The 57,671-nt window shown below is 41.7% G+C and carries 52 protein-coding genes (2 of these 52 cut by a window edge); 20 read left to right on the top strand and 32 right to left on the bottom strand.

What is annotated here, in order from left to right; translation table 11 throughout:
• Together H6G41_RS16475 and H6G41_RS16470 are read left to right on the top strand one after the other, a co-directional pair.
• Positions 1-1,910 carry the 3' portion of a GAF domain-containing protein gene (locus H6G41_RS16475; RefSeq protein ID WP_190747259.1) on the top strand. 556 nt of this gene lie to the left of the window's left edge, so only the last 1,910 of its 2,466 coding nucleotides appear in the window; the start codon falls outside the window, past its left edge; it ends in the stop codon at positions 1,908-1,910.
• A 58-nt stretch (positions 1,911-1,968) separates the two neighbouring features.
• A complete protein-coding gene (locus H6G41_RS16470) occupies positions 1,969-3,672 on the top strand; it encodes a response regulator (RefSeq protein ID WP_190747258.1) in 1,704 nt (567 codons plus the stop codon).
• 322 nt (positions 3,673-3,994) lie between these two features.
• Here the strand turns inward: H6G41_RS16470 and proB are convergent, their stop codons facing one another.
• The 7 genes from proB to H6G41_RS16435 form a co-directional block, all read right to left on the bottom strand.
• On the bottom strand, positions 3,995-5,104 hold the full coding sequence (gene proB / locus H6G41_RS16465; protein WP_190747274.1) for a glutamate 5-kinase: 1,110 nt from the start codon (positions 5,102-5,104) through the stop codon (positions 3,995-3,997).
• A gap of 282 nt (positions 5,105-5,386) precedes the next feature.
• Positions 5,387-5,929, bottom strand: a complete 543-nt coding sequence (locus H6G41_RS16460) for a YqeG family HAD IIIA-type phosphatase (protein WP_190747257.1) — start codon at positions 5,927-5,929, stop codon at positions 5,387-5,389.
• Between the two features lie 501 nt (positions 5,930-6,430).
• Positions 6,431-7,003 carry a DUF3727 domain-containing protein gene (locus tag H6G41_RS16455; protein ID WP_190747256.1) on the bottom strand — a complete coding sequence of 191 codons (573 nt, stop codon included), beginning with the start codon at positions 7,001-7,003 and terminating at the stop codon, positions 6,431-6,433.
• Positions 7,004-7,150: 147 nt separating this feature from the next.
• Positions 7,151-7,600, bottom strand: a complete 450-nt coding sequence (ruvX, locus tag H6G41_RS16450; RefSeq protein ID WP_190747255.1) for a Holliday junction resolvase RuvX — start codon at positions 7,598-7,600, stop codon at positions 7,151-7,153.
• 28 nt (positions 7,601-7,628) lie between these two features.
• Positions 7,629-8,885: a GNAT family N-acetyltransferase gene (locus H6G41_RS16445; RefSeq protein ID WP_190747254.1), complete on the bottom strand. Its 1,257-nt coding sequence runs from the start codon at positions 8,883-8,885 to the stop codon at positions 7,629-7,631.
• A 208-nt stretch (positions 8,886-9,093) separates the two neighbouring features.
• Positions 9,094-9,294, bottom strand: coding sequence for a hypothetical protein (locus H6G41_RS16440; protein ID WP_190747273.1), 201 nt, complete (start codon positions 9,292-9,294; stop codon positions 9,094-9,096).
• A gap of 346 nt (positions 9,295-9,640) precedes the next feature.
• Positions 9,641-10,843, bottom strand: coding sequence for a phosphoglycerate kinase (locus tag H6G41_RS16435; RefSeq protein ID WP_190747253.1), 1,203 nt, complete (start codon positions 10,841-10,843; stop codon positions 9,641-9,643).
• Between the two features lie 90 nt (positions 10,844-10,933).
• On the opposite strand from H6G41_RS16435, the gene H6G41_RS16430 reads away from it, so the two are divergent.
• The 3 genes from H6G41_RS16430 to H6G41_RS16420 all read left to right on the top strand — a co-directional run bounded on the left by H6G41_RS16430 (position 10,934) and on the right by H6G41_RS16420 (position 19,712).
• Positions 10,934-11,341, top strand: a complete 408-nt coding sequence (locus H6G41_RS16430) for a universal stress protein (RefSeq protein WP_190747252.1) — start codon at positions 10,934-10,936, stop codon at positions 11,339-11,341.
• A gap of 233 nt (positions 11,342-11,574) precedes the next feature.
• A complete protein-coding gene (locus H6G41_RS16425) occupies positions 11,575-15,438 on the top strand; it encodes an NB-ARC domain-containing protein (RefSeq protein ID WP_190747251.1) in 3,864 nt (1,287 codons plus the stop codon).
• 494 nt (positions 15,439-15,932) lie between these two features.
• Positions 15,933-19,712, top strand: a complete 3,780-nt coding sequence (locus tag H6G41_RS16420) for a PAS domain-containing protein (protein WP_190747250.1) — start codon at positions 15,933-15,935, stop codon at positions 19,710-19,712.
• Positions 19,713-19,907: 195 nt separating this feature from the next.
• Here H6G41_RS16420 and H6G41_RS16415 read toward each other — a convergent pair whose 3' ends face one another.
• The gene (locus tag H6G41_RS16415; protein WP_190747249.1) at positions 19,908-21,077 is read right to left on the bottom strand and encodes an acyl-CoA dehydrogenase family protein; all 1,170 of its coding nucleotides are present in this window, start codon (positions 21,075-21,077) and stop codon (positions 19,908-19,910) included.
• 366 nt (positions 21,078-21,443) lie between these two features.
• On the opposite strand from H6G41_RS16415, the gene dhaK reads away from it, so the two are divergent.
• Positions 21,444-22,517, top strand: coding sequence for a dihydroxyacetone kinase subunit DhaK (gene dhaK, locus H6G41_RS16410; RefSeq protein WP_190747248.1), 1,074 nt, complete (start codon positions 21,444-21,446; stop codon positions 22,515-22,517).
• A 147-nt stretch (positions 22,518-22,664) separates the two neighbouring features.
• Here dhaK and H6G41_RS16405 read toward each other — a convergent pair whose 3' ends face one another.
• Positions 22,665-24,656 carry a glycosyl hydrolase family 28-related protein gene (locus tag H6G41_RS16405; protein ID WP_190747247.1) on the bottom strand — a complete coding sequence of 664 codons (1,992 nt, stop codon included), beginning with the start codon at positions 24,654-24,656 and terminating at the stop codon, positions 22,665-22,667.
• A 128-nt stretch (positions 24,657-24,784) separates the two neighbouring features.
• On the opposite strand from H6G41_RS16405, the gene dhaL reads away from it, so the two are divergent.
• A complete protein-coding gene (dhaL, locus tag H6G41_RS16400; protein ID WP_190747246.1) occupies positions 24,785-25,417 on the top strand; it encodes a dihydroxyacetone kinase subunit DhaL in 633 nt (210 codons plus the stop codon).
• Between the two features lie 77 nt (positions 25,418-25,494).
• On the opposite strand, the gene H6G41_RS16395 is transcribed toward dhaL, so the two are convergent.
• Positions 25,495-26,307 (bottom strand): carbon-nitrogen hydrolase family protein, encoded by an 813-nt coding sequence (locus H6G41_RS16395; protein WP_190747245.1) that lies wholly within the window; start codon positions 26,305-26,307, stop codon positions 25,495-25,497.
• Between the two features lie 213 nt (positions 26,308-26,520).
• On the opposite strand from H6G41_RS16395, the gene H6G41_RS16390 reads away from it, so the two are divergent.
• The 7 genes from H6G41_RS16390 to H6G41_RS16360 all read left to right on the top strand — a co-directional run bounded on the left by H6G41_RS16390 (position 26,521) and on the right by H6G41_RS16360 (position 31,425).
• Positions 26,521-27,114, top strand: coding sequence for a MarC family protein (locus H6G41_RS16390; RefSeq protein WP_190747272.1), 594 nt, complete (start codon positions 26,521-26,523; stop codon positions 27,112-27,114).
• Between the two features lie 224 nt (positions 27,115-27,338).
• The gene (locus H6G41_RS16385; RefSeq protein WP_190747244.1) at positions 27,339-28,631 is read left to right on the top strand and encodes an AmpG family muropeptide MFS transporter; all 1,293 of its coding nucleotides are present in this window, start codon (positions 27,339-27,341) and stop codon (positions 28,629-28,631) included.
• Positions 28,616-29,023 (top strand): ABC transporter permease, encoded by a 408-nt coding sequence (locus H6G41_RS16380; protein ID WP_190747243.1) that lies wholly within the window; start codon positions 28,616-28,618, stop codon positions 29,021-29,023. The genes H6G41_RS16385 and H6G41_RS16380 overlap by 16 nt, the downstream gene beginning before the upstream one ends.
• 206 nt (positions 29,024-29,229) lie before the next feature.
• On the top strand, positions 29,230-29,394 hold the full coding sequence (locus tag H6G41_RS16375) for a hypothetical protein (RefSeq protein ID WP_190747242.1): 165 nt from the start codon (positions 29,230-29,232) through the stop codon (positions 29,392-29,394).
• Between the two features lie 52 nt (positions 29,395-29,446).
• Entirely contained in the window at positions 29,447-29,977 is a 531-nt protein-coding gene (locus H6G41_RS16370; protein ID WP_190747241.1) for an N-acetyltransferase, read from the top strand.
• A 186-nt stretch (positions 29,978-30,163) separates the two neighbouring features.
• A complete protein-coding gene (locus H6G41_RS16365) occupies positions 30,164-30,922 on the top strand; it encodes a HEAT repeat domain-containing protein (RefSeq protein ID WP_190747271.1) in 759 nt (252 codons plus the stop codon).
• A 287-nt stretch (positions 30,923-31,209) separates the two neighbouring features.
• Positions 31,210-31,425 carry a hypothetical protein gene (locus H6G41_RS16360; protein WP_190747240.1) on the top strand — a complete coding sequence of 72 codons (216 nt, stop codon included), beginning with the start codon at positions 31,210-31,212 and terminating at the stop codon, positions 31,423-31,425.
• Between the two features lie 116 nt (positions 31,426-31,541).
• Here H6G41_RS16360 and H6G41_RS16355 read toward each other — a convergent pair whose 3' ends face one another.
• Positions 31,542-31,931 (bottom strand): pentapeptide repeat-containing protein, encoded by a 390-nt coding sequence (locus tag H6G41_RS16355; RefSeq protein ID WP_190747239.1) that lies wholly within the window; start codon positions 31,929-31,931, stop codon positions 31,542-31,544.
• 88 nt (positions 31,932-32,019) lie between these two features.
• On the opposite strand from H6G41_RS16355, the gene H6G41_RS16350 reads away from it, so the two are divergent.
• Together H6G41_RS16350 and H6G41_RS16345 are read left to right on the top strand one after the other, a co-directional pair.
• A complete protein-coding gene (locus H6G41_RS16350) occupies positions 32,020-32,181 on the top strand; it encodes a hypothetical protein (RefSeq protein ID WP_190747238.1) in 162 nt (53 codons plus the stop codon).
• A gap of 66 nt (positions 32,182-32,247) precedes the next feature.
• A complete protein-coding gene (locus H6G41_RS16345; RefSeq protein WP_190747237.1) occupies positions 32,248-32,589 on the top strand; it encodes a hypothetical protein in 342 nt (113 codons plus the stop codon).
• A 346-nt stretch (positions 32,590-32,935) separates the two neighbouring features.
• On the opposite strand, the gene H6G41_RS16340 is transcribed toward H6G41_RS16345, so the two are convergent.
• The 21 genes from H6G41_RS16340 to H6G41_RS16240 form a co-directional block, all read right to left on the bottom strand.
• The gene (locus H6G41_RS16340; protein ID WP_190747236.1) at positions 32,936-33,349 is read right to left on the bottom strand and encodes a DUF4112 domain-containing protein; all 414 of its coding nucleotides are present in this window, start codon (positions 33,347-33,349) and stop codon (positions 32,936-32,938) included.
• Positions 33,350-33,497: 148 nt separating this feature from the next.
• Positions 33,498-34,193 carry a uracil-DNA glycosylase family protein gene (locus tag H6G41_RS16335; RefSeq protein ID WP_190747270.1) on the bottom strand — a complete coding sequence of 232 codons (696 nt, stop codon included), beginning with the start codon at positions 34,191-34,193 and terminating at the stop codon, positions 33,498-33,500.
• 135 nt (positions 34,194-34,328) lie between these two features.
• Complete coding sequence (locus tag H6G41_RS16330) at positions 34,329-35,423, bottom strand: tetratricopeptide repeat protein (protein WP_190747235.1); 1,095 nt, start codon at positions 35,421-35,423, stop codon at positions 34,329-34,331.
• A gap of 85 nt (positions 35,424-35,508) precedes the next feature.
• Entirely contained in the window at positions 35,509-35,940 is a 432-nt protein-coding gene (locus tag H6G41_RS16325; RefSeq protein WP_190747234.1) for an NADAR family protein, read from the bottom strand.
• Between the two features lie 193 nt (positions 35,941-36,133).
• On the bottom strand, positions 36,134-38,014 hold the full coding sequence (locus H6G41_RS16320) for an ABC transporter ATP-binding protein (RefSeq protein WP_190747233.1): 1,881 nt from the start codon (positions 38,012-38,014) through the stop codon (positions 36,134-36,136).
• A 142-nt stretch (positions 38,015-38,156) separates the two neighbouring features.
• Complete coding sequence (locus H6G41_RS16315) at positions 38,157-38,876, bottom strand: class I SAM-dependent methyltransferase (RefSeq protein WP_190747232.1); 720 nt, start codon at positions 38,874-38,876, stop codon at positions 38,157-38,159.
• Between the two features lie 127 nt (positions 38,877-39,003).
• On the bottom strand, positions 39,004-40,155 hold the full coding sequence (cas6, locus tag H6G41_RS16310; protein WP_190747231.1) for a CRISPR-associated endoribonuclease Cas6: 1,152 nt from the start codon (positions 40,153-40,155) through the stop codon (positions 39,004-39,006).
• Between the two features lie 898 nt (positions 40,156-41,053).
• The gene (locus H6G41_RS16305; RefSeq protein WP_190747230.1) at positions 41,054-41,362 is read right to left on the bottom strand and encodes a type II toxin-antitoxin system Phd/YefM family antitoxin; all 309 of its coding nucleotides are present in this window, start codon (positions 41,360-41,362) and stop codon (positions 41,054-41,056) included.
• A gap of 183 nt (positions 41,363-41,545) precedes the next feature.
• Complete coding sequence (locus H6G41_RS16300; protein ID WP_190747229.1) at positions 41,546-41,968, bottom strand: Txe/YoeB family addiction module toxin; 423 nt, start codon at positions 41,966-41,968, stop codon at positions 41,546-41,548.
• Between the two features lie 99 nt (positions 41,969-42,067).
• The gene (locus tag H6G41_RS16295) at positions 42,068-42,712 is read right to left on the bottom strand and encodes a hypothetical protein (RefSeq protein WP_190747228.1); all 645 of its coding nucleotides are present in this window, start codon (positions 42,710-42,712) and stop codon (positions 42,068-42,070) included.
• A gap of 3 nt (positions 42,713-42,715) precedes the next feature.
• Positions 42,716-43,768, bottom strand: coding sequence for an RAMP superfamily CRISPR-associated protein (locus H6G41_RS16290; protein ID WP_190747227.1), 1,053 nt, complete (start codon positions 43,766-43,768; stop codon positions 42,716-42,718).
• Between the two features lie 2 nt (positions 43,769-43,770).
• Positions 43,771-44,214 (bottom strand): hypothetical protein, encoded by a 444-nt coding sequence (locus H6G41_RS16285; protein ID WP_190747226.1) that lies wholly within the window; start codon positions 44,212-44,214, stop codon positions 43,771-43,773.
• Complete coding sequence (locus H6G41_RS16280) at positions 44,211-45,155, bottom strand: RAMP superfamily CRISPR-associated protein (RefSeq protein ID WP_190747225.1); 945 nt, start codon at positions 45,153-45,155, stop codon at positions 44,211-44,213. Before H6G41_RS16280 ends, H6G41_RS16285 begins: the two co-directional genes overlap by 4 nt.
• Positions 45,156-45,181: 26 nt before the next feature.
• Positions 45,182-45,802, bottom strand: a complete 621-nt coding sequence (locus H6G41_RS16275; RefSeq protein ID WP_190747224.1) for a hypothetical protein — start codon at positions 45,800-45,802, stop codon at positions 45,182-45,184.
• 10 nt (positions 45,803-45,812) lie between these two features.
• Positions 45,813-46,694 (bottom strand): CRISPR-associated RAMP protein Csx7, encoded by an 882-nt coding sequence (gene csx7 / locus H6G41_RS16270; RefSeq protein WP_190747223.1) that lies wholly within the window; start codon positions 46,692-46,694, stop codon positions 45,813-45,815.
• Positions 46,695-46,706: 12 nt separating this feature from the next.
• Positions 46,707-47,831 carry a CRISPR-associated protein gene (locus H6G41_RS16265; protein WP_190747222.1) on the bottom strand — a complete coding sequence of 375 codons (1,125 nt, stop codon included), beginning with the start codon at positions 47,829-47,831 and terminating at the stop codon, positions 46,707-46,709.
• 23 nt (positions 47,832-47,854) lie between these two features.
• Positions 47,855-48,277, bottom strand: a complete 423-nt coding sequence (locus tag H6G41_RS16260; protein ID WP_190747221.1) for a hypothetical protein — start codon at positions 48,275-48,277, stop codon at positions 47,855-47,857.
• Positions 48,274-49,494, bottom strand: coding sequence for a CRISPR-associated RAMP protein Csx10 (gene csx10 / locus H6G41_RS16255; protein WP_190747220.1), 1,221 nt, complete (start codon positions 49,492-49,494; stop codon positions 48,274-48,276). Before csx10 ends, H6G41_RS16260 begins: the two co-directional genes overlap by 4 nt.
• Positions 49,491-50,201 (bottom strand): RAMP superfamily CRISPR-associated protein, encoded by a 711-nt coding sequence (locus H6G41_RS16250; RefSeq protein WP_190747219.1) that lies wholly within the window; start codon positions 50,199-50,201, stop codon positions 49,491-49,493. Before H6G41_RS16250 ends, csx10 begins: the two co-directional genes overlap by 4 nt.
• On the bottom strand, positions 50,198-52,597 hold the full coding sequence (cas10, locus tag H6G41_RS16245; RefSeq protein WP_242037949.1) for a type III-B CRISPR-associated protein Cas10/Cmr2: 2,400 nt from the start codon (positions 52,595-52,597) through the stop codon (positions 50,198-50,200). The genes H6G41_RS16250 and cas10 overlap by 4 nt, the downstream gene beginning before the upstream one ends.
• Before the next feature lie 150 nt (positions 52,598-52,747).
• Positions 52,748-53,053 (bottom strand): CRISPR-associated protein Csx3, encoded by a 306-nt coding sequence (locus H6G41_RS16240; RefSeq protein WP_190747218.1) that lies wholly within the window; start codon positions 53,051-53,053, stop codon positions 52,748-52,750.
• 833 nt (positions 53,054-53,886) lie between these two features.
• Between H6G41_RS16240 and H6G41_RS16235 the strand changes: the two genes are divergently transcribed.
• The 4 genes from H6G41_RS16235 to ctaD form a co-directional block, all read left to right on the top strand.
• Complete coding sequence (locus H6G41_RS16235; RefSeq protein ID WP_096642010.1) at positions 53,887-54,387, top strand: DUF2231 domain-containing protein; 501 nt, start codon at positions 53,887-53,889, stop codon at positions 54,385-54,387.
• Positions 54,384-54,989 carry a DUF2231 domain-containing protein gene (locus tag H6G41_RS16230; protein ID WP_190747217.1) on the top strand — a complete coding sequence of 202 codons (606 nt, stop codon included), beginning with the start codon at positions 54,384-54,386 and terminating at the stop codon, positions 54,987-54,989. Before H6G41_RS16235 ends, H6G41_RS16230 begins: the two co-directional genes overlap by 4 nt.
• Before the next feature lie 93 nt (positions 54,990-55,082).
• Complete coding sequence (locus tag H6G41_RS16225; RefSeq protein ID WP_190747216.1) at positions 55,083-56,024, top strand: cytochrome c oxidase subunit II; 942 nt, start codon at positions 55,083-55,085, stop codon at positions 56,022-56,024.
• Positions 56,025-56,038: 14 nt separating this feature from the next.
• Positions 56,039-57,671: the 5' portion of a cytochrome c oxidase subunit I gene (ctaD, locus tag H6G41_RS16220; protein WP_190747215.1), read on the top strand. Its footprint extends 41 nt past the window's final position; only the first 1,633 of its 1,674 coding nucleotides appear in the window; the start codon lies at positions 56,039-56,041; its stop codon lies off the right edge, out of view.

The following is a 57,671-nucleotide window of genomic DNA, read 5'->3' as shown; positions in this document are numbered from 1 at the left end:
CAGATTTGCTGTGGAAACAAGAAGCCGAAGCTGAACAAGTACAAATTTTGATGAATATTACCCATCGCATTCAGGAATCCCTGACGGAAGAAGATGTTCTCAAAACCACCGTTGAAGAAGTCCGCACAGCTTTGAGATGCGATCGCGTCACTATTTTTCACTTAAATGCCGATGGTGAAGGTACTTTTATTGCTGAATCAGTAACATTTGGTTTACCAAAAGCATTGTGGGCGACTGTTAAAGATCCTTGTTTTGCAAGAGAACATTGTGAAAAATACCGGGATGGTTACATTCTCGCTATTGATGATATCTATCAAGCTGAACTCACTGAATGCCATATTAGCTTGCTAGAACGATTCGCCGTTAAAGCAAATTTAGTGGCTCCAATTCTCAAAAAAGGGCAACTATTTGGCTTATTAATTGCCCATGAATGTTCTAAACCCCGCTTTTGGCAACAATACGAGATTGATTTATTCGCCCAGATTTCTAGCCAAGTGGGATTTGCTCTTAACTACACTCAGCTATTAGAACAGGTAGATACAAAAGCCAATCAAACTCAGGTATTTGTAGATATTACTCGCCGCATCCGGAAATCACTCAATGAAGAGGATGTACTGAAAACCACTGTTGAAGAAGTCCGCAAAGCCATCGGTGCTGACCGAGTTGTCATTTATGGCTTCGATCCCGAATGGTATGGGACTGTGATTGCAGAATCAGTACTACCCGGTTTTCCCAAAGCCTTGTGGGCGAAAATCAAAGACCCCTGTTTTGCTGAAGGTTATGTAGAAAAGTACCAAGCTGGTAGAGTGCAAGCTATTAGTAATATCTATGCAGATGGATTGACTGATTGTCATATTAGCCAACTTGCACCTTTTGCTGTCAAAGCCAATTTAGTCGCACCAATTCTTAAAGACGACCAGCTACTTGGCTTATTAATTGCCCATCAATGTTCTAGTTCTCGTGATTGGCAACAACATGAGATTGATTTGTTTACCCAAGTCGCCATGCAAGTCGGATTTGCTCTCGACCACGCTAGACTTCTCAACCAGGTAGATCGAGCATACCAAACTGCGGAAGGGAACTCTATGCAGCAGCGTCAAAAACAAGAACAAATTCAACTGCAAATCTCCCAACTGCTGAAACTTAGCAATGCAGTGGTGGAAACTCTGTCCACAGAACTGGTTCCCCAGCAGATGCAATCTGTTAGTTCCATCTGCAATCAACTAGAAATATTAGGTGATTCAGCGACAGAATTGATTGTTTCTGCTCAACAAATGGAGCTGCAACAGCAGCAGCTCAGCCAATGGGTAGAGGATGAAAATCAATCAATTGGGCAAATTTTAGAAAGTATCTGTACTATCCAAAAAACAGTGGTAGCTGCCGCCGAAAAAGTCAACCGGATAGAACAACCTGCTCAAAAGCTAGCGGAAATTGTCACTTTGATGAGTAATGTGGTTTCCCAGATGAAACTGCAAACTATGCAGACAGCATTGGAAGCATCCCGTGCGGGAGAAGCCGGTCAACAATTTGCAGCGATCGCGCAAAAAGTGCTGTCTTTAATTCAACAGTTAGACTCGGATATTGCCTCAGTGCAACCACTGGTAGCCGAAATTCAAACAGAAAGCCACGAAATGATTGTGGCTATTGAGTCCCACGCCGAACAGGCTAAAAACGATACTACCTTAGTCGAAACAACTCAGCAGCAATTGAATCGAGCGATCGCGATCGCTCAGCAAATCAAAACACTGGTGGCAGAAATCACCAGAGTGGCTGCTCTGCAATCGCAGACTTCTACCAGTGCCAAAAATTCTATTTTAGAAGTCTCGAATATTACTAATCAAACTTCCGAACAAACCCTAGCAATGGCAGATTCACTAAGCAATCTAGCAATATTTACTCAAGAAATTTAGAGTATTTTTTTACTCTTTCCTTCTATGTACCATATTCATTCATTACAGAAACAGAGCTATGGTTCTTGACTTTGGTATAAAAAATAATATCGCTCGAGACTTTATTCCCGAAGCTTTAGGGCTTCTCCAGCAAATTCACAATGGGCTGCTAGATCTGCCACATAACTATTCTGCTGCCAAAATGCGAACTTTGGTAAGAGTTGCCCAGCTGATTAAAGATGCAGCCATCCAGGTTGGTTTGACTGATATCCACAATCTAACTTATCGCTTAGAGAAGATTTTTCGGTTATTGTCGCTGGAAAATCAGATGATAGATGCAAACATTATAGGTTTGCTGAGAGATGCTAATGAATATCTGGGTTTAATCTTAATTGCCCAAGTTCAAGATAAAACTGACGACGCAGTTAACCTATTAGCAAAAGCAGAATCTGTGTTTGCTAATTTAGAGTCGAGAAATCATCACCAACAATTAGCTAATTCACCTCAAAGCGCCAATTTAGATCGAGATTTATCTTATTTGGTTCACACCACAGAGGTGACTCAAGCAATACACAACCTGGAAATAATTCTTGCGCAAACAGAAACAGAGAATTTAGTAGAAAAGCTCAAATTAGCAGCAAATGTATTTTTAGGCTTTGGCGATCGCTTAAAAATTGCCGAATTTGTAGCGATCGCTCAAGTTACCCTAACTACCCTACAAGCAAGCCCAAAGGCGGCTCACACTATTGGATGCATCGCCTTAGAAGGTTGGCGTACAGTTTATGAGGGGATATTCAAACAAGATATTACTTCCGAACAACAACCAATTTATCAGTCAATTACTAATATCAACCCAGACATTTATGATCCGACACAACCGCGCCGACTAAAAACTTCTCAATTATTTGTTTGGATGACTTGCGGTAAGATTTTTACAATTAATTCCCACAGTGTTGAAGAAATTTTAGTTGCCAAAGCCGACCAAATTGTCTATTCTCAACAACAGTGGTTTTTGCATTGGCGGGGCAAAATGCTCCCTACCTATCAACTTTCAAAACTATTAACTCATGGCAAGTTACTCCCAGCAAATCCTCACACCCAAGCTGTAAACGCAGATGAATATGGAGAGCATCAGCCTGAGCCAATATTAATAGTTAGATTGGGGCAACAAATTTTTGCTTTACAACCAGAAATTGAGTCATTAATTGCAGAACCAGAATTAGCTATCCAACCTTTGGCGTCGTCAGTTAAATTTCCCAGTTATGTTTATGGTTTGACTACTTGGCAAGATAGTTTGTTGGAAGTTATCGATGTAGCTGCTCTGTTGAACCAAACCATTGAAAATAGTTTAAATATTCACCCATCTGCTAAATTATTGGATGTAGCAGATGCAGGAATAGTTAGCAAAAAACCGACTATTTTGGTTGTAGATGATTCCAATAGCGTGCGACATATAGTATCTTTCGCTTTGCAAAAAGTAGGCTACAAAGTTTTACAAGCAAAAGATGGGCAAGAAGCGATCACGCAATTGCAGCAAAATTCTCATATTCAACTAGTGATTTGTGATATCGAAATGCCGAATATGAACGGCTTTGAGTTTCTGAGTTATCGTCTCAAAGATCCATTCCTAGCGACAATCCCAGTGGTAATGCTCAGTACTTGCACTACTAGCAAGCATCGCTTATTAGCCATGCAATTAGGCGCTACTACTTACTTTACAAAACCTTATGTAGAGCAAGAATTTTTAGCAGCGCTGAAGTTGATTGTGGAACAGAAAGGTTAGTAATGGGTATGGGGCATTGGGCATTGAAACAATTTTGGATTTTGGATTTTAAATTTTAGATTAGAATCCAAAATTGCAAATCGTTCGACTGAGCGCTCACGACGAAGTCTCAAATCTAAAATTCCTTGCCCCTCTGCTATCCCATACCCTATGCCCTAATCTAAGCGCCCTATTTCAAAACAACTAATCATGGGAAAATTCACAAGCAAACATAAATATCTCTCTTTCCCATGCCCAATGCCCAATGACGCCAGTTCGCTCAAGTCGGGAAACCCGCCCACGCGACTGGCTCCCCAATGCCCCATGCCCAATGCCCCATATCTTAAGTCAAAACCAAATTATCCCGATGAATTACGGTTTCTGCGCCGCCATAGCCTAAAATTTGGGGAATTTCGCGGGAGTGACAGCCACGAATTTTTTGCAATTCTTCGCTGTTGTAATTCACTAGTCCTCTAGCAATTTCGTTACCTTGACTATCACACAGTTGCACGGCTTCTTGAGTATCGAATTCTCCTTCTACGGCTTTAATACCCGCTGCTAATAATGATTTTCCGCTTTGGGAAATCGCCGCGATCGCTCCTGCATCTAAATATAATTTTCCCATCGGTACAAGACCGTAAGCAATCCAGCGTTTACGGGCTGAGGTTGGTTCTGGTTGAGGTTCAAAATGGGTACCGATGGGTTCGCCAGCGATGATTTTTTCAATATTGCGGGGAAATCGCCCTTGGGTAATCACAGTACGCACACCAGCTGCGATCGCAATTCTGGCGGCGGAAATTTTCGTCACCATTCCCCCAGTACCCCATTGGGAACCTTGCGCACCTGTTTGTACCTGTAATTCGGCTAATTCTTTAATACTGCTTACCAAGGCGATGGGTTGGGCATCGGGTACGGAACGGGGATCGGCCGAGTACAATCTATCCACGTCAGTCAGCAAAAATAGCCAATCTGCTTCCACCAAACTGGCAACTAATGCCGAAAGAGTGTCATTATCGCCAAATTTTAGCTCATCCACCGCCACCGTATCGTTCTCATTAACTACCGGAATCACTCCCAATCCCAGCAATTCCCGAAAGGTATTGTAGATGTTGAGATAGCGACTACGCTGTACTAAATCGCTACGGGTTAATAACACCTGGGCAATGGGCTGTTGCAGGGTGGTAAATAGATCGTCATACACCCGCATTAACCGCCCTTGTCCAACGGCTGCTACTGCTTGTTTAAGTGCGATCGCTTTTGGGCGTTCTGTTAAACCCAAGCGCGCGCAACCCACCCCCACCGCACCAGAAGACACCAAAATCACCTGATGTCCTTGGCGTCTTAAATCAGATAGGGTTTCCGCCAAGGTAGCGATTGTAGACAGTGCTAATTGTCCTGTTTCCGGTTGAGTCAGGCTAGAAGTACCAATTTTAACGACGATGGTTTTGGGCATTGGGCATGGGGCATGGGGCATTGGGCATGGGGCATTGGGCATGGGGCATTGGACAACTGACAACTGACAACTAACCACTGACCACTGACCACTGACTATAAAAATTGTAAAGCGCCAGGTCTTCTATAAGTGAAGTCTGACGCTTTACGGTTTTAAATTTATTTATTATCGGCTTGGGTCTTTTTTGGCTGACCCGATGTTATTAATACTTATAATCTCAGATTTTTTTCATTGCGAAAGATTCCTTAATTATTTTTTTAGATTTACTTTTCTGACTTATTATCAATGTTTACGAATTTTTGTGTACTTGGGGCTGATGGAGGCTCCCAAGGCTTCGGATACCCAGACTTCAAAGTTTCTGATGGGGTGTGAACGCAACAATTCTGCATCTGGGTGAATCATCGGTTCTACTAGGATGGTGAACATACCTAAGCGATTACCTGCTAAGACATCGGTAAATAAGCGATCGCCTACCATACCTACTTGATGGACTGGTAAATTCATGGCTCTGAGTGCGGCTCTAATTTTGCGTCGTGAAGGTTTAGCCGCACCGAGGTAATAAGGGAGGTTTAAAGAACGCGCGATTCCCCCAATTCTCATTTCGCTTAGGTTATTACTCACCAACCACAAGATGGTATGAGCGCGGATTTGTTCTACCCATTCACGTAATTCTGGCGAAACTGCTCCAACTTTCATCGGTACTAAAGTTTCATCCACATCTAGCACCAATCCTTTCAATCCATACTGTTGGATAATGTCTGGTGTCAGGTTTAAAATTGAACCTGCCAAAATCAAGTCAGGCTGCAAAAGGTTATTCCAAGCCATATTTCAGAGTTAAGGATGTGGTAATTTACTAAGGAATGAGTATTGTTTGACTTTGTAAATTTCGACAACAAATACTTTGTATTTTGTTATAAATAACAAAGCACACTTGTGCTATGATAGCGTTTCACAAAATACAATTACTTAGTTTTTTTAGAATATAGCTTGCCTGGTAGCCTTGCCAAGCAGTAGTTAATTATCAAAGTTTAGATGAGTTTGGTTAATTCAGAGTCAGCACTTGAGTCCTGACTACGAATAAAACTCATTTGAATGGGAATAAAAAATAAATTATCGCAAACTGTAGGGCTGGGATAATCCCAAACCTAGCAGTAATGCGATTAGCAAATTTATGAAGTGGATAGCTTTGATTTGGTAGTTCCTATACAAAAAGAATTTAGCTGAATATCAAATATTGCTAACCAGCTACAATACATTGCTGAATTTTTGCCAAAAAATTGCTCTTTTTCGCAATTTATAGTTCGGGAATTGGATTATTTTTGGCAATTATTCAACTTCGTTAAAAAGATGTTCTTCTAACAATGGTTGTACTTTGCGGAATTCCTCTGGAGAAAGAAGGTGTGGCTCTCCGTTTTTAGCTATCCGCGCAAAAAATAGCAGGGGATCGAGAGGGGTGTAAATTGCGTATTCCTGCTCTTCATCGTAGAACCTAGCTAGGAGTTGTAATTGCTCTGGTTCTAAATCTGCTTCATCATCTTCAATTTCTAAGGTGAAGAGTTCAGATTCTTCTACAGGAGGTAAATCACCAGAAACAGTGAGAGCGTAGGCAGTATTTTTTAATATTAAATTCTGCTCGGATAAGACAGCTTGGGCTGTAGGGAAAATCTTGTCAATAGTCAGATCATCTTCTACCAGAACAGCTTCTTCTTCCTCATCTTCACCTTGCCAAGCAAAAATTTCTACAGGTGAATCGACAGGTAGTAGTAAAACATATTCTTGCCCATCTACTTCCAGGGAATGCTCAATATAACAATCGAGAATGCGCCCTTTTTCGTCCGTGAGACTGATGGAGCCAGTGCGATCGTTATCGTTATCGTCGGAAAATGGAGAAGAAAACATAGCCGAGGTGTGGAACTTTTTTATAAAAACCAGCAAATGTGAAATTTGAATTTGCTCAACTATTTAATGAAATAAATCTCAATAAATAGGTTGAGTTTTATATACAACTGCCGGGTAACAGTTTTCAGAATATCATGTTAAAAGGTATCAATACTCAACAGATACCGCTGAACTGCGAGATTGAGCGCGCCGAGCATCAAGCCATTGTTGCAAAATTAAGGCGGCGGCTTTTCTGTCAATTAAGGCTTTGTGGCGTGATGGGGAGCGATTTTCCGCTTTGAGCAGTTGCTCTGCTTGATATGAGGTTAATCGCTCATCCATGTATTCCATCGGCAAATTGAGAGCTTTCGCCAGCCTTTTTGCTAACTTTTGCACTTGACGGGCTTGAAATCCTAAGGAGCCATCCATTGAATAAGGTAAGCCAATTACTAGCACCTGCACTTGGCGATCCTCAACTATTTGTTTGAGTTGCTCGACATCTTGGGCGAAAGATGTGCGCTCAATGGTAGCGATTCCCGTAGCGATTAAGCCGGTACCATCACAACCTGCTACGCCAATGCGCTTGCGCCCTAAATCTAATCCTAATGCTGAAATCAATGGCTGTGGTTGCTCCTAAGATATCACTCTACTGCTGTTGCTGTGGGTCTGCTGATTCTGGCTGCGAAGATGCTTCGATATTCGCGGGTTTATTGCCAAAAGTTGGAGGTTCGGATTTGGTGGGTAAGGATCGCTCGGGCGATCGCTTTTGGAGTTGTTGCGTCCATGACATACCCCCTGGGATCGGTTTGCGTGCTGGTTGCAAGCCTTGCAACACTTCCGGCCACTGAATTCCCTCTAGAGAGACAAATTTTGACTCCCGGAGTTTATGCCAAACCGAGCGCGACATGATCAAAGTATGTTCTATGCGTTTAGCACCAATGCGTTCTAAATACTCTTCTCGCTCTGGCTGATAATCAGAGGAGGCTAGTTGCAAACCTTGCTGAGGAAAATCTTGGACAATCCGCGCTAGTTGGGACAGCAACTCTGGATATAACCAAGTGTAGGCGGGGTGAACTGTCAGGGTGGCGATATGCGGGGTAATTCCCTTGCGATCTAGTTGCACCTGAAAATGTCCAATTGCTGCTTTGCGTTGGGGTTCAAATACGTAGCCACTAACTACTTCAGTTTTCATCACCCATTGCTTAACAGCATCGCTTAAGGCTCCAAACAAACTCGTTTTGAAGTCGCGGGTATTGCGATCAAACACCTGACGCACCAATGGCGGCATAGATGCTGTATCTAGTTGATAGAGCAATTGAGCATCAGCATTACTAATTGGTAATAAATTGGGTAAATCTGGCTCGCCTTGCGCCAATTCAGTCAACAATTGGGGTTCGATTTCCCAATAAGTCATCTCCGCCAGTCGCTGAAATCCATTTTGCCGATATAGTGCTAGCGCCTCTAAATCGTTGACATTTACTTCTAGTACCCAAGTGCGCGCCTCGACAATCGACTCAAAGCAATGGCGTAAAAGCTGGGAACCAGTTACTTGCTTGTCAGTAGCTCGGTCAAGCATCACCTGATCAACCCGCCAAGTACTGCGCGTGCGGTTAAACGGCGATACTTGAATCATCCCTAAGAGCGATCGCCCCTGCTCCGCCACATAGGAACAAAACAGGTATTGTAAGGGGTTAGGAAACCAACTTAAAAATTTCAAAAAGCCATACCAGCGTCGCAGCCATTGCATTTGGCGCGTGGCAGAGCCTGCTCCTTTAGGGGTTTGGGCTGCGAATGACTCTTGATTTAGGCGTTCGATACCATCCAGATCCCGGTATTGGACTGGTCTGATGATAACGCTGAGATTTCGAGGAAGTAATGAAGTCATTTTAATTCGAGCCGCCATTAAGCCTTAATTAACTGCTCTTGCTGAGTAAGTGCTGTAATAATAATATTAGCGGCTTTCCGCCTTTTGCTAGCGATCCAAAAGAGTGATCTTATTAAATAAATACGTAAATTCAACAAAAAAAGCAGATTTGATGATAACACTCATAGCATTAATCAACAATATCTGCTTTAATTTTAGGTAAATTTTAATTTAAGATTTCGATAATTTACAAGCCTTGGCGAGATGCCAACTTTTCAAAGTAGGCTTGGGTTTGATGGAGTAATTGTTCTCGGCTATCTTCAAGATTTTGCTTCAGAGGTGGAACCAGATTGCGAGCTTGTAAAGTCATGTGTAGCTGGAGGTGGGCTACATACTCGCTAAAATCTTCATTGACTACAGTTGTGTCTGTTAAGAGATTTGATTCCATTGCCACTGGTATTCTCCTTGAATTAGTCTGGTGAAGTTTTTTCACAAGACACAACCTATCACGTTGTCTGGACTAACTTTTCATTTTGCAATGAAGTGTAATGGTTCTTTGGAATAGGGGCTAGGGGCTAGGGGACAAGGAGCAGGGAGCGGGGGGACAAGAAGTAGCGGTTGACTGTTGTACGGGCGGGTTCACAGATATCCTCGTGGATCAACAATGATCTAAATAAACCCGCCCCTACAGACTGTTGACCAATGCCCAATGACGCCAGTTCGCTCAAGTCGGGAAACCCGCCCACGCGACTGGCTCCCCAATGCCCAATGCCCAATGCCCAATGCCCAATTAATTAAGCTTCATCTAAAGCGGCAATTCCAGGTAATACTTTACCTTCGAGTAACTCCAAGCTAGCGCCGCCGCCGGTGGAGATGTGACTCATTTGATCGGCTAAACCAACTTTTTCTACAGCTGCTACAGAGTCGCCGCCGCCGATGATGGTGGTTGCGCCTGTTTTGCCAATTTCTGCTAAGGTATGAGCGATCGCTTCTGTACCTACAGCAAATTTATCAAACTCAAATACACCCATTGGCCCGTTCCAAATTACTGATTTGCAATCTGCAAGAGCTGCTTGGAATACTTTAACTGAGTCTGGGCCAATATCTAAACCCATGCCATCATCGGGGATGTTGTCGATGCTGACGGTTGTAGCATTGGCATCAGGAGCAAACTTATCTGCTACTACCACATCTGTGGGGAACAGTAAGGTAACACCGCGTTCTTTAGCTTTGGCTTCTAAAGATTTCGCTAGTTCTAGCTTGTCTTCTTCAACCAGAGACTTACCAACATTCAAACCACGGGCTTTGTAGAATGTGAAAATCATCCCACCGCCGATGATTAGCTTGTCACACTTCTCTAGTAGTGTTTCAATGACGCCAATCTTACTAGAAACCTTGGAACCGCCAATAATCGCTGCCAAAGGACGTTGGGGATTTTCAATCGCATTTTGCAGATATTCCAATTCCTTCTCAACCAAATATCCAGCCACAGAAGGGCTGAGGAATTTAGTTACACCTTCAGTAGAAGCATGGGCGCGGTGTGCAGTCCCAAACGCATCATTGACATAAAAATCAGCATTAGCTGCCAGTTTTTTGGCAAATTCTGGGTCATTCTTTTCCTCTTCTTTGTAGAAGCGGACGTTTTCTAGAAGCAGCACTTGGCCGTTTTGTAAAGCCCCAACTTTGGCAGCAACTTCATCACCGATAGAGTCGTCAGTTTTAATGACTTCTTGTCCCAGTAATTCCGACAGACGCTTAGCAACTGGAGTCAAACGCAATTTGTCATCCACACCCTTAGGACGACCAAAATGGCTTGCTAGAATTACCTTAGCTCCCTTCTGCGTTAAGTCTTGGATAGTTGGCAAAGCTGCCCGAATCCGAGTATCGTCTGTGATGTTACCGCTATCATCAACAGGCACGTTAAAGTCCACCCGTACTAAGGCACGTTTACCAGATACATCTGCCGCAGATAAATTTGCTAAAGTTTTTTTGGACACAGCCAGACCCTCCCGATCGCCTTTTTGTTATTGTTTTGAAAGTATAACCATCAAGATTTTACCGGAGACTGGGGTACGGAGGTGAGAGATATGTTCAAGACAGTTTTATTTCCTATCGATCAAAGTCGCGAAGCCAGGGAAGCAGCTGATGTGGTTACCAACGTTGTTCAAAAGTATGGTAGTCGTCTGGTAATACTATCTGTGGTCGAAGAACCGCCCGCAGATGCACCTGTTGCCGATCCGATGGTGTCACCAGAAGTAGTTGCGAAATTACTCGAAAGTGCCCAAACCTTATTTGAGCAACAAGGAATTAAAGCCGAAGTTATCGAAAAGCAAGGTAAGCCAGCTTTTACCATTTGTGATGTGGCTGACGAAATCGGGGCAGATTTAATAATTATGGGTTGTCGTGGTCTAGGCTTAACTGAAGAAGGTGCAACAGATAGTGTCACTACCCGCGTGATTAATCTTTCACCTTGTCCAGTTTTGATTGTGCCGTAATTGGGCATTGGGCATTGGGGAGCCAGTCGCGTGGGCGGGTTTCCCGACTTGAGCGAACTGGCGTCATTGGGCATTGGTCAACAGTCTGTAGGGGCGGGTTTATTTAGATCATTGTTGATCCACGAGGATATCTGTGAACCCGCCCGTACAACAGTCAACCGCTACTTCTTGTCCCCCTGCTCCCTGCTCCCTGCTCCCTAGCCCCTAGCCTCTAATCCCTCATCCCCTAGCCTATGGAATCGCACAAGCAAAGACGCAGGCGTGGTGTTGTACTTAGTCTCCTGGGATTTCAAAAGCTTCAGGAGGCTAGGTATCAAGTAGAAGTTATGGAAAATGATGGAGCGAGATTTACGCTCGAAGAGTTGAGTTATCGTACTCAATTGGCTCCGTTTACGGTTTCTAAGGTGTTGGCACGGGCTGAGGGTGTTGATAAGCAAACTCTAGAATATTTCTTTCGGGCTTTTGGTTTGGAGTTAACCCCAAGCGATTATCGCAAAGCTGGGGGAAGTGGAGGAGATAAGGGAGATGAGGGAGATGGGGGAGAAAAAGAATTACCAGATTTTTCCTTGTCAATCCAAAATCACGCCACTTGCTACAACGCGGGAGACCCGACGCCAGTCGCTACAACGGGGGGAACCCCCGCAACGCGCTGGCTCCGCAACGCAGTGGCTCCAAAATCCAAAATCCAAAATTTTGTCGATTGGGGTGAGGCGGTTGATGTTTCGATTTTTTTTGGTCGTACGGAGGAAGTTAGCAAGTTAGAGTATTGGATTTTAAGTGATCTCACTCGCTTGGTGGCACTATTGGGAATGGGTGGGATTGGTAAGACTTCCCTGGGGGTAAAACTAGCACAGCAAATTCAAGCAGAGTTTGAGTTTGTGGTATGGCGGAGTTTACGCAATAGTCCGCCGTTGGCAGAATTACTGGTAAATTTGCTGCAATTTTTTGCTTGTGGACAGCCAGTGAATTTATCGGAGAATGTGGGAGATTTAGTTTCGCAATTTATGGCGCATTTGCGATCGCATCGTTGTCTAGTTATCCTCGATAATGCAGAATCGATTTTTGCTAGTGGCGATCGCTCTGGATGCTATCAACTAGGATATGAAAATTATGGGCAACTCTTCCAACAACTGGGAGAAACAGCCCATCAAAGTTGTGTGTTGCTTACCAGCCGTGAGAAACCCCAGGAAGTTGCGGCTTTGGAAGGGGAAAATTTACCCGTGCGCTCGTGGCAACTCAAAGGCTTAAGTGCGATCGCGGCTTTAGAATTAATTAGAACCAAAAGTTTCTTTTGCGGTACAGATACCGATTGGCAAAATTTAATTCAACATTATACAGGTAATCCCTTAGCTCTGAAAATTGTTGCCACTACTATTCAAGAGTTATTTGATGGCAATATCGGGGAATTTTTCGCTCAAGGTTCTACAGTTTTTGGTAGTATTTATGACTTAATTAATCAGCAGTTTCATCGTCTCTCTGTCTTAGAAAAAGAATTGATGTTTTGGTTAGCAATTAATCGCGAACCAGTAAATTTGGTAGAGTTACGGGCTGATTTAGTTTTACCTGTAGCTTCTATGAAATTATTAGAGGCTTTAGATTCACTCAGTCGCCGCAGTTTGATTGAAAAAGGCAGAAAGCACACTACCCTGCGGGAACGACTTCGTCGAACGACTCCGCTCAGTGTCCAGGAGGCAGAAAACAGAAGGGATCATCAAGAATTAGGGCATAAAGACCGAAATTCTGAATTTGCGGAAAATCCTGTTAATTTTACGCTTCAACCTGTGGTGATGGAATATGTGACAGCCCAGTTAATTCAAGAAGCATGTGCAGAAATTTCCGGAGAAAAATCAGGAAACTATTCTTTATTTCACAGTCATGCTTTAATTAAAGCCACATCAAAAGATTACATCCGGGTTGCACAAACTAAATTAATTCTCCAACCAATTATTGAGCGTTTATTACAACAACTGCGCACTAAACAAGCAATTGAAAATCGACTGAAAGAGATTTTGCAAACATTACAACAGCAATCTCTCAATAAATGGGAACAAGATGTAGGCAGATTTTCACCTGAATTAGAACCAACATATATAGGTGGTAATATCCTGAATCTATTATGTCATCTAGAAATTGACTTAACTGGATATGATTTTTCTTGCCTAACAATTTGGCAAGCTTATCTTCAAGATACGTCTTTAAAACAAGTGAACTTTGCCTATGCAGATTTATCAAATTCTGTATTTGCCAAAACCCTATCTACAGTTATATCAAATACATTTAGTCCAGATGGGAAAATTTTAGCTACGGCACATTTTGATGGGCATTTTTGTCTTTGGGATGTGAAGAGCGGTCAACAATTAATTACCTATCAAGGTCATATTGGTTTTATTTGGAGTGTCGCTTTCAATCCTGATGGGAAAACTTTCGTAACTGCGGGAGAAGATGCGAATATCAAAATTTGGGATGTGGAAACTGGACAATGTATTCAAACTATTCAAGGTCACGATGGTGGGGTACTTTGCGTTAGATTTAGCCGTGACGGTAAGACATTAATTAGTAGTAGTGCTGATTTTAGTATTAAAATTTGGGATTTATCTCTGGGGGAATGTACTAAAACATTAACAGGACATAGTAACCGAGTTTGGTCTGTGGCATTAAGTCCACAACATCCAATACTTGTGAGTGGAAGTGAAGACCATAGTATTAAACTTTGGGATTTAACTACAGGTGAATGTATTCAAACCTTACATGGTCATGGTGATTGGCTGAAATCTTTAGCTTTTAGTTCCCAAGGATTGTTGGTGAGTGGTAGCTTAGACAAAACCATTCGCCTTTGGGATATTGAACGCGGTGTTTGTCTAGGTGCGTTAACAGGACATTTAAATGGGATACTAGCGATCGCCTTTGTGGATGACAGCAATATTCTGGCAAGCTGTAGTATAGATGGGACGATTCGCCTGTGGGATATTACTACTCAACAATGCCTCAAAACTTTGCAAGGGCATAATAACTCAGTTAATGCGATCGCCGCTAACCCCCAAGGAACTCAACTAGCTAGCGGTGCTGATGATTTTTGTTTGCGGTTTTGGGATGTGGCGAGTGGTGAATGCTTCCGCGTCATTAAGGGGAGAAGTAACTGGATTAAAGCGATCGCTTATCATCCTATTTTCCCTGATACAATTGCCACTGGCAGTGAAGACCGCACTGTACGTATCTGGACAACTGATGGTCAATGTCGGATTTTATCTGGACACACCGATTTAATCTTCGCTGTGGATTTTACCCCAGATGGTAGCACCATCGCTAGTGCCAGCGCTGACCGCACCATTAGGTTATGGAATGTCAGCACCGGTCAGTGTACCAAAATCTTGCATGGGCATACAGGGATGGTGACAGGTGTCGCCTTTAGTCCCGATGGTCGGCTGTTAGCTAGTAGCTGCTACGATAATCACATTAGATTGTGGGATACCAGCACCGGACAACTCCTGGATACCTTACCAGTACACTTGGGGATGTCCATTGCTTTTAGTCCTGATGGTAAAAAGCTGGCGGCTGGAAGTTTTGACCAAACAGTGAGAATTTGGGATTTAGAAACTCGGCAATGCTATCAAACTCTTACAGGTAATCATAATTGGGTTTGGAGTGTCGCTTTTAGTCCCGATAATCGAACATTCGCCACAGGTAGCAGTTTTGAAGGAATCACGCGACTGTGGGATATTGAGACAGGCGAATGTCTTCACGTCCTTTGTGGACATCAAGACTTACTTTGGGCGATCGCTTTTAGTCCTGATGGTAAGATGTTGGCTAGTTGCAGCAGTGACGAGACAATCAAGCTTTGGGATGTAGCGAGTGGTGATTGTCTAGCAACTTTAACAGGTCATAATACCTGGGTTATGTGTCTGGCTTTTAGTCCTGATGGTACAACCCTAATTGCTGGCGATGCGTATGCCGAGATTAAGTTCTGGAATACACAAACTTGGCGCAGCGTCAATAGTCTCAATGCAGAACAAATTTATCATGAGATGAATATTTACGGAATTACAGGTTTGACACCAGCCCAGAAGTCGAATCTCTTGAGTTTAGGGGCTAGGGGTTAGGGGCAGGGGGCAGGGGGCAGGGAGCAGGGGGACAAGAAGTAACTGTTGACTATTGTAGGGGCGGGTTCACAGATATCCTCGTGGATCAACAATGATCTAAATAAACCCGCCCCTTGAGCTGTTGACCAATGCCCCATGCCCAATGCCCTGCATTACAGATGTGTTGCAGCGGATTAAAAAGGATGGTAGCCTAAAAGCTATACCAGTTGTGGTTTTTATTACTGGACAGAGATTGACAGATATCAAAAACAGCTAGATTATCAAGCCCAAAGATTTTTCTTCACTAAGATGTGCAAACGCTGCTAAACTACAGCTTTGAAGTGACCTCAGAAGATAAGGATACAGAACAACTCAATTTGTTATGGATTGTAATTTTGAATTTTGAATACTTCTCCTAGCGGAGAGGCTACGCCAACGACAAGTTCAGTACTAGTTTTGAATTTTGAATTTTGAATTCCCTGAAGGGGTTTTCCTGCTTATCTGGATGATTAATCATGTCTCAAACCAGGCGCACCCTGTTAATTGTTGATGACTCCCCAGAAGACCGGGAACTTTATCAGCGCTGTTTACAGCGCGATGGCGAATATTCCTACAATATTTTAGAAGCGACACAGGGGCAACAAGGGTTAGAGTTATGGCAGCAGCATCAACCGGATGTGGTGTTACTCGACTATCGTTTACCCGATTTAGATGGGCTGGAATTTCTGATTCGCTTACGCTCCGCAACACAACAGCCTTGCTTAGCAGTAATTATGGTAACGGGGGAGGGCAATGAAGCGATCGCTGTCCAGGCGATGAAAGCGGGAGCACAAGATTATTTGGTTAAGGAACATATTACCCCAGAACGCTTGCAATTGGCAGTTAATGGGGCAATTGCAACAGTACAGTTACGCACTCAACTACAACAGCGCATTGAGCGAGAACGCTTAGTCTGGCAAATTACCCAAAAGCTTCATCAATCCCTAAATTTATCAGAAATTTTACAAACAACTGTAACTCAGGTGCGGCAGTTTCTCCAAACTGACCGCGTGTTGATTTTCCGCTTGCAGTCAGATGGTTGGGGTAAAGTGGTGACAGAATCCGTCGGTACGGGCTGGAATTCTTTACTGTCTACTTCACTTTATGACCCTTGTCTAAGTGAAAACTATATTGAATATTTCCGTCAGGGACAAGTCACCCTAAAAGCAGATATTTACGAAGGTACTATTGATGCTTGTCACGTCGAACAGTTGGTGAAGTTGCAGGTGCGGGCAAATCTGGTTGTGCCAATTTTGCAACACAGTCAACTGTGGGGCATGTTAATTGTTCATCATTGCACAGCACCCCGGCAGTGGCAACCTTTAGAAGTGGACTTGCTCAAAGAACTGGCAACTCAATTAGGCATTGCCATTCAGCAAGCAGAACTCTATCAGCAGGCACAGAACGAACTGGTGGAACGCAGGCGAACAGAAGTAGCCCTGCGGGATAGTGAGGAACGCTTCCGCCAACTAGCCGAAAATATTGAAGCTGTATTTTGGGTGACTGAATTTCCAGAACGCCGCGTTAGCTATGTTAGCCCAGCTTATAACCGCCTTTGGGGTTTGAACCCTGACGAGTTACTTAACGATCAACAAAACTGGAGCAATTACTTGCATCCAGAAGACCGAGAAGCCACGGAGAGAGCTTTTCTAGAGAAAGCAGCGGTGGGCGGCTTTGACGAAGAGTATCGGATTGTGCTTCCCGATGGGAGATTACGCTGGGTGCGCGATCGCTGTTTTCCTATTCGCGATGAATTAGGTAGAGTATATCGTTTAACTGGAATTGCTGAGGATATTACGGAACGTAAGCGCCATGAACTCAACGAGCGATTCCTCAACGAACTAGAACAACGGCTGCGACAACTTGCAGACGCTCAAGCAATGTTACGGGAAACCATCACTAGTCTGGGTGACTACCTGGGGGGGAACCGCTGCACCTTGGGCGAGATTGATTGGCAAAACAGTCTAATTACTATAGAGCAAGATTGGTGTCAAAATGTACCCAGTATGAGCGGTACTTATTCACTGTCAAATTATATTACCCCAGAATTTCAAGCTACTTTTGCGGCTGGTCAGTTTGCGGCGATTGATGACATAACTAAAGACCCCCGTACCGCGGCTTTTGCTAGCAATTATCAGCCATATCACGTCAGAGCCTTTGTCAGCGTTCCCGGTATTTATCAGGGTCAGTGGGTAGCCAGTCTGACAATTTATTCTGGAACACCACGACTGTGGCATGAGGATGAAGTGACACTGTTGCAAGCAACCTTGGCTCGCGTCTGGGCGCTGATTGAGCAAACCCGTGCAGTGCAAGCATTACGTGAAAGTGAAGCCCGCTTCCGCTTGGTAACTCAGGCTGTTAATGGATTGGTATTTGACTGGAATTTACAAACTAACGAAGTCTATCGTTCGGAAAAACTTTTCGATCTCGTGGGTTTTTACCCAGAAGATGTCCCAGCCAGCGCTGATTGGTGGCAAGAATTAGTTGATCCCGTAGATTTGGCGCGTCTGCAATCAACAGTACCCAAATTATTTGGCGATACCGAAAATCTTTATGAAGGCGAGTATCGCGTGCGTCATAAAAATGGGCATTGGGTGAATGTATGGGAACGGGGTAGTTTAATTCGCAACGAGCAAGGCCAGGTAATTCGGATAGTCGGCTCGACAGTGGATATTAGCGATCGCAAACAAGCAGAAGCAGCATTACGCCAAAGCGAAGAACGCTATCGTTGTTTAGCAGAATTAATTCCCCAATTGGTTTGGACAGCCAACGCCACAGGTACTTTACTTGATGCCAATCAACGGTGGCTGGAGTTCACAGGATTAACCCTAGAACAAGCCTGCGCAGCTAGCTGGGAACAAGTTGTGCATCCAGAAGATGTACCCATTTTGGCGCAAAAGTGGGCTGAATCTGTAAAAAATAATACTTCTTATCAAGCTCAAGGGCGGATGCGGCGGGCAGATAGGGTGTATCGCTGGTATTTACACCAAGCAGTTGGGCAAAAGAATGAGCAAGGCGAAACTATCAAATGGTTTGGGACAGCAACAGACATTGAAGCCCAAAAACAACTGGAAATTGAACGCGATCGCTTATTACAATTAGAGCAAACAGCTAGGGCAGAAGCCGAACGCGCCAACCGGATTAAAGATGAGTTTTTAGCGATTTTATCTCACGAATTGCGATCGCCCCTAAACCCGATTTTAGGCTGGGCAAAGCTTTTACAAACTCGCAAATTAGACGAAACCAAAACCCAAGAAGCCCTAGTCAGTATTGAACGCAACGCCAAACTCCAAACCCAATTAATTGATGACCTGCTGGATGTTGCCAAAATTCTCCGTGGTAAACTCAGCATGAATACAGATCCTGTCAATCTAGGATTTGTGATTGAAGCCGCCCTCGACACCATGCGCAACGCCGCCTTGGCTAAATCAATCAAACTCCATCCAGTGTTAACCCCAATCGGGCTGGTATCTGGCGATGCAGCGCGACTCCAGCAAGTTGTGTGGAATTTGCTATCTAACGCCATTAAATTTACCCCTAACAATGGAAAGGTAGAGATTCGCCTAGAACAAGTTGGTAAGCAAGCACAAATTACAGTCAGCGATACAGGTAAAGGTATCAACCCCAAATTTCTGCCCCATATTTTTGAGTCCTTCCGCCAAGAAGATGCTTCCACCACACGCAAATATGGTGGGCTAGGTTTAGGATTAGCGATCGTCCGTTCCCTGGTAGAATCACATGGAGGCACTATCAGCGCTGAAAGTAAAGGTGAAGGACAGGGCGCAACATTTACACTCCGATTACCCTTACTTGATACTCAGCCACAAAAAAGCCTGCCCCATCGATTAATCAAAGAACCACCAGATATTACAGGAGTTCGCATCTTGGCAGTGGATGATGAACCGGATACCCGTGAATTACTCACAGTCTTGCTCGCTCAATACGGCGCAGAAGTTCTCACTGTCACCTCTGCTGCTGAAGTTTTAGCCAATCTAGAATCTTTTCAACCCCATGTGTTAATTAGTGATATTGGGATGCCCAATGTCGATGGTTACACCCTAATCCAAAAGATTCGTACTCGCCCACCCGAACAAGGGGGACAAATTCCCGCGATCGCCCTCACAGCCTACGCGAGAATTGAAGATCGACAACGTTCCCTACTTGCAGGCTTCCAACACCACCTTTCTAAACCCATTGATATTCAGGAATTGATAAAAACCATCTTTGATATTATGGGCAATCGGGTTGACTGTTGACTGTTGACTGTTGACTGTTGACTGTTGATGGTTGACTGTTGTACGGGCGGGTTCACAGATATCCTCGTGGATCAACAATGATCTAAATAAACCCGCCCCTACAGACTGTTGCCCAATGCCCAATGACGCCAGTTCGCTCAAGTCGGGAAACCCGCCCACGTGACTGGCTCCCCAATGCCCAATGCCCAATGCCCATTAACCCAAAACTTGCTTTCCTAAAGCTAAACAAATCGCATCATTTTGTGGGGTATGAATGCGGCTGCAAAGTACATCACGGTAATGTCTTTCTAAGGGATTATGGCGTGATAAGCCTGGGTTACCAATTAGGGCTAATCCTGTTTCTACAGCACGAATGGCATGAGAGGTGGTGATATATTTAACGGTTTGTGCCTGTAAAGTTACGTTACTGTCATAATTAGCGCCATCGATATCATGAGCTAAACCATAAATTAGGCGATCGCTCGCATACAATAAAGCTTCAATTTCCCCCATTGCTGTTTGAAACCGGGGTAAAGTGGCTAAACTCGCGCCTAAATTACTAGGCGATCGCTCATTTAAATAACCTACTAACCAATCTCGCGCCGCTTTGGCTACCCCCTGATACAATGCACTCAACCATAAGCTATTAGCAGCTAATTGTAGTGCATCGGCAGGTGACCAAGCTGACAATGGGCGCACATCCAAAGCATACTCTACAGGAATTAAGACATTTTCTAAAATCAAGTCGTGGCTACCAGTCGCCCGCATTCCCAAGTGATCCCAAGTTTCTTCAATGCAGACACCAGCAACATTACGGGGTACGAGAAAATTACCTACTCGCGGTTGGGCTTCTGTAGTCCTTGCCCAAACTACAAAGTAACGCAAAATTGGGCTACCTGTAGTGTATTTCTTATGACCATTTAATACCCAACCATCAGCAGTATATTCCGCAGTCGTTGCTGGTAATCCTCCCCTCGCTGGTGTACCTAATTCCGGTTCCACACGCGCCGCATTTAATAAAGCAATCCCTGCTACCGATTCCTGACACAACCGTTGATAGATTGCTTCCGGCCAGCGGCGGTTACGTCCAGCATTAGCATGTTGTAAATAATGCATCGTCAAGACTAACGCCGTAGCCGCATCCCCAGCTGCAATAGTTTCAATCACTCGACAGACAGTAGCAAATCCCACACCTTGCCCGCCAAACTCTTGGGGAACAGTCAAATTCAGGAGTTGTGCTTGCTGGAGGGCTGTGAAATTTTCAAAAGGGAAAGAAGCATCGCGATCGTGAATTGCGGCGCGAGTCGCAAAATCAGCAGCTAAGGCGGCGACACGGGGAAATAAATCGGCGGTAGAGATTACTGGAGATGTATTAAGTTTGACCATATTTAATTCTTTTGTGTCGGCAAAGGATGGGTGATACCAATTCAAATAGCTAAAACACACCTAATTTAGCTGTGTCAATCCAGTAGACACTAAAAAATTAAGCTAATGTGCGTCTAAATTGCATAACTACTAATCAGCGCTGTCAACAGTCAACAGTCAGTAGGGGCGGGTTTATTGAGAATTATCGTTGATCAGTGAGGATATTTGTGAACCCGCCCGTACAACAGTCAACGGTCAACAGTTAACATCCCTCACGATAAATTGTGCAACTTAAAAGCAGAATAGCTGAGTATACAGCTTTCCTCTGTTTCTTTAATCATCGATAATGAAAAAGGTTTGACACTGCGCTTTCTGTCAAATGAAATCATGAAAAAGCTGATTAATAATCCAGAAGACTTTGTACGAGAAAGTTTACAAGGTATGGCGGCGGCTCATACTGATTTAATTCAGGTGAGTTACGATCCTACCTTTGTTTATCGAGCCGACGCACCCGTACAAGGAAAAGTAGCAATTATTTCTGGTGGTGGTAGCGGACATGAGCCGATGCACGCGGGTTTTGTGGGGCAGGGAATGTTGGATGCAGCTTGTCCGGGAGAGGTTTTCACTTCCCCTACACCCGACCAAATGCTTGCAGCCGCCCAGCAAGTTAATGGTGGGGCTGGTATCCTTTATATCGTCAAAAATTATAGCGGCGATGTGATGAACTTTGAAATGGCGACGGAATTAGCCCGCAGTGAGGGTATCCGGGTGCTGAATATTTTGATTGATGATGATGTCGCCGTCAAAGATAGCCTTTATACTCAGGGCAGGCGGGGTGTAGGCACAACAGTATTAGCAGAAAAAATTTGCGGTGCGGCAGCGGAACAGGGTTATGATTTGCCGCAAATTGCCGATTTATGCCGTCGGGTAAACTTGCACGGACGGAGTATGGGAATTGCGTTGAGTTCTTGTACAGTACCCGCTAAAGGTTCACCAACATTTACATTAAGCGATCGCGAATTAGAAATCGGCATCGGGATTCATGGTGAACCTGGTAGAGAACGCATCCCTGTACAATCCGCAGATGAGATTACCACAACTTTAACGCGATCGCTCATTGAAGATACAGGCTATCACCGCATAGTCAGGGAATGGGATGAAAACCAAGGCGAATGGGTAGATGTAGAATTAACAGATCCACCATTGCAAACAGGCGATCGCATCTTAGCTTTTGTTAATGGTATGGGTGGTACTCCCCTTTCAGAACTATATCTGGTCTATCGCCAACTAACACAAATCTGCGCACAGCACGGATTACAAATTGTCCGCAATCTCATCGGCTCCTACATGACATCTTTAGAAATGCAAGGATGCTCAATTACCCTATTAAAATTAGACGATGAAATGCTCCGGCTATGGGATGCACCAGTTAAAACACCAAGCCTACGCTGGGGAATATAGTTGTTATGGGGCATTGGGCATCAAAAGTCAAAAGTCAAAAATATTTCTGAACTTTGAATTTTGAATTTTGAATTGATTTTGTCCCCCTTGCTCCCTGCTCCCTGCTCCCTGCCCCCTGCCCCTGCCTTTGATTCCCTTCAACTAGTGTTACTTATCAAAGCCTGTATACAGCACCATAGCATGTCCGTTTGCAGTCATTCTACCAGGGATATCGTCTCTTTTGAGCATTTTGGTAGTATTACCGCGTGTTTCCTCAACCCAAATTTCATAAGTACTTTTATCAAAAACGGCTTCACCTACTCCAGCGAAACTAGCACTAGCATTAACGATGCGAAAAAGGGGAATTTTTGGGTCTTGTTTACCAGTCGCATAAATGAACGCACCCAAAAGTTCAGTAGAACCACCATCGGTGGTTTCAATTTTTGTTTTTACCCTCTCTGTTTTTAAACCTAGAATCCAAAGTTTGGCTCCTTTATTCACCACATTAGTTTCCGAACCTCCCTCTGGATTTAGCTGGCGTGCCCAAATGTGTTGCTTGGGGTTGAGAAATCTTAGCCGCATCATAGTAGCATCATCAATGAAGAGATCCCCACTACCTTCACTGTCCAAATCGAGGTGAGTGATACTACGAAAAACCACAGTGCGATTAGCTACAGTTCTCCATTTAAGTTTGGAGTTATATCCCACAAAAAAGTTCTCAACAATTAAAGTTGGTTCCTTACCGTTGTCTGCAACTATCTCACCATTACCGTCAAGGGTTCCTCCAGCACTGACAAATCTTTGCACCTGTCCTCTAAGTTTGAGGGAACCGTTAATTATAAACCTACCAGAGTTTGGCATGACGACTGTGGTTGCACCAGAATCGATTGCGGCTTGAAAAGCATCTGTATCATCCTTTTTATCTTTGGGAATCGCACCAAACTTCTCAACACTCACCCAAGCTTTTGGATCTTCCCACGCTAGTTTAGGAAATTGCTTCATCGGTAGTTGCAGAGAACCTTTTGCTGAAGAAAAGCTAGAAACAATGGGACGGGAAGTAAATTCAGCAATTGCAGCTTGACGTATAGTTTTGTCTGCTTTGCGTGCATTACTGGAAAACAAGTTTTTGTAGCCTGAAGATACCAGGTTTCTACCATAGATAAACCCGGCAGAAGAAATTGCTGAAGTATTTCTGGCTCTACCACGACCGATCATTTTGGCATTTACCAGAGTTAACATACTTCCTGGATCGTTACCTTTTTTCGGATTTTTGCCATTGATAATTGCTGGTACGGAATTAAAACTACTGAAACCTTCAAGGCTCATTACTTGTCCGCCATTGTAAATACCTGCTTGTCTTTGATCGCGGACTGTTATGTTCTGCAAAGTTATGCTGTTAATACCGTTATTCGTTCGTATCCCGTAATCGAATCCGACAATTTCCACATCTTCGACTAACAGCGGCCCAATTTCTCCATGAGTTAATGCTAGACCGGTTGTTCCTTGTCCGTCAGGTGAGATGATTTTAACACTGCGGACTGCACCTTGATTGTTGGCGACAAAATTCAGTCCTTCTGCTCCCGGATTTTTATTGCCGATATTAATAGTCAGATTCCGCACCGAATTACCAAAGCGTTGCGCTACCTTACTAGCCTTGAAATCTTCAGATTTAGGATTTAAATCTGGGTCAAAACCTGTGGAAATCATTGGTCTTGGCTGGTTAGGATTTTGGAAGTTGGGAGAGTTATCTTGGAGTTGGATAATCACCCCGTCTTTGCTTTGTCCTTGCAACACAGTTCGCTTGTAATCGGAGCGAAAGCGCTTACCTTTTGGCCAATGAAGGGAATTAGAGATGTTATACACTCCATTGGGTAAATAGATCACTCTACCCCCAGCCGGAAACCGACTGAGTGCCTTTTGGATCGCTTCCGTATCATCCTGGCTATCGTTGGGTATAGCACCATACTCTGGTGCAGTCACATCAACGACCTTTGCATTTTCTGGAAAGACAATATTTTCTTGAGGTGAGGCGATCGCTGCACCTAAAGCAACAATATTATTTTCACTAGTTCGGCTGGACTGAGCGCAAGTAGTAGTTAAAAAAGCTATTAAAAATAATAAAGGGAGTAGTTTTAAGAATAATGCCCGAGGACGAATCATAAATGCATACTCTCTTGGCTAATTGCTACTTCCTACTTTTACACGAACTTAATCAACATAGCCGTACAAATTCGGATATATTGCTGCGTTACCTTATTTAAAATTACCAAACTCAACAGAGGTGATAAATGGTCAGTAAGGAGCAGATTTTGCAATGGTTACAGCTATTTGCTACCGAAATAGAGCAAAATAAAGAATATTTAACCGAATTAGATGCGGCAATCGGTGATGCTGACCACGGTATTAATATGGAGCGCGGTTTTAAAAAAGCGATCGCTCAATTACCAACTGTCGCTGACAAAGATATCGGTAGCATTTTTAAAGCTGTAAGCATGACCTTAATTTCTACTGTTGGCGGTGCCAGCGGCCCCCTTTATGGCACTTGGTTTCTCCGTGCCAGTACAGAAGTTACAGGTAGGCAAGAACTGACTGAGCAAGATTTACTAAAATTATTTCAATCTGGTTTAAATGGTGTCCTAGCGCGTGGTAAAGCTCAATTAGGAGACAAGACAATGATAGATGTCTTATCTCCCGCAGCGATCGCTTTTGAAAAAGTTGTTGCTGAAGGTGGAGATACAGTTACAGCTTTACAGCAAGCAGTAGCCGCCGCCGAACAGGGAATGCAAGATACTACACCGATGTTAGCCAAAAAAGGACGGGCTAGTTATTTAGGAGAACGCAGTATTGGACACCAAGATCCCGGCGCTACTTCTGCCTATTTAATGTTGAACTGTTTGTTGGTAGTAGTCAGTAGTCAATAGTCAATGGGCATTGGACATTGCTTATTTCTCCCCTGCTCCCTGCCCCCTGCCCCCTGCCTCATCCCCCTGCTGTTCAACTAAAATATCCGGTGTTGCAAAGAAGGCATTTGCCTGCGGACTTGTTCTAAGCGGGTGGGTTTGATTTCCGCGATCGCAATTCCTGGTTGTTCGCCAGCATCAGCTAAAATTACACCCCAAGGGTCGATAATCATGGCGTGTCCGTGGGTTTGGCGTCTGGCGTAATGGGTGCCAGTTTGGGCGGGAGCAATGACGTAACAGGTATTTTCAATTGCTCTGGCTTGGAGTAATGTTTGCCAATGATCTTTCCCTGTAAAGGCAGTAAAAGCCGCTGGTATAAAAATCACATCTGCCCCTTTACTTGCTAGATGGCGATACAATTCGGGAAAGCGGACATCGTAGCAAATAGACAGTCCCAAATTACCCAATTTTTCTGAAGAATACACCGGTGGTAGTTGCTTTCCAGCCATGACCGTACTGGATTCTTGATAGGTGTTACCATCAGGTACATTTACATCAAATAAATGTACTTTATAATACCTAGAAACTTCCTGTCCACTGGGATCGACGAGGATAGTGGTGTTATAAAATTTGCCTGTATTGTCTACAAGCACGGGAAAGCTACCACCCAGGATGGTTACTTGAAAACGCTGGGCCATTTTCTTGAGAAATATTTCGCTTTCACGGGCGATCGCCTCTGCTTGGGCAAGTTTGTCTTTTTCCTCTCCCATAAAAGAAAAGTTTTCTGGCAAACTTACTAATTCAGCACCTCGACGCACGGCAAGTTCAATTAATTCTTCTGCTTGTGCCAAATTTTTTTGTAAATTCGGCACGCTAGTTAACTGGATAGCAGCTGCTAAATAAGGCTTCATAGCTTAGACAACAAACAATGAATTGTGCGAGGTAGATTCTCAACTATATCGTTACTTAAAGAACTGGGGAACTCCGTTAGACCAACATTAGCGTTGCTTTTCTTTAAGAAGCTGATTATACTCATCATCTGGGATCGATATTGCTATGGGTTATGGGAATTTGCACGCATTTCAAGCTAGGTTGTTATCAAACCTTGATAAATGCGATCTGCTGTGGATACCTCTGCTCTCGTTCAAACATTTATAGCTGTATTTGTCCTAGCGGATGCTATCGGCAATATCCCGATAGTGCTGATTTTAACCAAAGGGATGACGCCAGAGGAAAGAAACAAAGTCATAGATAAGGCGATGATTGTGGCGATCGCAGTTCTATTACTCTTTGCTTTTTCTGGTCAACTGATATTGAATTATTTAGAAATCAGCATGGCATCTTTGCGAGTAGCTGGGGGGCTATTATTGCTGTTAATTTCTTTGCAAATGTTGCGCGGTGAATTAGATACACCGATTACCGAAGAAGGAAGGGATGTTGCAATTACTCCCTTGGCTTTGCCCTTGTTAGCCGGGCCTGGTACATTGACGACAGTTATGTTGTTAATGTCAGAATCCCCCAGTCCACATATCGGTGTATTGTTAGGTATCGTCGCCGCAATGGTTATGAGTTGGGTAATTTTGCGCTTGGGAACCTACATTGACAAATGGATTGGTGCGGAAGGTGCAGTAATTGTCACTCAGCTTTTTGGGTTTCTGTTGGCGGCGCTAGCGATAGAAATTGGTAGTAAGGGAATTCGCGAGTTGTTCTTTCCATAGCCAACCTAGGGAACTCCAAACCATAAATTATTTGGGTGCATATACCTGCGCCCTTCTCAAACAACGGCGACTTTGCAACGACGCGCTAAATCCTCATCCCTAGCCCCTAGCCTCTAGTCTCTAGTCCCTAGTCCCTCATCCCTATTTTGCCCAATTGCGTAAAATCATCCGGTAACTATGGCAATATAGCTGCAATTCGTCAGAGTGAGGAGTAAAATTTCAGGATGAATCCAGTGCGATCGCTGCTACAAGTATTTGGTAGCCGCAAGATGGCGGCTTTATTATTTCTTGGCTTTTCATCGGGGTTACCGTTACTGTTAATCGGTAATACCTTAAAAGCTTGGATGACAGTAGAACAGGTAGATTTAGCGGCTATTGGCTGGTTTAGCCTCGCTAGTTTACCTTATTCATTAAAGTTTCTCTGGTCACCGTTTCTTGATCGCTTTACTATCCCCTTTTTGGGACGGCGGAGGGGTTGGTTAATTCTGACTCAGCTAGCGTTAGTTGTGGCGATCGCGATTATGGCATTCCAGCAACCCAAACAAGCCTTACAGCTACTAGCCATTAACGCCATAGTCATTGCTTTTTTCAGCGCTACTCAAGATATTGCTGTTGATGCTTACCGCACCGACGTTTTAGAAAAACTGGAAATGGGTGCGGGCGCAGCGGTGTTTATTTTGGGTTATCGCATCGCCTTGTTAGTCGCAGGTGCTTTAGCATTAATCCTAGCCGATAGATTACCCTGGTCATCGGTTTATTTATTGATGGCAGGTACAATGGGATTGGGGATTTTTGCCACGTTGTTTGCACCAGAACCAGCAGAAATTAGCTCGCCCGCCTCGTTAACGGAAGCTGTCGTTTTACCCTTTGGTGAATTCTTCCAACGCCAGGGAGTCATCCAAGCATTTTTGGTGCTGGTATTTATTACCCTCTACAAACTGGGTGACGCTTTACTGAGTAATATGACCACGCCGTTTTTGCTACAAGTTGGTTTTACCAAAACCGACATCGGCGCGATTCAAGTAGGGATGGGACTAATTGCTACCATAGTTGGGGCGTTGGCTGGTGGGGCAATTTTGAGTAAAATCGGCATTAATCGCTCGCTCTGGGTATTTGGAATTCTCCAAGCTGTGAGTAATCTTGCTTACTTATCTTTAGCTTATACAGGTAAAAACTATCAAGCTATGGTTCTGGCTATTAATATAGAACAGTTCTGTGGTGGTTTAGGAACAGCAGCCTTTGTGGCATTTCTCATGAGTTTGTGTAACCAGAAATTTTCCGCCACCCAGTACGCTTTACTTTCTAGCTTGATGGCTGTTAGCCGCGATATTCTCGCCTCTCCCGGTGGTGCGATCGCCCAAAGCACGGGATGGCCGTTATTTTTTATCATTACCATTGTGGCCGCTGTCCCCGGACTGTTGCTATTACCAATCTTTGCCCCCTGGAACCCAAAACCAGTAGGAATTACTAGACCAGGACTTGAGGAAGAAGAAGAGGATCTATGGGGAACCAAGTAGTGATTATTGTCGGCACGTTTATTCTTTTGCTGACTGGTTTACTATTAGGCTACGTTCTCTCCCAATTAGTATTAGGATTTTTGGGCTTTAACCTCCTAACTCTCTTGGGAACGCTCAGTCTAATTTTGATTTTTGGCACGCTGTATTACGTTTTATTTTGGCAACTGCGCCGAGAACAAATACAGTCACAAGCATTCAATCCCGGAGTATCAAATCAGACGGGCGAATTTTCCTATGAGAACGATCTCAAAAATAGATTAATTGCCCGCTTAGATGGTGACATAGATACTGCTGAACAGTTAATTGAGCAAGCTAGGCAAAATAATCCGGGGATGTCTGAAGATTGGTATATTCAGAAAGCAATTGATGATTTTGAAGGCGATCGCGAATAACTGCTGTTTGTAACTCCCAGAACATCGCTAAAATAAATCAAGAAAACGTTACAAATCTACAACTAGTAGATTGTTCGCTGTTAACGGTTCACAGTCAACAGTCAACAGTCAACAACTTTAGGCGGAATAATTGATTTTTTGCAGTTCCCCTAATGAAATGCACTACTAGTTGCAGACAACATCCTTAGCTCCTTCCAATTCAAATTATGGCTATTTTTCGTCAATACATTGCCCCATTGCTGGTAGTGCTAGTATTCATTCTGGCTTTAGTAGCCGTCAGCGCCCGCATCTTTTTACCTTCCGATATGGCAGCACCAGCACCCATTGAAGAAGTCGGGGTAATTGTTAATCAAAATCACTCATTGAGCTAAATAAAAATCAGTCAATCACAAAAATTTTTCTTCTCTAGCCCCCATTCTCAAAATGCCTGAACAATTGCTACCAGGGTATAGTATTCGCCTTGGCTCCGCCTTGGATCGGGCACTACTAGTCAAATTTATGCAACGGAGCTACCAGGATATATTTCCTCCTGGCGATTTTTCTCACCTCGCGCAAACCGTCGAGCAATACTTCTCCAGTAAAACCCCCTTGTGGTGGGTAGATGAAGAAAAGGGAACAGGGGAGCCACGGAGCGGGGGAGAATTTTCTTCCTTGTCTTCTCCACCACCCCCCTCATCCCCCGTCGCTTGTCTATGGATAGGAAATGCCATCGATCAAATCAGTGGTAGCCGCCATGCCCATGTGTTTTTGTTGTATGTTGTTCCAGAATATCGACGGCGGGGTATTGGGACAGCTTTGATGAAATATTTAGAAAAATGGGCAACTCAAAGAGGCGATCGCCAAATTGGGTTACAAGTATTTCAATCTAACCAAGCCGCATTGAATCTTTACGATCAACTTGGTTATCAAACCCAATCCCTGTGGATGGTAAAATCGCTCAATATAGAAAAATAATCTAGTGCAGCATGGCAGGAATACTTAGGCGGTTAAAATGTGACTAAAAAGTAGCTTTTATAGACATACAGTCTTCTGCTTACTGCCTGACTTCGACTTGCTTCGGCTGTGCTCAGCAATCAACGCTCAGTAGTCGCCCAGCAGATTCGAGGTATTACCATCTGCCTACTGCCTTCTTGCACTATTATGTATGACGAAGAAGACCTAAGCCTACTCGATCTCGATGTCGAGCTAGAAAGCCCCCTAGATCGCATGGAGCCGCTAACTGCTGAAACAGAAGTGGCAAAACCCGATCCGGAGGCGATGCTAGCTCTATTAGACAATCCCCAACCGCAGCAGCGAATGCTAGCGGCCCGGGCCTTTTGTGACCTTGAAGATAAACGTGCTATCCCCCATCTCATCCGTCTGTTAACCGATACCTGTCCCTTAGTGCGGGTAAGTGCAGCCTATGCCATAGGACGCAATCCCAGTCTCGATGCTGTAGAGCCATTAATTACTCAACTCAACCGCGATTGGAACGGCTATGTGCGTAAAGGTGTAGTTTGGGCTTTAGGAAATTGTCGTGATAGCCGTTCTTTAGCACCCCTAGCTGACGCTTTAAGAACTGATATTTCCGCAGTGCGGTTATGGGCTGCTAGCGCCTTAGCCCAAATGGCAGAAGTCAATTATGAATCAGTGATTGGAGCCATACCACCACTAATTGAAGCCTTAGTCAAAGACCCCATAGCCGCAGTGCGCAGTAACAGTGCTTGGGCTATTGGGCAATTATGCCGCGAACTACCATCTAATGTAATTTATGCCACAGCTATCGACGCTTTAATTGAAGCCTTTGCTGAAGACAAAGACTTAGGCGTGCGAGAAGACGCTAAAGCTTCATTATTAGGTGTTGGCGATCCTCGCGGTTTACAGCTAATTGAAACCTTAGAACAAGAAGGATTTTTCTAGTTTTTGGTGTATTGAATTATATCTGTTCGTACTCAGCACCTTAGTGCTACAAAATTTAACTAATAAGCTCTTGAACAACATCCTAGCCTTGCACCTCCCCGTGCAAGGCTAATAGTTTTTACGAATCTTGTCACCAAGAGTGAGTATTTATTCATGAAATAGTTAATTATTAAAAAATAATTAAAAAATTTGCATATTACTTCTTCTAAGTGCTGATAAATAAATGGTTCAACTAAAAGTATTGGCACAGTCATCAAGTGTCTAGTCAGTTACGACAGGATTACAGTATGCTTCAATACACGGAAAAGCCCTGCTTTGTTTGCAAAAAGATGATTCGTTACCGCATGGAAGTAGAGATGACCGCAAGCGGAACTAGTAAAATTTATTGGCAACCCATCGCTGGGACACCAGATCAACCAGATATCAATAAATGTCCCATATGTCGTTGCCAGGTTTCTAGAATCTTCGGTTATTCATTGAAAGCTTCTTTAGGATTAACTTAAGGGAACGCCAAAAAATAAATTATTCCGCTTTATGTTGTTGGTTGTATGTTGTTGAGTGTTGACTGTAAACTGTGAACCGTCAACACTCAACACTCAACAATACCAACTGAACTTTTTTAACCTTCCTTAACTTGCACCCCTGCCTGAACTAAGTCAAAATTGCTAGGAAAATGGGTATTGCGATCGCAATCTGCTTTTTCTAATTTTGCTCCTGTTAAATCAGCAGAGCGCAGATTCGCAGAAAATAACAAAGCTCCCCTTAAATCAGTATCTCTAAGATTAGCCTGACTCAGATCGGCAAAACTTAAGTCAGAGCCTCGAAGATTAGCACCACTCAAGTTAGCTTGACTTAAATCAGCGTAGCTCAAATCAGAACCTTTAAGGTCAGCACCTTGTAAATCGGCATCACCGAGTTCCGCCCTACTAAAACTGCGGTGTCCTAATGCGTAGCTCTCTAGGATATTCGCTACAGTATTAATGGGTTGTTGAGTATTTTTTTCAGTCATTTCCTCACGAGTTCCTCAAGTTTATTTTCTAGTTGCAAAACAATAGCCATCGTTACAGTTTCATAAAAATTTTTAGGAGGGCTAACTCATGCCATCCCTTAATTTGTTAACTGTTTTTAATCCCTCAAATTATTGGCGAAGCGGTATTTGTACTATACCCTGGCAAGCGATGTCTTCGACGGGCTACGCCAACGCTCAACAATTTGCTATTACACCAGATGAACTCATTTTAAGTGACCTCCGCGACTGATCACAGCAACCGCTAAGTGCCCAAATTGACCGCATTGACCCAGAATATCCTAAACGCGATACTCTCGTGTTCCAATTAAATCAGCCAATTTCCCCAGGTACGGAAGATGATATTTTAGCTTCCACTTTCATCCGCTTAGACCTAGGTAAGCCAATGCAAACAGCAATCGATCAGCCATACTTAGAAATAGTTTATGGCTCGGATAGACGCGAACGAGGATTTAGGTTTGTTAATAATCGCCTAATTGTCTGGTTTAATTTAATACCATCACCTGAAGATCATCAACACAACTGGTTTTCTGGCTCAGCTAGCAGCGTACAATTAGATTGCCAAGAAATGCTCGATCCTTTCCGCGCTGCGCTCGGTGAATGGCTGGATCAAGATCCGGAAAACGTTGTATGCAGGTAAGTAAACTGTAATTACCCGGACTTTCCTCTCCCCAATCACCTTATTATCAAAATCAGAGATTAGTTACTGTTTGATACTGGGTAATAATTTTTAATTGAATTCTTGAACAAATTAAAACTTCGTAGAGTGGGCATTATCCACCTTACTAATTAAAATTTTGTGCTTTAAAGAACAACCCCACAGTTATGTGAGGTTGCTAGATACATTCAAGTTCAGTTTTTGTAAGTAAAGGCTGGAGCTAGGACTTTTTCTAACCTTCTTGTATCTTATAGTACCGTAATAGTTATTACCTCAGACTGGGGAATCAGCCAGTTTATAATGTGTCCAATTGGGTGAGTGTCTTTACCTAACTATGGAAAAGCTCTTTAGCTTTCAATGGCGAAACTTCAACAGGTACTTCGGCAATTTCCGGTTCAACAACTGTTAAATGTTGCTCTAAAATTGCTAAATTGCGAATATTTGATTTATAGAAAGCATCAAACAAATCACCAACTAAAGGCACAGTACCAACAACCGTTTCCAAACCCACATTAAATATCATTTTGGCTAAATCTTGGCGTGGTAGACCGAAGCGTGTGGCTAAAAATATGATATAAGCGGAAAACCCTGTACTAATTAAATCACCGGCACCAGGAACTAAACCAATTATTGGGTCTATTCCTATACGAAAACCTATGCCAGGAATGCGTATAGATGTATCCATGAGGCGACTGAGTTTGCGGATGCGGTTGAGAGTAGCAAGGCGTTTAGCTGCGTCCATAATTTCAGATATTTCTACTACTCTTAGGTTGCCTTAATTGGAAATTGCTTGTCCTGTATCGTGAGAAAGAACAAAGTACTGGGGTGAAGGAGAAATAACTGTTGACGGTTGACGGTTGACTGTTTACGGTTGACGGTTGACTGTAATTTTATGTTGTAGGCGATTTGCTGCTATCCCTGATTTCATCGTACTTGGCACGTACATTCTGTATATCTTGCCACATGAGCCATTTCGGGCCGCCTACTTCTCTAGTAGGGTTACGTAATAAATAGGAAGGATGGAAAATCGGCATACACAAACGCCCTTGCCACTCCATCCACTGTCCGCGAATTTTAGTAATCCCACGTTTATCACCAGTTAAACCTTTAACAGCAGTTGCACCAGTTAACAGAATAATTTTTGGATCTACTAGGCGAATTTGTTCTAATAGGTAGGGCAAACAAGCTGTCATTTCTTCGGTGGTAGGAACTCGATTTTCCGGCGGGCGACATTTATTGATGTTGCAGATGTATACATCTTGCTCAGTACTAAGATGGACAGATGCTAAGATTTTCTCTAATAATTGCCCAGACTTACCGACAAATGGTAGACCTGTTTCGTCTTCATTTTGACCTGGTGCTTCCCCAACAACCATAATTAGTGCTTTGAGGTTTCCCCGCCCTACGACTGCATGGGTGCGGTTGTCTCCTAATCCGCAACGGTGGCACTGATTGCAGTGTTGTGCCAATTCCGTCATATCGGAATAAGTATGAGGAGGTATGGGAATTTTGGCGTCTGTAGGAATCAGATCCCGTTGGTTAAAGCTGGAGTCGTCAAATAGGCTGAGTTGGGTTTCGCTGCTCATGACAATCTGAAACTTGGGGTAAGTAGCACCTGTTAAATTTACGGGCAATACTTTTACTAAAAGAGATGTTTAGGAGTCAACTTTGATTGACCAAACCTTTATTGTATCAGTTGTCTAACTTGATTTCAGTCGCAATCAGTCCAGTTCCATTGTTTGGTATTGCATGGCTCTAGCATAATCACCTAAGGCGTAACAAGCAAGTTTAAGACTAGCAAGTGCTTGTTCTTGAGTGCGAATGTCTTGAAGTGCTTGGGCTAAAAACAAACGTTGTTCGTGGTATGCGATCGCTTTGTTATAATCACCCAAGGCTTCACAAGCCACGCCTAAACTTGCTAAAGACTGTTCTTCACTTCGCTTGTCTTGAAGTTCTCTAGCCATTTGCAATCGTTCTTCATAATAAATAATCGCTTTGGCATAATCACCTAAGGCATAGCAAGCATTACCTAGATTTTTCAGAACATGCACAGCACTACGCAGATTTTTTAGGGTACGGCATAAGATTACACACTGTTCATAATAAGCGATCGCTTTGGCGTAATCATCCAACGCATACCAAGCATTACCTAAATTCTTGAGTACTTGTTCCTCACCCCAATGATCTTGCAGTTCCTGAACAATTGCTAAACTTTGTTCTTGATACTTAATAGCCTGTTCAAAATTACCCGCAGCTTTATACACCAAACCCAGATTATTCAAAGCTGCGACTTGATTGCGCTTATCTTGCTGCTGCTGGGTAATTTGCAAACTATCTTCTAAAAATTTAATAGCTTTGCCATATTCATTGAGATGACGGTACGCATTTCCTAGATGAGAAAGCACTTGTATCCGCACTGATATATCTGATTTCTCCCCCATCAGTGACAAACACTGTTCGCAATAAGAGATAGTTTTTTGGTAATCTCCTAATGTATAAGCTATTAATGCTAATAAAGAAAAAACTTGTTCTTGCCTAGCAAAATTATCTACTGCTTGAAATATTACTAGAGATGCTTCTAAACTCTTAATTGCAGCAGTTAAATCACCAGCTTGTTGCAGTTGGACTCCTTGACGCATTAGTTTGGATGCTTCGGATAACTGGTCGTTACTTTCTTGAGTAAGAATTAGTTCTGCTGATGAAGCTTGGTCAAAATTATGGGTAATGGTATTACGCTTCCTTAATTTTCCATATTTTTTTGGAACATTTAAAGGATCGGTATTCTTCAAATTGGGATTCCATCCGCCTGTAGACATCGACCAAGTCCTGTTAAGTTTGGTGATATCTTGTATTATTCCCAGAATTTTCAGTAAATCGTCAGTCTGTCTGTTTTTTCCTGACTCAGCGGAGTTTTTCTCTCACCTCCATTAAAATTATTCCTAACATATTTTTACCACTACCATCAGCACCACATCCCCAATAAAAATCAATAGGAGAGTTTTCCACAATTTCTTCACTACCTGTGGAGAGTAAAATTTCTCTAATATCTGCATGGGTTGCAAATTTACATAGCACAGCTTTTCTCATCACATCATCTTTAACCTGTTCCCAGTCTTGACGCAGAGGACGGCTGCGTTCGCGCCCCATTTTTGCTGCATCTTTAGGACTTTTAACTAATCGGATTTGTTCGACATGGAAAGTACCAATAAATTTTTGTGCTTGAAAGTAATGTTCGCTAGTCGGCCAGTACAACCCATCTAACTCAAACCCGTGGGGTGAAAAGTTGGAGAAACAACCATATTCTTCGCGAACAGTGTAAAAATAAATTGTCATATTGTAAATGTTTCTTTGGGTAGTAGAGCGAGTGCCTAAAAAAGCAAGATTGTTAACGCTTAACACTCAACAGTCAACCATCAACATTATTATCAAGTTAGCCATTTACGCTAGGTTTTTGCACAACCAAGCATGAAATTCTTTCTCCCCTAGTCCCTAGCCCCTAGCTCCTAGCCCCTATTTTCAAGACAGCTTAAGTTCCCAACATTTGTAACTGATGTAATGTGGCATACATACCCCCTTGATGGACTAATTCTTCATGGCTTCCTTGTTCGATGAGTTCGCCTCGCTTTAAAACAAAAATGCGATCGACGTTGCGAATTGTGGATAATCGGTGAGCGATAATAATCGCTGTACGTCCTACTAAAAGCTTGTTTAATGCTTGTTGAATTAAGGCTTCTGTGCCTACATCTAAGCTAGCGGTTGCTTCATCTAATACCAAAATTTGCGGATTGCGAATGGCAGCACGGGCAAAGGCTAAAAGTTGCTTTTGTCCGCTAGAAATATTTGTACCTCTTTCTCTAAGTTGGGTATCATACCCTTGGGGTAATAGTTCAATAAACTGATCGATATTGGTTTGTTGTGCTGCTTGTTGAATTTCTGCAAAGTTGTAATTATCGCCCAGGCTGATATTACTTTTGACATCACCAGCAAATAAAAATCCTTCTTGTAAAATTACTGCTAAATAACGGCGTAATTCTGCTTGTGGTAAGTCACGAATATCTATACCATCAACAAGAATGCGTCCTTCTGTGGGTTCGTAAAGACGACATAATAGGCGAATAATTGAACTTTTACCTGCACCTGTAGGGCCGACTAAGGCAATTTTTTCTCCCGGACGAATGGTAAAATCTAAGTCTTTAATGACGTAATCATTATCTTTATAGGCAAACCAAACATGCTCAAACCGAATTTCGCCTAATTCAGTTGTGGGCTTAGCATTGGGAGATTCGAGATTAGCAACTACTTCATCTATATAACCAAATTTGGCATCATAAATGGAGATACGAGAATTATAGGGATCGCGAATTTCTATCGGTTCATCTAAAATATTGGTAACTCGCTCTATAGCGGTAAAACCTGCTTGAATTACAGTGAATTTTTCGGCAAAATTTCTTAATGGGTCAAATAATTGTTGTGCATATAACACAAATGACGATAAAATCCCAAAGGTAATACTTTTGCCTAGCAACAACCAACCACCTAATACTAAAACTCCCGCGATCGCTACTAAGCTAATCCACTCTAAAATCGCGGAAACTGCGGAATCATAAAAAATTGTTCTATCGATTTGCTGTTTGTAACGTTCGTTAGTTTTGCGAAACAATTGACCATTAAATCTTTCGCGGCGGAATAGCTGGACTACATTAATCCCTACAATATTTTCCTGTAGTTGAGAATTCAGCATCGAAAGTTCTTCTCTGGCTTTGTAATTTGCTTGGCGATACTGCTTTTGCAAATAAACAATTACCAAGCTGATGGGTAACAAAATTACCAATAACAAAGATGCTAATTCCCATTGCAGAGAAAACATTAACCCGATAATCACCAACATAGAAAATAAATCGGAGATAATCCCTACTGCTCCTGTAGAAAAGACATCTCCCAAAGCTTCTACATCACTGGTGAGTCTAGTAATTAGTTTACCAATTGGCGTGCGGTCAAAAAAACGTACAGATAAAGATGTCACATGATGAAATAAGTCTTCGCGAATCACCGCTGTGATTTTTTGTCCTAGCATCTGTACGAGATACCCTTGATAACCAGTTAATATCAATCTGATAATAATAGCTATCAGTAATAAACCTTCTAAAATATTTAGCCCTTCCATCAAAGGGCGATTTTTCAGAAATTCGTAAACGCTAGGTTCCTGACGAATTAAGGAAATTGCCTGTCCAATTATGAGTGGCTGTACCGCATTAGCGATAGCGATGGGTACAAGTAAAAACATTGACAGCGCTAGCAATTTTTGATTACGACGGGCGTAAGGTACTAAGCGCAAAAATAACCGCCAGTCATTGTCACGCCGACGGTATTGTGTGTCAGATTTTTTGAGGGATGGGTAGGTGCTCATAGTACAAGCATTATAATGAACTACCTACGCACTTTGCTACCTTTCTAAAGAGATATGGGCATTGGGCATTGTATTTCTTCTCCCTCATCTCCCCTAGGCCTGATTCAATTCTCCTTTGTGGTCTTTGCGCCCAAAGGTTGTTTCAAAACTGCACCTTATACAAATTAAATAATTCTCCTGATTGACGCGACAAAATTTTAGCGCCAGTGGCTTTGATTGTTTTTTCCCACTCAGCTAGGGATTCTAAAAATACTTCTGCACCTAAATAAGTTTCCAGAACCGCCCAATCTTCTGCTAGGGGCTGTTCGGGGTTGAGGATGTCAAAGACAAATATTCCACCGGGTTTGAGGACTCGCTTGGCTTCCAGCAATACAGCAGTCCAATATTCTAGGGGAAAATAACAGCTAAATCCTGTGGCGATCGCTAAATCAAATTGATCTGCGGCATAGTTTAAGTGATGGGCTGGTCCTAATTCCACTCCTTTAAATAGCTTAGAGTTGAACTGCGAACCACGAGAATTAAGGGTATCTCTGGCAAAGATACTAATTTCTTGACCGTAAAAGTATGCTTGCCAATCGCGCCAAGGATAAATTAAAAAGCTGACACCACAGCCAATATCTAAACAATGTTGATTTTTTTGTGGTTTGGCAATTTCCCAGAAGCTAGAAGCAATTTTTCCTGGTAAAGTCCCAGTAATCCAATCTCGAAAGATTGGCATTTCTTGTACTTCTGTTGGTAAGTCAAAGGGTTGATTTTGATATTGTCGGTTAAATCTAAATGCAACTTGTGCTGTCCTTTCTTGCCATTTGTCTGAGTGATGGCTGGGAGTGTTATGAGGTGTTGAAGAAGGCTTTTTAGACATTAGGGCTGTACTACTTTTTCGGGACTTGAGTCAAGTTCTAGTTTAGACAAAGTCTGAAAAGTTAGTAGGCATACAAAAACTTTCTTCCAGTCAACCGTCAACCGTCAACATAATTTTCAAATCAGCTTTATACAGGTAAATCTTCTTGTTTCAACGCCCGTCGCGCTAACTTAACGTAGGTTTTCACCGTAGTATAGGGCATTTCTAAATCTTGGGCGATCGCTTGTAATGATTCCCCCATTTCCCGACGAGCGAGAATAGTTGCCCATGTTGCAGCTATTTTATCAGCGCGATCGCCTCCCGTGCGTTTGCGTTGGGCAGTAAATATCGCCGTCAATTCTGCAATCCGTTCCCCCAACAGATTTGTTAATACCTGGGTAGATGTATTAACTTCTGGTTCCACCCATTCCAAGCGCGTTTGTCCTAAGCCAAACGTTGTTTTATGTCCCGTACCGCAGTATGGTGCGAGTTTGACTAGAGCATAAAATAATTTAGTAAATTCTGTATTAGCTAAAGCAGTTTTACTCAAACCACAAGAGATAGCCCCAACAAACCCAGTCACCGAACCCCGTTTACCCGCCGCTACTTTCACCGACTCGATGCGGTGCTGATGGATAATCACGCTTTCGTCTATCCAGTCGAGAAAAGCTTCTGTTTCTACAGCCATTCCCGAAAAGTCATTCCAGCGCCGCAAATAACTGTGGAACAAATTCACCGGCACTGGGAGGGGGAAATGATGACCTTTGCGGCGAAAGCTGGTAGGGGAAACAAAGCTAAGACTCACGTTAGTTTGTTTGTCTAAAGCCGACTCTAACAATTGGGCGTAGGTGGTGGGGGGATGGGCGAGACTCACCTGTTTAATTTGCAAAGGTGCATCTCGTAAAGCTAAAGTTTGGGGCAATTGGGTCAACCATTGCACGAGAAACTGTGCCACTCTGGGAGAAAGGGCGTTAACATGCCAATGGTAAATTTGCTTGGCTTCTAGATGCAGTTGTCTACCACTAGGGAGGAGTTGACCTTCCAGCGCCGAAATATTGAAGGGCTTTTCTGACTCCCCATCATGGAGATAAGCCGAAAGTTCCGGATTAAATTGTCTGACTTGGTCGAGAAACCAAGCATGAAGTCCAATTGTGTACTGGGAATAGAGGGAAGTCGAACTAGTCGCCTCTAGGTCAAACACCAATCCCACCAATTCTGTATTATCTGCCCACTTGGGAATTGTGGGAGACAGGGTTTTAGACTTGGCTTTGCGATTGGTAGATGTAGCTGATCTTGCCATCGCTGCTTGCTATGCAAATAATTTTACTGTTTAGGGCATGGGGCATGGGGCATTGGGCATTATCCCCTTGTGTTTACTGAGTGATTTACCCTGCGTTTCCTGAGTCTGTGGAACAGAGGGGAAGTGTGGGTAGAGTTTTTTATGAAATTAAGAATAATCACATTACATAGATTGAATTAAAAATAAATGGGGATCAATTTCAACATAATTGCTAATTAGTAATTAACTCTACAAATGTTGAGTTTTGTAAAGCAGAAATTGCGTTTTTACCCAGACTTTAATTGCTGAACTTGCTGATTTAGCAGGTGTTTAGCAACATATTACAAATTGTAAAAAAATCAATTTATGTTGTTGCAAATATTTTTATTTGAAGGGAAAAATATTTTATTGTTAGGAGGTAATTTGGATTTATTTATGCTTATATTAGCATATTTAGGGTTTAAATTCGCTTTATGCGCCAGTTTTCCCCAATTGCATCGCCAATTCCCCATACTGTAGCGATTAGCTACTTGAGAATTACTGTAGTGTAGTCTGCGGAATTTATTACAAAAATTACTAAGTGGTAAAAGCGATCGCTCTTTTGCCGGTTAAATTAGCAAATTATGGGTTTCTACAATCAATTAGAAAATAGCAAAGAAAAGCGATCGCTCTTTTTCAGCCTAAGTTTATAGGCTAACAATCTGAATAAATAGAATACCTAGCTTTTAATCCCCTTGCGGGGAAGTAGTGAACTCTGATATAACAGTTGTTTCACCTTATAGAAACCTGTTTCAATCCCTTTGCAGGGGGAATTTATAAATGAAACAAAGGTTTCTATAGTAGCTAATATTAGCGGCAATCCAAATTTAAATCAAGCTGTCGCAACGTGAAACAAGCAAAATCTTTCTGTTGAAGAATACTAATTTACTGGCTCATCTTCGTCATCATTGTCTAATTCTTCAAGCAGTTCATCTAGTGTCTGAGGTTTAAGTGTGCCTGAGTCTACTTCCTCCAATGCAGCAAATAGACGAATTGCATTTTCAGGAGAACTAAGTAGATAAAGAGTTTCTTTCATACTAATTAACTCATCAGCAGCAATCAGAGCAACATTTTCGCTACCTTCTCTTTCAATAATCACAGGATCGCGGCTTAAGACTACTTGATTGCAAAGTTCATCTAAATTAGCTTGAGCTTCGGGATAATTAATTTTTTGACCAACGTTCAACATTTTCTTAAATACCTTAAACAGTTATGCTCTCTTCTACTAAAGATCATAGTTAAAATTATCTAATGAGTGAAAGCCTCTAACAAGGAAACCAACCAGAACCGAGAGTAAACATGCTCTGGTTGGTAATAACCGCTCTAATTTTTAGCTACTTGTTGTACCTGCTAGCGTATTTGTCCTTGTTTTCTAATAATGGAAACGAGCTTGAAGAAAATAAATTGTATCCTTAGATACTGCGTATACAAGACGGTGTGTACCGTTTATTTCACGCGAGCGTTTTTTGTATCCTTGATAATACTCATGTATTAGAATTTCCGGATTACCTTTACCGACGCGCTCGAAAGGCTTTGTTTGTATTTCACGTATAAGTTCCTGAATGCGGTTATACTTTGCTGGACAGTGCTTCTTCCAATATTTTAGGTCGGCTTTAAATTGCTTTGTGAAGACGTTAGAGTATTCTGTCATACCTGCATAACCTTCTTTCAAACAGGAACTATACGGTGAATTAACTGTTAAATCAGAGTCAGGGATCATTCCTGGTGGATGATGAAAGTTTGTAGCGGCTTCCAGAGGTGGAGCAGCTACATTTGAATATTTTCGTTTAGCCATTTTTTCCTTTGAAATAGCAAAAAGGCACAATATTGTATATGTGCCTTATCTTCTATATTAAAGATGAAATAAAAAAATATGGTAAAAAAATGATTTAATTTACCCAACTAATTTTAATTTTTTGATACTTCCGTCTTCCTTAATGTCCACAATCTCTACTTTTACTATTTGTCCCTCAGAAAGAGATTGTGCTTTTTTAGGTTCCTTCTCAGTTAACTTAATAGTCCCCAAAATTTCATAGGTGACTTTATTCCCATTGATTTTGGTAACCTTCGCTTCAATAACTTGCTCAACTTGAAAATCTTGCGATCGCGCTACTTTCGCAATTTCCGCTTGACGCGCTGACTCTACAGGTAGCGCTTTGGGAGTCGCAATTTCCCCAATTGGGACACCAGCATCTCTGTAATAACGCATCAGACGCGATACCCAACCTAAAATTTGCAGCATCGTATCAGCATCGCTTACGCCTTTGAGATAATCGCTACAAGCTTTCTCAATACTGCGGTAATAATCGGTAGTTTTACCACTGTGTCCAATTTGTCTACCATTACTGACGAGGGTTTTCAGATATTGGAAGAACCGAGAGGTAGCATTTGGCTGGTTTACAGAAGCGCGGAGATAAGCGACAGCTTTACCCAACTCGTTGACATCTGTATTGTCTTTAACTAAAATTTGGGCGATCGCATGAGCAATTTCCCACTGTGCATCTGTGAGAGATTCGGAAGATAACTCAGCTATTGTCATAATTTAATACATTCCCAATGGTGGTTCGCGGTCGGTGGGATAGCGTAAAATTGCAGCCAGTTCTTCTAATTGCGGTTTTTGAATCAAGCGTGAATGTGCTGCTTGAATATTTTTTTGGATAAATTGTTGTAATTTTTCCCCAATCAACTCATCAGATTGGTTGAGATTATAAGATGAATAACGCTGTTTGAGGTTTTGCGGTTGGTGGATTTTATCGATATTAACAGTCATTGTTCCCATCCCTATCGGTTTACCACCGCCAACTTTTAAAGCCATCGGATATTTAGCATCTTGTCCTAAGACAATTAATAAAGTACCTAACTCTTCGGCTGTCAAATTTTTAAAATTTAATTTAGTCGTAAAAATATATTCTCTACCAGCTTGTTGTACAGGAATTCCTAAATTTTGACCTTTATCAATAGCCTTGATAGTATTATCATAAAACTTGCGTCCGGCAACTTTACCGCGAATAAAATATGCCCCACGTTCATCAGGACGAGGACGATATAATGAAGGCATAAACCCTGTAGAAAAGCTGATATTTTCACACTTCGCATCATTAAAATCTAGCAAACCTTGCCAATCTAAAGCACCAAAAACTCTACTCGCTGGACAAAGTTGTTCTTTCTGGCGACAAGGTAAGCGTTCTGGGGGGATTTTATCTCTATATCTATTAGTAATAACTGCTAAAGTACTATTAGTAATCGCCTCATATACAGACCGAATACAACCTTTCAGTGAACTACCTTGAATCGAGAGTTTTTGGTCAATACCCTGTACCATAGTTTTAATGAGGGGAATTTTTTGACCAATATCGCTACCCATAACCACCACCCCAGTAGAGACATGGAGAGGAGTCTGCACTTTTAGGGTAAGATACAAAGTACCGTGCAGGCGATCGCTAAAATATTTATGATGTCCAGCCGGACGCTGTAAATTAGGGCGTTCACTGGGAAAGGAAACAAATTCATAAGGTTTGGGGACAAATTCTGAAGATGAACCCCCATCGCTAGGGCGATTAGGTGGTTGAGGTCTTGATGGACGATTTACTGTCATAATTATGGTTTAATTGTCAAAGCGACAAAGTGAACTGTAGAAGTTTGTTTATCGATAAAATAACGCTGGGCGATATTTGCTGCTTTCTCAGGAAATCCTTTAGGAAAACGAGTTTCAGTAGATCCATATAAATGAGCATTTCTATCTTGAATATCCCAATCTTTACCCACAGGGCTAAAATCAGCATATTCACCAGCAACACTTAAAAGCAGCACTTCATAACTATCTTTACGTTTATACTTCCACCGCAATTCACAATTTTTATTAAACATTTGTCCTTCCAGCATCGGGAAGTCATTTTCTGTGGGTACTTGTTTCCAATTATCGCTAACTTTATGAGTCCATCTCAGGAAGTAGTAACTAGGTTCAATTGCAAATTGTTGAATTAAATCAAGTAATTCTGCAACTGATAAAAGTTTTTCTTTTACACCAACAAAAGCCATCATCTTGATACCCCTAATAAACTACTCCAAGATTTAACAGCACGTTCAAATAAATCTGTAACCGTACCATCTCGCCAAGTAAGTTGCACACCAAAACCTAAATTCATCTCTTGTGCTGCTACAGGAGTATCTTGATAATCGGGTTTAGAAAAACCATATAATTGTGCGTCTTCATCTGCTAAAAATTCTCCCGCACCTAAGAGAAAAGTATGATTCCATTGTTTTTGACTACCCATAGCCTGAATTTGACGTTTATCTTCCGATAAAACACAACCAGGATATTGCACAACTGCTTGATTCAATTTCACCTGTACAGTACCCAAACCGCGAGATTTCGCAAAACCCAAACCAAACCAACCGTCATCTAAATCGCGCAAAACTAAACCAAGTAAACCTAATTGGGATAGAGTAAAGTTTTTGAGGTGAATTTTAGTTTTAAATTCCCCCGCAGTACAAACTTGATAATTAAAAGGCCCTACCGCTACCGAACCAAAAACTCTATCAATTGCAACACCATTCCGTTCTTCAATTTTGAGAGGCTGAGATTTATCTGGATAAGCATCTTCAATTCTCAATCTACTAGCAATAGAAGTATTACCAAATATTTGGTCAGTAAAACTAGATAATTTGTAAATATCTGGTGCTGATTTATTCTCCAGATAAGTGTATTTATCGCTTAACGGATCGTTAGCCCAAGGTAATTTTTTAGAGTTAGGTTTATCTTCACCTACAGTCCTAACAATTCTTTCAGCATGGGCGCGAATTGCTCCTTTTAAACTACTTCCAGGTAAATATATAGAACGCCCACCAGCGTGATATGTTTCCACAAATTCCATATCCGGCTTAGTCGGATCGGCTCCTTCCTTACCCGATTTAATCAGCATCGGCCCGTCAGTAATTAGGGTTAAATCAATAGTACAATGGTTAACAAATCTTTTGTGCATAGCTATATTTAGTTGAGAAAGTTTGTTTAGGCTGCAACTAAATTATTTAGTTGCAATTCACATTGTTGAAATACAAAATTAACAGTAGAAAAAAGTTTATCCAGTTCATAAATAGTATAAGGAGTGATATTTCTAGTAAAAATATCACTTTCTAGTTTCCCAAATTGCCATGTCGCACCATTAGATACAATGCCATAAATTACTATTTGATATTCTCCATTTAGTCTTTGGGCTGCAATCATTTCTGCTAAACATTGCGCCCAACCAGTTTCAAAGTTATCTTGCTTGGCTTCTACTAAAATGAAGTATGGTTTATCAAAGACAACTTTCCCTAATGGCGAACGTTTAGCCAAAATATATTCAGGAAAACCAGATAATTTTTCGTCATAGTTTAGAGAATAATGACTCCACAAAATAAACTTGCTGCTATATAGTTTCCAAACCTGTTTTAAGACTGGAGATATCAAATTTTCACATATAGCAAATTCAGAACAGTTAACTGCACCTTCTCGCATCGTAAATTCTAAATCTTCCCGGAAGTAATCAGGAATATTGAATTGAACTTCACTGACAAAATTAGCTTCGCTATAGGTGACTTGAAATTCTTTGAGAACTTCCTCAATAGTTTTGAAACTGCTGAAAGCCATATTTACCTCCTCAATAATTTGGCGTGACTTCAGTTGTTTGAGTCTTAGCTTGATTTTTTCGTAAATAATGAATCAGCGAATTTGTCCAATCTTGCTTTAAATTGGACTCTTTGACATCTTGATAGCTGGGTAGTTTTTCCGATGAATTACTATTTACCAATTCTTGCAAGTATGTCAGTAATTTTTCTGGGTTGTTGCTGACATCTAACCAGTACATTTTGTCAATATCTAGTTTAACCACACCCAAGCCACGCGATCGCCCTCCACCCAGAGGTATTTGTTCTGTCTCAAACTGATGTAACCCAATCATCAACAGTCCCAGTTCATAATCCTCAGCGTTTTCTACCACCGCTTTAAACTCAAACTGCGTCCCTGCTGGTACAACTTGGAAATCGTAGAGTTTCCCATCTGCTGCGGTTTCCGTGTCTCTATCAATAGCTACCCCGTCTCTTTCTTGGTACTGTCCAAACCAAGTATCAGGGACTACAGTTAAATCTCGGACTTGGAATTTGCTCGCAATCCAAGGTGAACCAAATAGCAGAGATGGTAAGTCAGTATGTTGGAGAATAGCTTCAGTTAAAGCTTGGTCATCATCGTAAGCGTCTTTTAACTGCTTCATTTCCTGGGATGTAATTGACCATTCATCCTCAATAGCTGGATTTGCCACAAGTTGACGATTATTACCTACAATACCTCTGAGGAAACTTTCTAAGCGCGATCGCATTGCACCCTTAAAGCTAGATCCTGGTATTAATGGATTACCCAAACTGTCTTTAATTACAGGTAAATCCGAACCTATGGGTTCACTCGAACGTCCTGCGCTAATGCGTAGTGCTGTTTTTGTGGTGATTGTACCTGTAATTTCTAAGCGATTTTTGAATGTGTCAAACATAGTTTAGGACATTTAAGGATTATTGTTTACTTCAGGTTCTTTGCCATATCGACGAAGATTTAACACACCAGATGCAGCAGTACAACTGACTCTAATACCTTGAGTGACTCGAAAATGAGCAATACTACCTTTATTTTGATAAACTTCATACAATACTCCACCATCACCTTTTAATGGAGCAGTATCACCATTACTTTTAATCAATAGATGAGATACTTTCGCTAAAGTCTCTTGTAATTTTATTCTCTCACTTCTGTCTTTTCTACTTTCATAGTCTCTGGTGAAAGCAGGTTCATATTTAATATGTGGTAATACCAGTAAGTCACCATTAAGGAAGTTATTCTTACTTCTGTTCCATATCAGCCTTCCCCAGTTACTTAATATTGCTTTATCTCCGACAATATATAATAAAGTTTCTGGCACGCCTGTGAGTTGTTTTAAATCAATCCATGCTCCTTGTGACATTAATGCAAATGCTACAGGTTTAATTACCTCTGTATCTATCTTGATAGGTAAACGCGGAATAGTGATAATTTCTGAATTACGTCCTTCAAATATATAAATTATCTTGTCAGCATAGAACATACCAATAGTATTCACAAATCCCTGTATAGCTTTAAAACCTCCTACTAAATTAAACTGAATTTCATAACCGCTATCTTTATAACCAGGAATTATGTCTTCAAACCAGTTTAATAACTCATCAATACCTTGTGTAAAAGCCTCATTGCTACCTAATGTAAAATCTTTGGGAGTATAAATACTAATGTTAAGTCCTTTCTGACTGAGAAATGATTGTAAGAGTTCTGCTGAAACTTGATCTTGAGCAGTATCACTAGCAATTAACCAATGGATATCTTGTTCACTTTGATGGATTTTATTTTCATATAAACCATAAATTCCATTTAGTTCTGCACTAGCATCTCGAATCTCATCAATATTACTACCTAGTTTTTCCTCGGCTCTTTCTTTCAATATCTTAATTATATCTGTCACATCCTCATGGTATTTTTCAATCTCGACAGAACTACAATTAGCTGTATCTCTTAATCTGTCATAATAGTTATCTTCATAGGCTCTATCAATCTGATTAGTGAGTAAACTGGTTCCTACTGTGGAAATAACTAAGCGTCCCATAAATTAATACTCCGATAACTTAATTAATTTATATTTTCTCCTTTGAGCTTGTATGTCAAATAACGTGCGCCATACCCTAAGTAACGGCGAGTTAATTCTAAGAGGATAGAATTAATATCTTCTGATTTGGCTTCTTTAGCTATATCTTTAGCTTTCTCTTTAATTCTGGTATTAATATCTATGATGATTTTTTCAGCTAAAGAATCCTTACCTCTTCCCCATTTATCCTCTCGACCTACTTGATAACGTAAAAAATTTTTAATCACTTCCGTACTTTCAGTAGTATCTGCAACTCTGAGTAAGTTACGAAATTGAGATTCTTCTAGTTTTCCGTAGGATTTGCGATTATCTAAAGCATCTTGAATCCAAGTCACTAAAAAATCTTCCGCTTGGCGGATACCCTTCTGAATTTTAAGTTGTTGTTTTTGTTCAGAAAAATCATTCATTTTGCAATCTCCCTAAATACATTATGAAATTCATTACAAATTTGTATTTTTCCAAAGCCTTCGCAGGTGCGATCGCCTACTCCATATATTTCTAAATTCTCCCAAGCTTTCTCCCATAAATCCTCTGATTTTACACTGAATAAATATACAGAACCTTTATTAGTAATCAATTCCACATCTTTCATTAAACCCCAAGCGGAATTCCAACCGGAACGATAGTCATAGCTGCTATAAGCTGCATGAAGTTCCAAAAAATTATTAATACCTGTCAAATTCTGAAGCATCTTTTCCGAAATTAAAGTAGTGCGTTGCCAGTTTTCAGTTAAGATGGCATCTGCTTGCAGGTCTACGGTAAAATAAATACTATTTTCAGGTGAATCTTGCATGGAAATGCCAAATATATTTTTCCATTCTTCCCAACGTTGGCGTAATTTTTGATTAAATTCTTTAACTCTATTGTTAACACTTGATTTGATTTCACAAGGTAGATTAACTGCAATTTTAACTCTTCCCAAGCCCCGTGAAGCTGCACCACCTAAACGTAAATCTTCTGGATGATTGTTCAGAAAATTGTATAAAGGTTCTGCTAAATCATCTGCAACGAAGATTGTCCCTCTATATATGACTGGTTTTTCTTGATAATCTTGAGATTCATTTAAGACTTCTATACTATAAAGCACCTGTTCTTCAGAAGTCGCTCGGCGGCGATTAATACCTACTCTAGTTAATAAACGGCTAGTTGTCGAATTACGATAATATCTATTCTGCACTTGATAAAAGCCAGTAAAAGCATCGACTCTACCACCATCAACAGGACAATTAGGATCGTAAATATGACCAAAGCTTTCAGCACAGAAACGGTCTATTAATGTATCAAAAACACCATTATGTTTAGGATCGTTAGGTTGTGATTTAAAACCTGGCTTATTTTTGGAACTTAAAGCCGTATTAGGTAATACTCTGACCTCCGATTTAATTTTAAAATCAGCAGGATAGGCATTGTGGAAAATGGCTGGATTTTCACCTAAAAATAGCTCGTGAAAATCGTCGCCATGCGTGATGGATGTATTAGCTCGTTTTAATATTACAGATGCGATCGCCCCACGAATCACAGAACCAGGAATATAAGTTTCCGCCTCACTTATAGAACCCCCAGGCTTTTGTCGTCCAATAGCTAAAGGAGACAGTGCTTTAATTTCTAAATTTATTTGTTTCATTGCTCAAACCCTTTTGCCAAAAAATCCCACGCGGCTTGTTCTAGAGGTAATTTTGGTAATTCCCAATGTAACCATCCCAAACCTGTTGACTTACTAGCACCCAAAGCATGAATATGTTGCAGTCCCGCTAAAATTAATGCTCCTGCATAACTTGGAGCGCCTGATAGATGAATCTGTCCTGTAAATCTTAATTGAGTGTTAGCTGGTGAAGTTTCTAAAAAGTAAAGTTTATTTTCTTCGGCGGTACGTCGGCGGCGGTTAATTGTCACGCCTGGACGCAATACTTCTGGTAAATTATCAGGGTCTTCTGTACAAATTAAATCATCAAAAATAACACGAGAAGCTAAAACCGGATTCCCAAATATTTGACAAATTAAACAATGATAATTTCCCTCATCACTTGAGACTTGATATTCTGGACGCTCAAAATTTCCAATTAATCCTGCTCGTTGAGGACACATAGTTTGAGGATTAGGAGAATCACAAATTGACCAATGTAATCCCCTGGCAATTTTTTCACATTCATGACGTAGCCGACCTTTAATTTGAGAAGCGGGTATAAGTAAATTTCCTTCAGAGTTACGCACAATTGGTTTATCTGCGAGGGAACCTGATGAACCCCCTGCACCAACACATAAAGCTGATTCAATTACAGCTGTAATTTGGTAGGAAGTAATAGGGTTAGATAATTGCTGGAGATAGATCATAATTCAGTTTTGCTAGTCAAAATATTTATTTCATGGATATCACTATCATCATCTGATGCAGCGATGAAATCATATAGGTCAACAACATCTCGCCAAATTGTTTCAAACAAAGGATAATCTGATTTATCATCTTCCAGCGAGCCATCATCATACATCCAAGGTGCTAGATTTCCATTATTTTTTGCATCTTTAGGCTGACACCAAGCTTCTTCAAAGTATTCTTGTAAATTTGGTTTTCCTTGTCTGAGCCGTACACGGAAGTAACGATAATTGAGAATAGCTGTTTGCTTACCTCTTTCTAGTAAACTGCGTATTTGATAAAGTTGTGATTTGGGAAATTTAGCTTCTTTCAAAGCTTTTATAACCTTGATCAAACCTCCTAATTCATGAAAAGTATAGGGAGCAGCATACAATTTTAGCTTTGGTTTTAAATTTTTTAGTAATGCTTGTTTACGAAACTCTTTGATGTCGGAAGAAATCATAGTAACTGATTTCATAGCCAAAAAATCTACTGTTCCGCCACAATATCCAGCTTTTCTTAATTTTTTAGCACGTTCTTTAGCTGATTTAAGTAACTGTTCTGTTAAGTCTCTAGCATAGTAAATAGGTGTATTATATGCGGTAATTAGTACACCAATAGAAGTGCTGAGTTGACATTTAGATATTGTAGCCTCTATAGGTTTATAACGGTGTATTTTTTTTTGTTCTATTGGCTTATTGTCTGACTGAGTTTCATAAGAGCCAATGATAGTCTCACTTCCTGCTATTTCTGTCAAAGGTACTTCCTTGAGGAGAATCCTTTCAAACTGTTCACCAATAGTTTTGGCAATATTTAATGCTTGATTAGCTGGAACAATGAGGATAATATCATCACCACCAATGGTAATAATTTCAAATGGATGAACTATATCACCATTCTGTAAACCTGACTCTGATTCTTCCTCATTAAGATTTTTGAGTTCATGAGGATGAAGGTGATCTGCTAGTGCTTGATAAACTGCATATTCTGTAGCTAATTCTACATCTCTACTAAAAGTCTGATGTTGCTTTGGAGTGCGAATTTTCTGAATGTAACCACCCATATTATTGCCATCAGCATAGATATAGGCTATAAAACCTTTACTAGCATTGGCAATATGGCTAAGGTTTTGAGATATTTCAATGTCTTCAGGTTCAATACCTGTATAGTATTTTTGAGCTAAATTGGGATTATTTGTGAGAAATAACTTAAATTTATCCACCCAGCCTTCAATGATAGGACTTTTCCATGTTAATTGAGAATTTTGATACCATCCGGGGATTCTGGGTTTTCCTTTTTTTGCTTTGTAACCGACTAAATGTTTACGAGCAGAAGCCTCAGAAAAATGAGATTCTTTAGGTAGTTCTGGCGGGTGAACAATTACTAAAGCTGTTCTCCGTTCTCCCTCATCACGTATCAAATAAGGATGAGTTTCAAACATAGGAGGATAACGTCGTTTAGGACGATTAAAATAGTCATGTCCACTGCGACGTTGATGAAATAAAATTGCTAATTTTGTAGTTATTTCATTGAAACTTTTACGGTCAGCAAAAGCCTCTTCAACAGCAACAGCTAAATTAGAGCATCGTTCTGTTTGCGAATTTTTGATATTTTTTGCCAAATTTCCAAAGTAAGCTTGTACTAGCGGTTGCTGATAATTTTGACGATACCAATCTAACCATAATGTATTTTCAATAGGCTCTCGGAGCAAACCAAAGCGAATTTCTAATAGTTTAAATTTATCTCCAACTGCACAAGAATTTGCTGTTAAAGTTTCTTCTGTATAGCGTTTTTCAATCGCATTGGCTAAATCATCAACAAATGCAGCCGGACAAAAAGCCAGAATATTACCGCCTGTAGAATAAATAATTAGTTCTGGGATAAGAACTTCAGATAAATTAATATCTTTGTTGAAGTTTTTATTTAGCCATGCTCTAACTTCATTACATTCAGCATTATAACGATTAGGATTATCTGCAGTGGCATAATTATGATTAAAGAATGCAGGTAAATCAATCAGGTTTATTCTATCTAATAAGGCAGATGCACCGCGAATATCTTGAATTTTTGAAGATTCAAATACATATTGTTTAATCTTCGTTGCACCACCATAGACTAAGCCAATTTGTGTATTCCAATGCTCTGGATACTTCTCAGGTAATGCTTTTAATTTCTCTAGAGAATCAGGAAATTCTTCTAGCTGTAATTTCTGTACCTGCCTCATCAATTCTTGAAATTTTTCTGGTAATTCTTTCCTCTGATTTAACGCTTGACGAGTTTGTGTGACTAATTCATTAGGTTCGCGCTTATCGCCCCAAGCCAAACACCAAGCGATCGCAATTGTTATAGAATTTGTCTTATCCATCTGTGTTGTCATTTGTACATACTCCAGCAATTCTCAACCACACCCCACCAAGAAACGCAAGCATACATCTCATGGGTGAATTTGCTTAAATGCGACTACTCCCCCTGTATCATCACCGTAAATCCCCAAATTTATGCAACAGCAGAGAGTTGAATTGGCTACTCAATCAACCAAGTCTCCTAATTTATACGCGGGATTGTGTGTGATAGAAATCACATATTTACCAATCTTAGGATCGAAAAAACCAACTGCACCGTAAATATGGGCAAGTTTATGTGCTAAAACAAACGCCACAGGTATGGAGATGGGCCCGTTAATTTTTAATAATGAACCTCCCTGCAATTCCCCAGCGTTAGCCATTTCCTCTAGTCGCGCAGCTGCATCTTTGACAATTTCGTCATTTTGGGAGGGTTCGCCAAAATTAACTCGTAAAACTCCATCTTGGAAGTTGATTTTGTAAGTAGTCATGTTGTTTTCCCGGTGATGAGTTGTTTTCATCATACAGGTAGCTGGAAGAAGCTTATTCCGATTTTGGTTGAAGATTTGTCTGTTAACTGCTTACATCCCCTAGTGGGGAATAAAACTATAGCAGCGTGCGATCGCACTTTTTATTTATTGCTAAATAATCCTATCGTCAGATATATTATTTCTCTACAGGTTGCTATAAATTATAAAAGCCTAAATTTATCAATAGCTATCCTCCCTTATCAAATCCTATAATCACCTGCATTTGCAGAGTTTCCCCTCAGTTATAATCAAAATATACTGCTGATTTATTTCCACAAATTAATTGAGATAATTTAGTCTCTTGCAAAAATTTTGTACTCAAAATCACAAATTAATAATATTAGATTGTGAGCAATTTAACCAAAATTTTCAGGTTCCATTTAAGTTTTATAAAGCTGCTAGTTGCGCTACATATCACAAAACAACTTTTTGATAAAAAAACTACTCCTAAATTTTTTATTTTCACTCTTTTGACAACTACTAAAAAAATCCTTAAGCTAATAGATAGGTTTAATTAATCAAAGAGAAAACGGCGATTTTCTTTGGTGAACACTAAGAGCCGTTATCTCAAAAAATCCCCATGAACCAATGAATCAAGACTAAAGTCCTAAACTCACGATTGAACTCCAGCACTCAGTTCCTCTACCACTAACCTAATATTTAAACAACCGGATATCGCCCCAAATATATGTATTTCTATATTCCGGTAATGGTAGAAAAATTGTGGTGAAAGCTCTTGAGTGTCAATCGCGCGAGTTTGTTTGAGGTTAAGCAGATATGCCTAGGAGAATACCGTGTTTGATTATCTAACAAATTTGAATGACCACAATTTACCCTATCCGGATACGCTCCATCCCATCGTGGTTCACTTTGTCATTGCGATGGTGCTATTTGCCTTTTGTTGTGATGTAATTGGTTATTTTACGCGCAACTTTCGCCTATTTGAGGTAAGTTGGTGGAATATGTTCATTGCTACAATTTCCATCTTTGTTGCCATCATTTTTGGTCAATTTGAAGCTGGTTTAGCCCATCCTTATGAAGCAGCTAAATCAGTCCTCAACGTCCATACACTCATTGGCTGGTCACTATCAGGAATTATTGCCGCCATTACCGCTTGGCGCTACGTAATTCGTGCCCGCGACCCTCAGAGATTAACAATTTATTATCTCGGTGCCGGAGCGATTTTAACTGCAATAGTTGGCTTGCAAGTATACCTAGGAGATGAACTGGTTTGGGTATATGGACTGCATACAGTACCAGTTGTTGAAGCACTCAGAGACGGTCTTTTGCCATGAACTCAGAACTAATAAACCAATTAAGCGGGCAACTCGGCCCAAACGGCTTACCTTACAGCATTCCAGTTCATCCCAACTTAGTCCATCTAACTTTAGGTTTATTCATCATTGGGATTACCTTTGATATCGTTGGGGCGCTGTTTCCCTTTCAAAAATGGGTCTTCAAATTTTTCGCCATTTCTGTTGAACGTAACAACCTATTTGATGTTGGCTGGTACAACATGGTAGCTGCATCTACCATTACCTTTTTTACAGTCGCCGCTGGCTTTTACGAAATGTTGCTAGCACAACCACCAGCTGATGTTAAAAGCGCTTGGGGATTACCCGCAATGGATACCATGATTTGGCATGGTGTTGGTGGCGTGTTTTTACTAGCAATTATGATTGGGATGACAGTCTGGAGAGGATACCAGCGCTTTATTACTCGCCGGGATGAAGAGAAACAAGTGCAATGGCGCTATCTCTTCACAGGTGTCGTAGTCATGTTTATCTTGTATCTCCACGGTACTTTAGGCGCACAACTAGCCGCCGAATTTGGTGTCCACAACACAGCAGATAACTTGTTGCGATTAGGCCAAGACCTGAACACAGTGTTTAAGTAGTTAATTGTCATTTGTCATTTGTTCTTTGTCACCAACAATAACCAATGACTAATGACTAATGACTAATGACCAATGTCCAACGCTCAATAGACCATGAAATCCCAAAACACATTCAATATTTTCCCACTGATAGCAGGAGCGATCGCTATTGCCATCATCACTGCTATCAGTTTCTGGATTGGACAGCAGGCTTATACCTGGCTTCCTCCACAAGCTGCGGCTGAATCTGTCCTCATTGATGATTTAATTAGCTTCTTAGTCACCTTAGGTGCATTCATCTTTTTGGGAGTGACTGGTACTCTCATGTATTCGATTCTTTTCCATCGGGCACCCAAGGGTGATTACAGCGACGGCCCGCCAATTGAAGGTAATATTGCCCTAGAAGTAATTTGGACAGGTATCCCCATCCTCTTAGTATTTTGGATTGCTGGGTATAGCTACCAAATTTATGAACAAATGGGTATTCAAGGGCCAATGGCATTGGTACACCTGCATAATCCCGTAGGTATGGAATCAGCCTATGCAGCACCTAAAGATAAAAATGCACCAGTAAAGGCTGTAACCGCACCAGTGGAAAAAATTGACGTAATTGCCAAACAATGGGCATGGGTCTTCCACTATCCAGAAACAGATGTTACCAGTAGCGAATTACATCTGCCAAGCGATCGCCGTATCCGTTTGGCATTAAAATCCGAAGATGTCCTCCACGGCTTCTACATTCCTGCATTTCGCCTCAAGCAAGACATCATTCCCAACCACAACATTGACTTTGAATTTACACCCATTCGCCCAGGTAAGTACCAACTCACCGATTCTCAATACAGCGGTACATACTTTGCAACCATGTACGCAGATGTGGTAGTTGAATCTCCCGAACAATACCACCAATGGCTAGCCCAAGCTGCAACCAACAAACTTGTACCCGCAAAAAATCAAGCAGCTTACGAGTATGCCCAAGCCGCTAGTCAATCAGTTAAAACTGGTTGGGCTACTGTCGCACCTGGGTCAGCCCCACTAGTCAACTATCCTGGTTGAAAGGACAAGAACCGATGACAAATATCTCAATTGAAGGCGTCACCCTTCCTAGTGGAAAGCCTCAACACGAATCCCCAGGTGATTGGAAGCGATACTTTAGCTTTAGTACAGACCATAAAGTTATTGGTATCCAGTACCTTGTAACCGCATTTATCTTCTTTCTCGTGGGCGGTATCTTTGCAATGGTGATTCGCGGCGAATTAATTACCCCCGAATCAGACCTCATCGACCGCACAGTATATAACGGCATGTTCACCATGCACGGCACAGTCATGCTGTTTTTGTGGACATTCCCCTCTCTTGTGGGATTTGCTAACTATTTAGTGCCCTTGATGATTGGCGCGCGAGACATGGCCTTTCCCCGCCTCAATGCCGTTGCCTTTTGGATGGTGCCAGTAGTCGGCATTCTCTTGATGGGTAGTTTTTTTGCTCCTGGCGGCCCCGCCCAAGCAGGTTGGTGGGCTTATCCTCCAGTCAGTCTGCAAAACCCCACAGGTCATTTGATTAACGGTCAAGTCATTTGGTTATTAGCAGTTGCCATATCCGGCGTTTCCTCGATTATGGGGGCAGTTAACTTTGTCACCACAATCGTCAAAATGCGGGCCCCAGGCATGACCTTTTTCCGGATGCCCCTCTTCGTTTGGGCCGTATTAAGCGCCCAAATCATCCAACTTTTTGGTCTACCCGCCTTGACTGCTGGTGCAGTCATGCTCCTACTCGACCTCACTGCTGGTACAGCCTTTTTCGACCCCAGCAAAGGTGGGAACCCAGTTATGTTCCAGCATTACTTCTGGTTCTACTCTCACCCAGCCGTGTATGTGATTATTCTGCCTATCTTTGGTATTTTCTCGGAAATCTTCCCTGTTTATAGCCGTAAACCTTTATTCGGTTATAAAGTAGTTGCTGTTTCCTCACTCTTAATTGCCGTAGTTAGTGCCATTGTTTGGGTACACCATTTATATGTCAGTGGTACACCTGCTTGGATGCGGATGCTATTCATGTTGACGACGATGTTAGTATCCGTACCCACTGGTATCAAAGTCTTTGCTTGGGTAGCAACCATTTGGGGTGGTAAATTGCGACTCACCACACCCATGCTCTTTGCCCTTGGTGGATTAATTTTGTTCGTCTTTGCAGGTATCGTTGGCATTATGCTTTCCTCCGTACCTGTGGATGTCCATGTGAACAACACCTATTTTGTTGTTGGTCACTTCCACTATGTACTCTTTGGTACCGTGACAATGGGCTTGTATGCAGCCTTTTACCACTGGTTCCCCAAAATGACCGGTCGGATGTATTACGAAAGCTGGGGTAAATTGCACTTCTGGTTAACATTCATCGGTGTGAACCTCAACTTTTTACCCATGCACCCCTTAGGATTGCAAGGGATGTTACGCCGGGTTTCCTCCTATGCCCCAGAATATGAATTCTGGAACATCATCGCTAGCCTTGGTTCCTTCCTCTTAGGTATGTCTACTTTGCCCTTCATCTTCAACATGATAGTTTCTTGGATGCATGGCCCGAAAGCACTCAGCAATCCCTGGCGGGCAATTGGATTGGAATGGTTAGTTTCTTCACCACCCCCAGTAGAAAACTTTGAAGAAATTCCCATCGTCATTAGTGAACCTTACGGCTACGGTAAGTCTG

It is taken from the genome of Tolypothrix sp. FACHB-123, assembly GCF_014697075.1.
Classification (GTDB): domain Bacteria; phylum Cyanobacteriota; class Cyanobacteriia; order Cyanobacteriales; family Nostocaceae; genus Aulosira.
Note: the sequence above shows the minus strand (reverse complement) of the source record. Positions and strands in the feature narration are given on the sequence as shown.

Coding starts and splice junctions, on each gene's coding strand:
- H6G41_RS16470 (WP_190747258.1), top strand. CDS start 1,969: ATGGTTCTTGACTTTGGTATAAAAAATAATATCGCTCGAGACTTTATT.
- proB (WP_190747274.1), bottom strand. CDS start 5,104: ATGCCCAAAACCATCGTCGTTAAAATTGGTACTTCTAGCCTGACTCAA.
- H6G41_RS16460 (WP_190747257.1), bottom strand. CDS start 5,929: ATGGCTTGGAATAACCTTTTGCAGCCTGACTTGATTTTGGCAGGTTCA.
- H6G41_RS16455 (WP_190747256.1), bottom strand. CDS start 7,003: ATGTTTTCTTCTCCATTTTCCGACGATAACGATAACGATCGCACTGGC.
- H6G41_RS16445 (WP_190747254.1), bottom strand. CDS start 8,885: ATGGCGGCTCGAATTAAAATGACTTCATTACTTCCTCGAAATCTCAGC.
- H6G41_RS16440 (WP_190747273.1), bottom strand. CDS start 9,294: ATGGAATCAAATCTCTTAACAGACACAACTGTAGTCAATGAAGATTTT.
- H6G41_RS16430 (WP_190747252.1), top strand. CDS start 10,934: ATGTTCAAGACAGTTTTATTTCCTATCGATCAAAGTCGCGAAGCCAGG.
- H6G41_RS16425 (WP_190747251.1), top strand. CDS start 11,575: ATGGAATCGCACAAGCAAAGACGCAGGCGTGGTGTTGTACTTAGTCTC.
- H6G41_RS16420 (WP_190747250.1), top strand. CDS start 15,933: ATGTCTCAAACCAGGCGCACCCTGTTAATTGTTGATGACTCCCCAGAA.
- H6G41_RS16415 (WP_190747249.1), bottom strand. CDS start 21,077: ATGGTCAAACTTAATACATCTCCAGTAATCTCTACCGCCGATTTATTT.
- dhaK (WP_190747248.1), top strand. CDS start 21,444: ATGAAAAAGCTGATTAATAATCCAGAAGACTTTGTACGAGAAAGTTTA.
- H6G41_RS16405 (WP_190747247.1), bottom strand. CDS start 24,656: ATGATTCGTCCTCGGGCATTATTCTTAAAACTACTCCCTTTATTATTT.
- dhaL (WP_190747246.1), top strand. CDS start 24,785: ATGGTCAGTAAGGAGCAGATTTTGCAATGGTTACAGCTATTTGCTACC.
- H6G41_RS16395 (WP_190747245.1), bottom strand. CDS start 26,307: ATGAAGCCTTATTTAGCAGCTGCTATCCAGTTAACTAGCGTGCCGAAT.
- H6G41_RS16385 (WP_190747244.1), top strand. CDS start 27,339: ATGAATCCAGTGCGATCGCTGCTACAAGTATTTGGTAGCCGCAAGATG.
- H6G41_RS16380 (WP_190747243.1), top strand. CDS start 28,616: ATGGGGAACCAAGTAGTGATTATTGTCGGCACGTTTATTCTTTTGCTG.
- H6G41_RS16375 (WP_190747242.1), top strand. CDS start 29,230: ATGGCTATTTTTCGTCAATACATTGCCCCATTGCTGGTAGTGCTAGTA.
- H6G41_RS16370 (WP_190747241.1), top strand. CDS start 29,447: ATGCCTGAACAATTGCTACCAGGGTATAGTATTCGCCTTGGCTCCGCC.
- H6G41_RS16365 (WP_190747271.1), top strand. CDS start 30,164: ATGTATGACGAAGAAGACCTAAGCCTACTCGATCTCGATGTCGAGCTA.
- H6G41_RS16360 (WP_190747240.1), top strand. CDS start 31,210: ATGCTTCAATACACGGAAAAGCCCTGCTTTGTTTGCAAAAAGATGATT.
- H6G41_RS16355 (WP_190747239.1), bottom strand. CDS start 31,931: ATGACTGAAAAAAATACTCAACAACCCATTAATACTGTAGCGAATATC.
- H6G41_RS16350 (WP_190747238.1), top strand. CDS start 32,020: ATGCCATCCCTTAATTTGTTAACTGTTTTTAATCCCTCAAATTATTGG.
- H6G41_RS16340 (WP_190747236.1), bottom strand. CDS start 33,349: ATGGACGCAGCTAAACGCCTTGCTACTCTCAACCGCATCCGCAAACTC.
- H6G41_RS16335 (WP_190747270.1), bottom strand. CDS start 34,193: ATGAGCAGCGAAACCCAACTCAGCCTATTTGACGACTCCAGCTTTAAC.
- H6G41_RS16330 (WP_190747235.1), bottom strand. CDS start 35,423: ATGTCTACAGGCGGATGGAATCCCAATTTGAAGAATACCGATCCTTTA.
- H6G41_RS16325 (WP_190747234.1), bottom strand. CDS start 35,940: ATGACAATTTATTTTTACACTGTTCGCGAAGAATATGGTTGTTTCTCC.
- H6G41_RS16320 (WP_190747233.1), bottom strand. CDS start 38,014: ATGAGCACCTACCCATCCCTCAAAAAATCTGACACACAATACCGTCGG.
- H6G41_RS16315 (WP_190747232.1), bottom strand. CDS start 38,876: ATGTCTAAAAAGCCTTCTTCAACACCTCATAACACTCCCAGCCATCAC.
- cas6 (WP_190747231.1), bottom strand. CDS start 40,155: ATGGCAAGATCAGCTACATCTACCAATCGCAAAGCCAAGTCTAAAACC.
- H6G41_RS16305 (WP_190747230.1), bottom strand. CDS start 41,362: ATGTTGAACGTTGGTCAAAAAATTAATTATCCCGAAGCTCAAGCTAAT.
- H6G41_RS16300 (WP_190747229.1), bottom strand. CDS start 41,968: ATGGCTAAACGAAAATATTCAAATGTAGCTGCTCCACCTCTGGAAGCC.
- H6G41_RS16295 (WP_190747228.1), bottom strand. CDS start 42,712: ATGACAATAGCTGAGTTATCTTCCGAATCTCTCACAGATGCACAGTGG.
- H6G41_RS16290 (WP_190747227.1), bottom strand. CDS start 43,768: ATGACAGTAAATCGTCCATCAAGACCTCAACCACCTAATCGCCCTAGC.
- H6G41_RS16285 (WP_190747226.1), bottom strand. CDS start 44,214: ATGATGGCTTTTGTTGGTGTAAAAGAAAAACTTTTATCAGTTGCAGAA.
- H6G41_RS16280 (WP_190747225.1), bottom strand. CDS start 45,155: ATGCACAAAAGATTTGTTAACCATTGTACTATTGATTTAACCCTAATT.
- H6G41_RS16275 (WP_190747224.1), bottom strand. CDS start 45,802: ATGGCTTTCAGCAGTTTCAAAACTATTGAGGAAGTTCTCAAAGAATTT.
- csx7 (WP_190747223.1), bottom strand. CDS start 46,694: ATGTTTGACACATTCAAAAATCGCTTAGAAATTACAGGTACAATCACC.
- H6G41_RS16265 (WP_190747222.1), bottom strand. CDS start 47,831: ATGGGACGCTTAGTTATTTCCACAGTAGGAACCAGTTTACTCACTAAT.
- H6G41_RS16260 (WP_190747221.1), bottom strand. CDS start 48,277: ATGAATGATTTTTCTGAACAAAAACAACAACTTAAAATTCAGAAGGGT.
- csx10 (WP_190747220.1), bottom strand. CDS start 49,494: ATGAAACAAATAAATTTAGAAATTAAAGCACTGTCTCCTTTAGCTATT.
- H6G41_RS16250 (WP_190747219.1), bottom strand. CDS start 50,201: ATGATCTATCTCCAGCAATTATCTAACCCTATTACTTCCTACCAAATT.
- cas10 (WP_242037949.1), bottom strand. CDS start 52,597: ATGACAACACAGATGGATAAGACAAATTCTATAACAATTGCGATCGCT.
- H6G41_RS16240 (WP_190747218.1), bottom strand. CDS start 53,053: ATGACTACTTACAAAATCAACTTCCAAGATGGAGTTTTACGAGTTAAT.
- H6G41_RS16230 (WP_190747217.1), top strand. CDS start 54,384: ATGAACTCAGAACTAATAAACCAATTAAGCGGGCAACTCGGCCCAAAC.
- H6G41_RS16225 (WP_190747216.1), top strand. CDS start 55,083: ATGAAATCCCAAAACACATTCAATATTTTCCCACTGATAGCAGGAGCG.